The organism is Sediminibacterium salmoneum NBRC 103935 (assembly GCF_000511175.1).
GTDB lineage: Bacteria > Bacteroidota > Bacteroidia > Chitinophagales > Chitinophagaceae > Sediminibacterium > Sediminibacterium salmoneum.
Genome location: NZ_KI866530.1, coordinates 1,077,904 through 1,134,181, shown reverse-complemented (window position 1 = coordinate 1,134,181; position 56,278 = coordinate 1,077,904). Strand labels below are relative to the sequence as shown.

Annotated in this window: 49 protein-coding genes and 1 other RNA gene; 34 read left to right on the top strand and 16 right to left on the bottom strand. The window is 39.4% G+C overall.

The features are described 5' to 3' along the window. Positions 1-144: 144 nt before the first annotated feature. Positions 145-663: a 5-(carboxyamino)imidazole ribonucleotide mutase gene (gene purE, locus P767_RS0105420; RefSeq protein ID WP_026763713.1), complete on the bottom strand. Its 519-nt coding sequence runs from the start codon at positions 661-663 to the stop codon at positions 145-147. 10 nt (positions 664-673) lie between these two features. Next, positions 674-1,396: a pyridoxine 5'-phosphate synthase gene (locus P767_RS0105415; RefSeq protein ID WP_026763712.1), complete on the bottom strand. Its 723-nt coding sequence runs from the start codon at positions 1,394-1,396 to the stop codon at positions 674-676. 64 nt (positions 1,397-1,460) lie between these two features. On the opposite strand from P767_RS0105415, the gene P767_RS0105410 reads away from it, so the two are divergent. Both P767_RS0105410 and P767_RS0105405 read left to right on the top strand, forming a co-directional pair. Then, positions 1,461-3,299 carry a UbiD family decarboxylase gene (locus P767_RS0105410; RefSeq protein ID WP_026763711.1) on the top strand — a complete coding sequence of 613 codons (1,839 nt, stop codon included), beginning with the start codon at positions 1,461-1,463 and terminating at the stop codon, positions 3,297-3,299. A gap of 51 nt (positions 3,300-3,350) precedes the next feature. Then, a complete protein-coding gene (locus P767_RS0105405; RefSeq protein ID WP_026763710.1) occupies positions 3,351-4,556 on the top strand; it encodes an anhydro-N-acetylmuramic acid kinase in 1,206 nt (401 codons plus the stop codon). Positions 4,557-4,628: 72 nt separating this feature from the next. Here the strand turns inward: P767_RS0105405 and P767_RS0105400 are convergent, their stop codons facing one another. Then, positions 4,629-5,066 carry a hypothetical protein gene (locus tag P767_RS0105400; protein ID WP_026763709.1) on the bottom strand — a complete coding sequence of 146 codons (438 nt, stop codon included), beginning with the start codon at positions 5,064-5,066 and terminating at the stop codon, positions 4,629-4,631. A gap of 363 nt (positions 5,067-5,429) precedes the next feature. Here P767_RS0105400 and rpmB point away from each other — a divergent pair, with 363 nt between their 5' ends. The 5 genes from rpmB (at position 5,430) to P767_RS0105375 (ending at position 7,509) form a co-directional block, all read left to right on the top strand. Continuing rightward, positions 5,430-5,666, top strand: coding sequence for a 50S ribosomal protein L28 (gene rpmB, locus P767_RS0105395; protein ID WP_026751641.1), 237 nt, complete (start codon positions 5,430-5,432; stop codon positions 5,664-5,666). A 25-nt stretch (positions 5,667-5,691) separates the two neighbouring features. After that, complete coding sequence (gene rpmG / locus P767_RS0105390; RefSeq protein ID WP_026763708.1) at positions 5,692-5,874, top strand: 50S ribosomal protein L33; 183 nt, start codon at positions 5,692-5,694, stop codon at positions 5,872-5,874. Positions 5,875-5,876: 2 nt separating this feature from the next. Next, positions 5,877-6,050, top strand: coding sequence for a DUF4295 domain-containing protein (locus P767_RS17900; RefSeq protein ID WP_071790317.1), 174 nt, complete (start codon positions 5,877-5,879; stop codon positions 6,048-6,050). Positions 6,051-6,128: 78 nt separating this feature from the next. Continuing rightward, positions 6,129-7,091: a signal recognition particle-docking protein FtsY gene (gene ftsY, locus P767_RS0105380; RefSeq protein ID WP_026763707.1), complete on the top strand. Its 963-nt coding sequence runs from the start codon at positions 6,129-6,131 to the stop codon at positions 7,089-7,091. A gap of 7 nt (positions 7,092-7,098) precedes the next feature. Next, positions 7,099-7,509, top strand: a complete 411-nt coding sequence (locus tag P767_RS0105375; protein ID WP_026763706.1) for a hypothetical protein — start codon at positions 7,099-7,101, stop codon at positions 7,507-7,509. Between the two features lie 32 nt (positions 7,510-7,541). Here P767_RS0105375 and P767_RS0105370 read toward each other — a convergent pair whose 3' ends face one another. Next, on the bottom strand, positions 7,542-8,024 hold the full coding sequence (locus P767_RS0105370) for a hypothetical protein (protein ID WP_026763705.1): 483 nt from the start codon (positions 8,022-8,024) through the stop codon (positions 7,542-7,544). Positions 8,025-8,127: 103 nt separating this feature from the next. Here P767_RS0105370 and P767_RS0105365 point away from each other — a divergent pair, with 103 nt between their 5' ends. The 20 genes from P767_RS0105365 to P767_RS0105270 all read left to right on the top strand — a co-directional run bounded on the left by P767_RS0105365 (position 8,128) and on the right by P767_RS0105270 (position 36,054). Next, positions 8,128-9,093: a polyprenyl synthetase family protein gene (locus P767_RS0105365; protein WP_026763704.1), complete on the top strand. Its 966-nt coding sequence runs from the start codon at positions 8,128-8,130 to the stop codon at positions 9,091-9,093. Positions 9,094-9,124: 31 nt separating this feature from the next. Then, a complete protein-coding gene (locus P767_RS0105360) occupies positions 9,125-10,819 on the top strand; it encodes an amino acid permease (protein ID WP_026763703.1) in 1,695 nt (564 codons plus the stop codon). Then, on the top strand, positions 10,819-11,847 hold the full coding sequence (locus tag P767_RS0105355) for a Smr/MutS family protein (protein WP_026763702.1): 1,029 nt from the start codon (positions 10,819-10,821) through the stop codon (positions 11,845-11,847). Before P767_RS0105360 ends, P767_RS0105355 begins: the two co-directional genes overlap by 1 nt. 114 nt (positions 11,848-11,961) lie before the next feature. After that, an RNA gene (gene rnpB, locus P767_RS17825) (RNase P RNA component class A) lies at positions 11,962-12,326 on the top strand. Positions 12,327-12,399: 73 nt separating this feature from the next. Next, on the top strand, positions 12,400-17,154 hold the full coding sequence (locus P767_RS0105345) for a T9SS type A sorting domain-containing protein (protein ID WP_026763701.1): 4,755 nt from the start codon (positions 12,400-12,402) through the stop codon (positions 17,152-17,154). Positions 17,155-17,183: 29 nt separating this feature from the next. Continuing rightward, positions 17,184-18,273 (top strand): peptide chain release factor 2 gene (prfB, locus tag P767_RS0105340; protein WP_216593209.1). Its coding sequence is split into 2 segments (ribosomal slippage): positions 17,184-17,243 and positions 17,245-18,273, totalling 1,089 coding nucleotides; the frame shifts between segments, so codons are not numbered across the junction. Positions 18,274-18,281: 8 nt separating this feature from the next. Further along, positions 18,282-19,673 carry a magnesium transporter gene (mgtE, locus tag P767_RS0105335; protein ID WP_026763699.1) on the top strand — a complete coding sequence of 464 codons (1,392 nt, stop codon included), beginning with the start codon at positions 18,282-18,284 and terminating at the stop codon, positions 19,671-19,673. Positions 19,674-19,716: 43 nt separating this feature from the next. Next, positions 19,717-21,375: a DUF3472 domain-containing protein gene (locus P767_RS15985; protein WP_051417159.1), complete on the top strand. Its 1,659-nt coding sequence runs from the start codon at positions 19,717-19,719 to the stop codon at positions 21,373-21,375. A gap of 34 nt (positions 21,376-21,409) precedes the next feature. After that, positions 21,410-22,924, top strand: a complete 1,515-nt coding sequence (locus P767_RS15980) for a S10 family peptidase (protein ID WP_216593208.1) — start codon at positions 21,410-21,412, stop codon at positions 22,922-22,924. Beyond that, a complete protein-coding gene (locus P767_RS15975) occupies positions 22,893-23,504 on the top strand; it encodes an RNA polymerase sigma-70 factor (RefSeq protein WP_051417157.1) in 612 nt (203 codons plus the stop codon). Before P767_RS15980 ends, P767_RS15975 begins: the two co-directional genes overlap by 32 nt. Before the next feature lie 58 nt (positions 23,505-23,562). Next, positions 23,563-24,642 carry a FecR family protein gene (locus tag P767_RS0105315; RefSeq protein WP_026763698.1) on the top strand — a complete coding sequence of 360 codons (1,080 nt, stop codon included), beginning with the start codon at positions 23,563-23,565 and terminating at the stop codon, positions 24,640-24,642. A gap of 139 nt (positions 24,643-24,781) precedes the next feature. After that, the gene (locus tag P767_RS0105310; RefSeq protein ID WP_245586839.1) at positions 24,782-28,114 is read left to right on the top strand and encodes a TonB-dependent receptor; all 3,333 of its coding nucleotides are present in this window, start codon (positions 24,782-24,784) and stop codon (positions 28,112-28,114) included. A 24-nt stretch (positions 28,115-28,138) separates the two neighbouring features. Continuing rightward, positions 28,139-29,689, top strand: coding sequence for a RagB/SusD family nutrient uptake outer membrane protein (locus P767_RS0105305; protein WP_037351645.1), 1,551 nt, complete (start codon positions 28,139-28,141; stop codon positions 29,687-29,689). Positions 29,690-29,710: 21 nt separating this feature from the next. After that, positions 29,711-30,637: a LamG-like jellyroll fold domain-containing protein gene (locus tag P767_RS0105300; protein WP_037351644.1), complete on the top strand. Its 927-nt coding sequence runs from the start codon at positions 29,711-29,713 to the stop codon at positions 30,635-30,637. Between the two features lie 89 nt (positions 30,638-30,726). Next, complete coding sequence (locus P767_RS0105295) at positions 30,727-32,070, top strand: glucoamylase family protein (protein WP_084799827.1); 1,344 nt, start codon at positions 30,727-30,729, stop codon at positions 32,068-32,070. Positions 32,071-32,149: 79 nt separating this feature from the next. Further along, positions 32,150-32,917, top strand: coding sequence for an endonuclease/exonuclease/phosphatase family protein (locus P767_RS0105290; protein ID WP_051417155.1), 768 nt, complete (start codon positions 32,150-32,152; stop codon positions 32,915-32,917). Positions 32,918-32,921: 4 nt separating this feature from the next. Then, positions 32,922-33,584, top strand: coding sequence for a GDSL-type esterase/lipase family protein (locus P767_RS0105285; RefSeq protein WP_051417153.1), 663 nt, complete (start codon positions 32,922-32,924; stop codon positions 33,582-33,584). Between the two features lie 52 nt (positions 33,585-33,636). Then, positions 33,637-34,230, top strand: coding sequence for a Crp/Fnr family transcriptional regulator (locus tag P767_RS0105280; RefSeq protein WP_026763691.1), 594 nt, complete (start codon positions 33,637-33,639; stop codon positions 34,228-34,230). After that, on the top strand, positions 34,227-35,441 hold the full coding sequence (locus tag P767_RS0105275) for a hypothetical protein (protein ID WP_026763690.1): 1,215 nt from the start codon (positions 34,227-34,229) through the stop codon (positions 35,439-35,441). Before P767_RS0105280 ends, P767_RS0105275 begins: the two co-directional genes overlap by 4 nt. Before the next feature lie 61 nt (positions 35,442-35,502). Further along, positions 35,503-36,054, top strand: coding sequence for a fasciclin domain-containing protein (locus P767_RS0105270; protein ID WP_037351642.1), 552 nt, complete (start codon positions 35,503-35,505; stop codon positions 36,052-36,054). Here P767_RS0105270 and P767_RS0105265 read toward each other — a convergent pair whose 3' ends face one another. From P767_RS0105265 to P767_RS0105235, 8 genes are all read right to left on the bottom strand, one after another. After that, positions 36,055-36,426 (bottom strand): group III truncated hemoglobin, encoded by a 372-nt coding sequence (locus P767_RS0105265; RefSeq protein ID WP_026751661.1) that lies wholly within the window; start codon positions 36,424-36,426, stop codon positions 36,055-36,057. It abuts the gene before it with no gap. A gap of 11 nt (positions 36,427-36,437) precedes the next feature. Continuing rightward, on the bottom strand, positions 36,438-37,205 hold the full coding sequence (locus tag P767_RS0105260) for an ABC-2 transporter permease (RefSeq protein WP_026763688.1): 768 nt from the start codon (positions 37,203-37,205) through the stop codon (positions 36,438-36,440). Next, complete coding sequence (locus tag P767_RS0105255) at positions 37,198-37,911, bottom strand: ABC transporter ATP-binding protein (RefSeq protein ID WP_026763687.1); 714 nt, start codon at positions 37,909-37,911, stop codon at positions 37,198-37,200. The genes P767_RS0105260 and P767_RS0105255 overlap by 8 nt, the downstream gene beginning before the upstream one ends. Then, positions 37,908-39,143, bottom strand: a complete 1,236-nt coding sequence (locus P767_RS0105250) for a nitrous oxide reductase family maturation protein NosD (protein WP_026763686.1) — start codon at positions 39,141-39,143, stop codon at positions 37,908-37,910. The genes P767_RS0105255 and P767_RS0105250 overlap by 4 nt, the downstream gene beginning before the upstream one ends. 5 nt (positions 39,144-39,148) lie before the next feature. Beyond that, positions 39,149-40,150, bottom strand: a complete 1,002-nt coding sequence (locus tag P767_RS0105245) for a nitrous oxide reductase accessory protein NosL (RefSeq protein WP_026763685.1) — start codon at positions 40,148-40,150, stop codon at positions 39,149-39,151. A 67-nt stretch (positions 40,151-40,217) separates the two neighbouring features. After that, the gene (locus P767_RS18790; RefSeq protein WP_245586838.1) at positions 40,218-41,285 is read right to left on the bottom strand and encodes a hypothetical protein; all 1,068 of its coding nucleotides are present in this window, start codon (positions 41,283-41,285) and stop codon (positions 40,218-40,220) included. After that, complete coding sequence (locus tag P767_RS18785; RefSeq protein ID WP_245586837.1) at positions 41,255-42,193, bottom strand: hypothetical protein; 939 nt, start codon at positions 42,191-42,193, stop codon at positions 41,255-41,257. The genes P767_RS18790 and P767_RS18785 overlap by 31 nt, the downstream gene beginning before the upstream one ends. An 11-nt stretch (positions 42,194-42,204) precedes the next feature. Beyond that, positions 42,205-42,699 carry a c-type cytochrome gene (locus P767_RS0105235; protein ID WP_157611378.1) on the bottom strand — a complete coding sequence of 165 codons (495 nt, stop codon included), beginning with the start codon at positions 42,697-42,699 and terminating at the stop codon, positions 42,205-42,207. Positions 42,700-42,803: 104 nt separating this feature from the next. Between P767_RS0105235 and P767_RS15965 the strand changes: the two genes are divergently transcribed. Genes P767_RS15965 through P767_RS0105220 form a run of 3 tightly spaced genes read left to right on the top strand, consistent with a single transcriptional unit; the run spans position 42,804 to position 46,417 of the window. Beyond that, complete coding sequence (locus P767_RS15965) at positions 42,804-43,427, top strand: phosphatase PAP2 family protein (RefSeq protein ID WP_051417151.1); 624 nt, start codon at positions 42,804-42,806, stop codon at positions 43,425-43,427. Then, a complete protein-coding gene (locus P767_RS0105225; protein WP_084799826.1) occupies positions 43,428-45,098 on the top strand; it encodes an ArnT family glycosyltransferase in 1,671 nt (556 codons plus the stop codon). A 29-nt stretch (positions 45,099-45,127) separates the two neighbouring features. Further along, positions 45,128-46,417: a hemolysin family protein gene (locus P767_RS0105220; RefSeq protein ID WP_026763682.1), complete on the top strand. Its 1,290-nt coding sequence runs from the start codon at positions 45,128-45,130 to the stop codon at positions 46,415-46,417. Here the strand turns inward: P767_RS0105220 and P767_RS0105215 are convergent. Then, a complete protein-coding gene (locus P767_RS0105215) occupies positions 46,414-46,902 on the bottom strand; it encodes a DUF6702 family protein (protein ID WP_026763681.1) in 489 nt (162 codons plus the stop codon). The two genes, P767_RS0105220 and P767_RS0105215, sit on opposite strands and share 4 nt — an antisense overlap. Before the next feature lie 22 nt (positions 46,903-46,924). Here P767_RS0105215 and P767_RS0105210 point away from each other — a divergent pair, with 22 nt between their 5' ends. The 4 genes from P767_RS0105210 to P767_RS0105195 all read left to right on the top strand — a co-directional run bounded on the left by P767_RS0105210 (position 46,925) and on the right by P767_RS0105195 (position 53,263). Then, positions 46,925-47,533, top strand: a complete 609-nt coding sequence (locus P767_RS0105210; RefSeq protein WP_245586836.1) for a HupE/UreJ family protein — start codon at positions 46,925-46,927, stop codon at positions 47,531-47,533. A 15-nt stretch (positions 47,534-47,548) separates the two neighbouring features. After that, positions 47,549-49,939, top strand: a complete 2,391-nt coding sequence (locus tag P767_RS0105205; RefSeq protein ID WP_026763679.1) for a M1 family metallopeptidase — start codon at positions 47,549-47,551, stop codon at positions 49,937-49,939. Between the two features lie 94 nt (positions 49,940-50,033). Next, the gene (locus P767_RS0105200; RefSeq protein WP_026763678.1) at positions 50,034-52,421 is read left to right on the top strand and encodes a M1 family metallopeptidase; all 2,388 of its coding nucleotides are present in this window, start codon (positions 50,034-50,036) and stop codon (positions 52,419-52,421) included. Positions 52,422-52,435: 14 nt separating this feature from the next. Next, positions 52,436-53,263: an alpha/beta hydrolase gene (locus P767_RS0105195; protein ID WP_026763677.1), complete on the top strand. Its 828-nt coding sequence runs from the start codon at positions 52,436-52,438 to the stop codon at positions 53,261-53,263. 14 nt (positions 53,264-53,277) lie between these two features. Here P767_RS0105195 and P767_RS0105190 read toward each other — a convergent pair whose 3' ends face one another. The 3 genes from P767_RS0105190 to P767_RS15960 form a co-directional block, all read right to left on the bottom strand. Beyond that, entirely contained in the window at positions 53,278-54,198 is a 921-nt protein-coding gene (locus P767_RS0105190; RefSeq protein ID WP_037351641.1) for a glycosyltransferase, read from the bottom strand. Further along, on the bottom strand, positions 54,195-55,352 hold the full coding sequence (locus tag P767_RS0105185) for a glycosyltransferase (protein ID WP_026763675.1): 1,158 nt from the start codon (positions 55,350-55,352) through the stop codon (positions 54,195-54,197). Before P767_RS0105185 ends, P767_RS0105190 begins: the two co-directional genes overlap by 4 nt. Continuing rightward, positions 55,352-56,278: YfhO family protein (locus tag P767_RS15960; protein WP_172637514.1), on the bottom strand; the 927-nt coding region annotated here is incomplete at its 5' end. The genes P767_RS0105185 and P767_RS15960, both read right to left, overlap by 1 nt.

Sequence of the window (56,278 nt, the reverse complement as noted above, 5' to 3'; positions counted from 1 at the left end):
ACTTGTTTGCCTAAGGGAGAAAATAAAAAAGCCTTCAACGCCGAAGGCGGTGAAGAGGCTTTGGGTAAGACCCACTCTTCGGTAATCAGCGAGCGAAGCGAGCTAATCCGTTCCGGTAATTTTACAATAATTGATGGGCAAATTTTATAAATCAAACTGATTCGGCCATTTAGCTTTCAGACCTGCCGCTTTTTCTTCAACAGCATGTTTCATATCGTTTTTATACTGAGCCATTTTCTCCGCAACACCAGCATCAAAAGCACCGATAATTTGTGCTGCAAGTAATCCTGCATTTTTAGCAGCATTCAATGCAACGGTTGCAACAGGCACCCCATTGGGCATTTGTAAAATGGATAAAACTGAATCCCAACCATCAATGGAGTTGGAAGATTTAATGGGCACACCAATTACTGGTAAAGTAGTAACAGCCGCAACCATACCCGGCAAGTGTGCAGCACCACCGGCACCTGCAATAATTACTTTCAGTCCTCTTTTTGCAGCAGATGATGCATAGTTCATCATTCTTTGCGGGGTTCTGTGTGCAGACACTATGGTTAATTCATACGTAATTCCCATTTCCTGTAACACTTGTGCGGCAGCTTCCATTACGGATAAATCACTGTCGCTTCCCATTATAATTCCTACCTGAGGTTGATTGTTCATGTTATAGTAATTAATGCGTTAATTGTCTTTTATAAATCTGAACGGTATTCTCCAGTCCTAAATAAATAGCATCGCATATGAGTGCATGCCCAATACTCACTTCGTCTAACCAGGGAATTTCTTTACTAAAATACCCCAGGTTAAATCTGTCTAAGTCGTGTCCTGCATTCAATCCCAGGCCTAAACGTCTGGCGGTTTCTGCTGCTGCAACAAAAGGTGCAATGGCAGCTTCTTTATTTCCGGCAGCAAAACCCACTGCAAAAGATTCTGTGTACAATTCTATTCTATCTGTGCCAGTAGTTGCTGCTGCTTCCACCATTTCTACAACAGGATCCACAAAAATGGAAACCCGTATACCCGCTGATTTAAAAACCCCAATAATAGATTGTAAATAAGATTGGTGTTCAATGGTATTCCAACCGTGGTTACTTGTTAGCTGTCCCAGTGCATCGGGAACCAGGGTTACCTGAGCGGGCCTGGTGGCAAGCACCAGTTCTACAAACTTTTGTTCGGTTGGATTCCCCTCAATATTAAATTCGGTTTTCAATACTTTTTTTAAATCATACACATCTTCATAACGAATATGTCTTTCGTCTGGTCTTGGGTGAACCGTAATGCCATCCGCGCCAAACTGCTCTATATCCAATGCTGACTGAATCAGGTTAGGGTTATTGCCTCCTCTGCTGTTTCTTAGTGTTGCCAGCTTATTGATGTTTACACTCAGCTTAGTCATGAAGCAAAATTACTTTAAACTATTCGCATATCAACTTTTTAGGCTTTAGCTTTGTTGATAGCATATGAATTATTCATCTTTAGAAGCCTGTTTAATTGACCTGGAGAAAAATGGTCACCTGGTTCGCGTAAAGGAAGAAGTTGACCCTTATCTGGAAATGGCGGCCATACATCTTAGGGTGTACGAAGCAAAAGGCCCTGCTATATTATTTGAAAATGTAAAAGGCTCCCGCTTCAGGGCAGCATCCAATATTTTTGGAACACTTGATCGTTCCAAGTTTATTTTTCGGAACACGATAGAAAGTGTACAAAAATTAATAGAGTTAAAGAACGATCCAATCAAAGCACTCAAATCACCCCTTCAAAATGCATCGGCGGGTCTCGCGGCTCTCAAAGCATTGCCCTTAAAGAACCCCTGGACCAAACCCGTGATGTATGAAGAAATCAATATCAGTGATCTTCCACTCATTCATCACTGGCCCATGGATGGGGGGGCATTTGTTACCTTACCTCAGGTATATACAGAAGATATTGATCAGCCTGGAATCATGAAAGCCAATCTGGGTATGTATCGTATTCAATTGACAGGCAATAATTATGCAAAAGACAAGGAAATCGGGTTGCATTATCAGTTGCACAGAGGCATTGGTGTTCACCAAACCAAAGCCAATGCAAAAGGAGAGCCCCTGAAAGTAAGTTGTTTTGTAGGAGGTCCTCCTTCTCACACTTTATCTGCAGTGATGCCATTGCCGGAAGGAATCAGTGAAATGACTTTTGCCGGAGTACTCGGCGGCCGCAGGTTCCGATATACCTATGAAGATGGTTTCTGCATCAGTACCGATGCAGATTTTGTAATCACAGGGGAGGTATATCCCGGAGAAAATAAACCGGAAGGACCTTTTGGAGACCATTTAGGCTACTATAGTTTACAGCACGATTTTCCTTTGATGCGTGTTCATAAAGTATATGCTAGAAAAAATGCCATCTGGCCATTCACGGTGGTAGGTCGTCCTCCCCAGGAAGACACCAGCTTTGGCGAACTGATTCATGAAATAACAGGGGCTGCAATCCCGCAGGAAATACCTGGCCTGAAAGAAGTGCATGCGGTGGACGCTGCAGGTGTGCACCCGCTATTGTTGGCAGTAGGAAGTGAAAGATATACTCCTTATACACCTGCCAAACAACCAGCAGAGCTGCTTACCATTGCCAACCATGTGTTGGGTACTGGTCAGCTTAGTTTAGCCAAATTCTTATTTATTGCGGCAGATGATACCAATCAATTAAGTACACATCCTGTTCAGCCTTTCCTGCACTATGTTCTGGAAAGACTCAACCTGCAAAGAGATGTACATTTTTATACCAATACTACCATTGATACCCTGGATTATTCCGGTACGGGATTGAATTCAGGAAGTAAAGTAGTATTTGCAGCATATGGCGAGCCCATCAGGGAACTGGCCACCGTAGTTCCATCGGTGTTGAATGAATTAACACAGTTTGAAAATCCCAGGATCGTAATGCCAGGGGTAATAGCCATCAAAACCAAGCCTTTTACCAATTATCAAACGGTAAAAGAAGAAATAAAAATGCTGAACTATCAACTGCATGATTCTGTGGATCAGCTAAAGGGCATTGCAATGATAGTGGTTTGTGATGATGCTGATTTTGTAGCAGCCAATATGCGCAATTATCTGTGGGTTACTTATACCCGTTGCAATCCTTCACACGATATTCATGGTATTAAAGAAAGTGTCATCAACAAGCATTGGGGTTGTGAAGGACCATTGGTTATAGATGCCCGAATAAAACCTCATCATGCGCCCCCTGTGGAAAAAGACCCGGCAGTAGAAAAACGGGTAGATCGTTTATTCGCCAAAGGTGGAAGCTTGCAGAATATTGCGTAAAAAGCCATTTTTCCTGCGGTTATTTGCGTATTTTAGGTAAAATTTTCGACCATGAACCAGTATATTGCTCAGTTAGCTAAGATGGGTGCTGCCCCAAAAAGAACCATCATTGGTTTAATGAGTGGTACTTCTCTGGACGGATTGGATATTGCAGTTTGCGATATTACTGGCAGTGGCATGGAAACAGAAGTAGCTGTAAAGCATTTCACCACCATTCCTTTTGATGAAACATTCAAATCGGCTATCAGGGAAATTTTTTCTAAAAAGACAATTGATTTTGAATTGCTATGTCTGTTAAATCCCTGGGTGGGTGAGCAGCATGCAGCCATGATATTAAAGGCATTAAAGGGTTGGGGGATTCAACCCGCCGAAATAGACATGATTGCCAGCCATGGGCAAACGGTCTACCATGCTCCCAAGCTTTTGCACGGCAAACCTCAATACGGCAATGCAACCCTTCAGATTGGAGACGGGGACCAGATTGCTGTAAAAACCGGAATCATCACGATGAGCGATTTCAGGCAGAAACATATTGCGGCAGGAGGCGAAGGCGCTCCATTGGCGGTTTACGGTGATTATTTCATTTTCAGTAAAAAGGGAGAAGACCGGATTATGCTGAATATCGGGGGAATTGCCAATTATACTTTTTTACCCGGCAGCCTGGATGCAGCTAAAATATTCAGTACCGATACCGGTCCAGGGAATACATTGATGGACCAGTTTGTACAGAAGTATTTTAATTGTGCCTATGATAAGGATGCAGCAATAGCTTTACAGGGTAAAGTAAATGATGCTTTATTAAATATATTATTGTCCGATCCGTTCTTTGCAGAGTCCTTCCCCAAAACCACGGGTCCTGAATTGTTTAATCTGGCTTATCTGGAAAAAGCCATTCAACGATCTGGCCAAGAAGGAATCAGTCATTACGATATTATGGCCACCTTAAACCGTTTAACCGCTTCCACGATTGTTACGGCAATAGAACGCGGGCAGGACTTGATTGGTCATAAGAATCTTGTTGTATATAGCAGCGGGGGAGGAATGCATAATCCTATGATCATGGATTATATCAAAGCCTCTCTACCTGATGCAGTATTTTATACAACGGATGCTTTGCATATTCATCCGGATGCCAAGGAAGCCGTTCTTTTTGCTGTACTGGCCAATGAAAATGTAGCAGGTGGCTCCGTATCCATCGGAGGAGGAAATGCAGGCATTCCATCTGTAACCATGGGCAAAATAAGCTTCCCCAAATAAAAAAGCTGCCCCATATCAGGAGCAGCTTCCATCAACCATATAACTAATAGAGAGCCATGAAGTAAGCGGAAACTATTTTCTGATATTTGTTAATATGCTTACATCGCCATAATCAGAAATAGCCAGTACCAGGTATTCTTTATCGGTAGTCATAGACACATAATAACTGGTTTCATTGTATTCGTTGGTAAATGCAATACACTCCTGTAAAGCATATTCAGGGAATGTATACTTGCTGGTAATGGTTTTTAATGCATTTTTAGGCAGTTTGTCAAAATCCTGGTAGCGGGTGGTACCAATTAAGTCCCCGTCTGTATTATAAAATACTTCTACTTTTTGTTCTTCTACCTGAACACTTGCTTTTTCAAATTTGGCAGCAGATTTCCATTGTACATTACTTACTTTACCCAAAAGGCTTTTTAAGTTTCCCTTGTCTGATTCCGGGTTAATTGGGTTGGCAAAACTGCTGGTGCTTACTAAGATGGCGGCTGCAAAAAGAATCTTTTTCATGTTTTTATATTTTGTTTGTTTTTTATTATTTACAAGTCAAAACTACTGGCTTGCATATATCAGACGAAGGCAATTGTGATAGGTTACATGGCCATATAGCCCTAATAGATGAATGGTAGGAGCGGCGGTCAGCAGAAATAGGGTATATTTGCTCAAATTCAATTCAGATAAGGGATTGGCGCGGATTGTTTAGGAAAAGTTAAGGGCTGTTTTCCTGTGATGAAAATTGTTAAAGTGTTTTTCACACTTGATAAATGGAGGCTTTTTTTAAAAAAAATGGAAAAAATACTTTGTTAGGTTTGTTAATTTGGTGAATTTTCCTACCTTTGCCGTCCGAAAAAATCGGAAAAAAACATTAGAGTCATGGCAAGAGTATGTCAGATAACCGGTAAAAAGCCAATAGTTGGTAACAGTGTTTCTCACTCAAACATTAAAACCAAGCGTCGTTTCTTACCTAATTTGCAAAAGAAGCGCTTCTTCTTTGCTGAAGAAGATCGTTGGGTAACGTTAAAAGTGTCTACAGACGCTTTAAGAACCATCAATAAGAATGGTTTAAGTACAGTAATTAAAGAAATGAGAGCCAACGGCGCTAAAATCTAACTAAACACAGTAAACTACCTATAAAATGGCAAAGAAAGGTAACAGGGTTCAAGTAATACTAGAGTGTACCGAGCACAAGACCAGCGGTCAGCCGGGTACCAGTCGCTATATTACTACCAAGAACAAGAAGAATACGCCTGAGCGTATTGAATTGAAGAAATTCAACCCAATTTTGAAAAAAGTAACCGTTCATAAAGAAATCAAATAATCATGGCTAAAGTAGCTTCCAAAAACGCGAAAGTAAAAGACTTAAAAGCAGCAGCTGAAGCAAAGAACTGGACCAAAGTTATTAAGGCCGTTCGTAGCCCTAAGACTGGTGCTTATACTTTCAAAGAGCAAATTATACACAAAGACAAAGTGAACGATTTTATCGCTAACAAGTAGTCTTTCGTTGTCAATAATGTTAAAGCTTCCTTCTTCATCGTCGGAGGCTTTTTTGTATTAAACCAATAAATATCGACCATGGGCTTTTTTGATAAATTATTCGGGAAAAAGGAAAAAGAGAGTCTGGATCAGGGTTTGCAAAAAACCAAGGAAGGATTCCTGTCTAAAATTACCAAAGCCATTGCAGGTAAAACCACGATTGATGACGAAGTGCTGGATAATCTGGAAGAAGCTTTAATTGGCGCCGATGTTGGTGTAGATACCACATTGCAGATCATTCGCAAAATTGAACAGAGGGTAAAAAATGATAAATATCTCAATACCAGCGAATTAAATACAATACTTCAAAAAGAAATTGCATCGGTTTTAGTAGATGCACCTTTGGATTCCTTACAGGGTTTCCAAATCCCCGAAGGGAAAAAACCATATATCATTCTGGTGGTGGGCGTTAACGGTGTTGGTAAAACTACAACGATTGGCAAGCTGGCATCCCGTTTTAAGGCTGCCGGTAATTCCGTTGTATTAGGGGCAGCGGACACTTTCAGAGCAGCAGCTGTGGATCAGTTGACCATCTGGAGCGAAAGAGTGGGAGTACCCATTGTGAAACAGGCAATGGGCTCAGACCCGAGTGCGGTGGCTTATGATACGGTAGCCAGCGCCGTAGCCAAAAACGCAGATATCGTAATTATTGATACAGCAGGCCGATTGCACAACAAAGCCCATCTGATGGATGAGCTGAATAAAATTAAAAGAGTCATTCAGAAAATTGTACCGGAAGGCCCCCACGAAGTATTGTTGGTGCTGGATGGATCAACCGGGCAGAATGCGGTTGAGCAGGCAAGGCATTTTACGGCTACAACCAATGTAAGTGCTTTGGCCATTACCAAACTGGATGGTACAGCTAAAGGTGGGGTTGTATTGGCCATTGCCAATCAATTCAACATTCCTGTAAAATATATAGGGGTAGGTGAAAAAGTAGAAGACCTGCTCATTTTTAATAAAGAAGCATTTGTAGATACTTTATTTTCAATTCAAAAATAAATAAGCAATGAAAAAGTTAGTACTGTTTTCAGCCATTTTACTGGCTTCTGTTATTCAAACCCAAGCACAGTTGGGAAATGTTTTAGACAAGGCAAAAGCGGTAGGTGCAGTTGCCGGATTCGATGTAAATAGTCTTTCCGGAGGTATCATGGGTAAATTAGGCCCTGCATTGGCACTAACAGGCGCGCAAAAGCCAAAAGTAGCGGAAGCGGTTACTGAATATCTGAAACAAAAAGCACAATTTATTGATAAGCAAAAAACCAATCCTGCAGAATATACGCAGCGTCAGTCTGGTATTTTCCAAGGTTTGAAATCTAAGTTGGCCGGAATATTGTTAAAGAATCAAATGAATAAATTCTTAGGGCTAAAGCCGGCTACCAATGATCCGGCCAACGTATTATCTCAATTGTTTTTTTAGTTGGGATTCAAAAAAATACGGTGTAAAAGGGTTTAAAATGTATAGCGTATTGCTAATCCACCCCATCCACCTTCAAAATAATTATATCCGATAAAGTTAAAGGAGGGCTGCCAGTCGAAACTTAGATTGAGCGGAGCTCCTTTAATTTTATAATCCAATCCCAATACACCATCTACACCAATAGCAATACCGTCTGCTCTGTTGGGGTATCTCGATTTCCAGTTGTCGCTCCATACACCAATATGGCCACCACCACCCACATACCATTGAAGACCTTCTGCACCTGCAATAGGGAAATGCAGTTCGTATAATCCGGTTAGTCTGAATCCATCATTTGAAATATAACCCAATCCTTCCAGTGCTCTTCCTTTTTGTGTGAAGTGTTTTACCGAAATAGCGCCGGGATACATTTTAACACCCAGTGCAGTTTGATAAGTGCTACCATTGTTTTGTGCGTGTACTAAACTTACTGTAAAGGCAAGCGCCAATACCATCATCAATTTTCTCATGTTCATTGTTTAGGATTATCCTTACAAAATCGTGCCAATCTGCAACTGAATGCTAAAAAAATTGTTAAGCTGCTGAATAGTTCCATCATTTTATAATTAGGTTTGTAGCATGTTTTCATTCAAAGATTTATCAGCAGCATTCAGTCAGCGATTTAATCAATCGCCGTTTCCTTCAACTCCTGCAACTCTTTATGAGCCCTGTAATTATTTTTTAACTATTGGAGGCAAAAGAATCCGCCCAATCCTGTGTTTAATGGGGAATGAATTGTTCGATGATATACATGAAGATGCTTACCATCTTGCCGCAGCGGTGGAACTGTTTCATAATTTCACATTGATCCATGATGATATCATGGATGCAGCTGCCCTTAGAAGAGGAATGGAAACCATTCATACCAAATACAATCAAAGCACTGCCATATTATCCGGAGATGTCATGATGATTGAATCTTATGAAGAATTGAACAAAATTAATGGCAGCTATCTGCAAAAAATTTTAAGGCTTTTTAATAAGACAGCAAAGGAAGTTTGTGAAGGGCAGCAATACGATATGGATTTTGAAAATCAGAATCAGGTTACCCTGGAAGCTTACATTGAAATGATTACGCTGAAGACTTCTGTATTACTCGCTGCCAGTTTGGAAATGGGGGCCATTATTGGTGGTGCAAGCGAAGGCAATTGCAAACATCTGTATGAATTCGGCAAAAATCTGGGGATTGCTTTTCAAATTCAGGACGATTACCTGGACGCATTCGGGGACCCTCAAAAATTTGGAAAAGAAGTAGGAGGAGATATCCGTCAGAATAAAAAAACATTTTTATTGTTGCATACCCTGGATGTTGCGCCTGAAGATCAGAGAAGAGAATTGTACAGTTTAATGCAGGGGCAGTCTGCCGACAAGGTTCAGAAAGTGCTGGCTATTTATAAAGCCTGCGGGGTGGATGCATGGGCCAATACCCTGAAAGAACAATATTTACAAAAGGCAATGGAACACCTGGAAGCCATTGCAGTAGTCTCTGCCAGAAAGAAACCGCTCAAGGAATTGGCAGACTTCCTGATTCAGAGAGACGTTTAATTTACTTATCTTCCTACCAAATTCATGTAGCATGTCATCTTTGTTTAGAAAGAAATCAATTGATATAATTACTGCAGACGCAGCAGCGGGTAAAACCGACGGTCATGGAACTGGATTAAAAAAAGTACTGGGCGTAAAGGACCTGACTTTTATGGGGATTGCAGCTGTAATTGGTGCAGGCATTTTCTCTACCATCGGTTCTGCTGCCTATAATGGAGGACCCGGGATTGCTTTTCTTTTTGTAATTACGGCTATAACCTGTGGATTCAGTGCACTTTGTTATGCAGAATTTGCCAGTAGAATTCCTATTTCTGGTAGTGCATATACGTATGCTTATGTTTCTTTTGGCGAACTGGTGGCATGGATTATTGGATGGGCTTTGATTTTGGAGTATGCTATTGGAAATATAGTAGTGGCCATTAGCTGGAGTGGATATTTCAACAATCTGCTGGAGGGATTTAATATCAGTTTGCCCGGATGGCTGGCTACCAATGCCAGTAATGCGCAACTCGGCTATGAGGAAGCAGTAAAAGCACTTGCAGCCGGGGAAGCCCCTGAAACAATGACCAAACATGCCAGACTGGGCTATGATGCCATTATGAATGCGCCCATGATAGGATCCTGGAAAGTGATTCTGAATGTGCCTGCTTTTTTTATTGTGATGATTATTACCGGGCTGGCTTATATAGGGATTAAAGAAAGCAAGAAGAGCACGAACCTGATGGTAATATTTAAACTGGCAGTAATCATTGGTATTATTGTTTTGGGATTTTTTTATGTGGATACAGACAACTGGACTCCTTTTTTACCCAATGGTTTCGGAGGTGTACTGGCAGGGGTATCAGCGGTATTCTATGCCTATATAGGGTTTGATGCCATTTCAACCACTGCGGAAGAGTGTAAGGACCCGCAGCGAGATTTACCCAAGGGGATGATTTATTCTTTATTAATCTGCACTGTTTTATACATCTTGGTTGCATTGGTGTTAACAGGCATGGTTCATTACAGTGAATTGAAAGTAGATGATCCGCTGGCCTATGTTTTTGATAAGCTGAACATGAACAAAATCGGATACATTATTTCAATTAGTGCTGTGGTTGCTACTACCAGTGTATTGCTGGTGTTTCAGATGGGGCAGCCCAGAATCTGGATGAGCATGAGCAGGGATGGATTATTACCCAAAAAATTTGCAGAAGTACACCCGAAATACCAGACTCCTGGATTCTCTACAATTCTTACTGGTTTAATTGTAGCTGTACCATCTTTGTTTATCAGCAGTGGTTTCATGACAGACTTAACCAGCATCGGTACCTTGTTTGCCTTTGTATTGGTATGTTTTGGTGTTTTGTTATTGCCCAAAATGAATGAAAATGTGGCCAGAAAAGGATTCAAATTGCCATATATTAATGGGAAGTTCATTATACCGGCACTGGTTCTTATTATGACCTGGTTTTCCAGAACCAGAATTAATGATGCTTTTGCCAATCTGGGTCACGAGGGTTTTCAGGAAGTGTTGTTTCTGGTTTTCATGCTGATTGCATTGGTAACTGCTTTTTTTAGTTTTAAACATGCTTTTTCTTTTATCCCTGTTGCAGGTGCATTGTGTTGTTTGTATCTGATGATTGAGATTCCCGCCATTAGCTGGTTATGGTTTTTTGGATGGATGTCTCTGGGATTGATTATTTATTTTTTATACGGTAAAAACAAGAGTAAACTGGCGAGCTGATGAAATACCAAGTTGGGGATGATATTTTAGTGTTGCATAGCAATGAAGAAGGTAAGGTAATTGAAATCATCAACGATAAAATGGTGATGATTGAAGTAAGGGGAGTGAAGTTTCCTGCCTATATGGACCAGATTGATTTTCCCTATTTTAAAAGATTTATGGAGAAGAAACTGATACCACAGAAGAAACTGGAACCTAAGGTATATGTAGATCAGATAGCAAAGGAAGCACCAAAGCCTAATCAGATAAAAGTATCTGAAGGTGTCTGGCTTTCTTTCATCCCAAAATTTGCCCTCGACGATTTTAATGATGAAGTTGTAGAATTATTGAAAATTCATCTGGTAAATAAAACCAATGATGGATTCAGATTTACTTATCAGCAATATTTTAATGGGGAGGAATATTTCAGTCTGGTAAATGAAATTCAGCCTTTTCATGACTTTTATCTGCACGATATTAAATTTGAGCAGGTAAATGATACCCCATCTTTCACCATCGATTTCAGTTTATTACCAGAGCAAAAAGGGAAGGCTGATCATTATGAAGTGCAATTGAAATTGAAACCCAAACAGGTTTTTCAAAAAATTGAGCAGCTGAAGGAAAACAATGAGCCCACTTTTTCCTATACTTTATTTACCCAATATCCCGATAAACAAGCAGAGTCCCTGCCACTTGACAGCCTTAAGGCAAAGGGATATAAAGTATATGATGCCGGAAAAATAAAGGAATACCTGCCTCCGGCAAGATCTGTTATTGATTTACATATTGAAAAACTAACTGACGAATACAGGCATCTGAGCAATTTTGAAATACTGTCCATACAGCTGGCTGAACTGGAAAAATGGGTGGATATTTCCATCAGTCACCGACAGCAGGAGTTGATTGTTATTCACGGTGTTGGTGTTGGCAAACTGAGGGAAGAGGTACACGATTACCTGAAAACCAAAAGAGAAGTCAAACATTTTGTAAACCAGTACGACCCCCGTTTTGGGTTTGGAGCTACCCAGGTTTTCTTTCATTATAAATAATCCGCGGGTATTGCGGTTAAATTTATACCAACCATTGGGTATTTTTTCAATGGAGCCCCCCTTAAAATGACCACTAAGACCACATTGGGATAGCATTACGTATCTTCGTAAGTACTATAAACCCGAGCCATCGCCCCGACTTGTCGGGGAGGAAAGTCCGGACAGTATAGAGCAACCCACCGGTTAAGCGCCGGCTTTCCGAGCAATTGGAAAAGAGAAAGTGCCACAGAAAATAACTACCGTTTTAAACGGAAAAGGTGAAAATGTGAGGTAAGAGCTCACGATAGCAGATGGTAACATAAGCTATGGGTAAACCTTGGGTACTGTAATGCCATGTATAGGATTGTTTGAGAGCTGCTCGTTCTCGATTTCTTAATTGAAACGCAATCCAGGGTAGGCAGCAAGATCGTAACAGCAATGTTGCGGCCAGATAAATGATGGAGTTGAAACAGAATCCGGCTTATGAGGTTTATAGTGTTTTTTATCCGCACCCTGTCATTGCTTTAAAAAGTGGTGAAACAATTTTTCTGTCCATAACCAGATATGAAGTTGATGAGTAAGACATGTAACTATTGTGTAAAAGGGTTTTTCAGTTTGTTGCTGCTATTGGTAACAAACTGGTTGGCTGCACAATGTGTATTTGTAAGCATCAGCGGACCTAAGTGTGCCGGTGAAGGAACCATCCTGGGTAATTTTAGCAGGAGTCCTTATCAGATAGAATGGATACTGAACGATTCTGTTATTCAAAAAACAAAAGCTACACTAAGTACCGTTTCAACAACGGTTGTTTCCGGTTCGGTCGGTAACAGAGCAAGGGTTTCCGGTACCCATGGAATTGCATTAGATAATAACGGTAATATTTATATATCCGACACCATCAATAACCGGATAGTTGCCTATAGTAGAAATACACCTGACGGGGTAACCATTGCAGGAGGTAACGGGGGAGGCAATATGCCCAATCAATTGAATAAGCCCGCAGGATTATTCATTGATGGATTTGGAAATTTATTTGTTACCGATCAGTACAACAACCGGGTTTTGCGTTTTGCTCCGGGATCGAGTAATGGATTTCTGGTTGCAGGAGGAAATGGAAAAGGTTCAGGACAGAATCAGTTGAGTGACCCACGTGATGTTTTCGTAGATGCGTTAGGATTTGTGTATATAGCAGATGCGGGCAACCACAGAATTCAGCGATGGGCACAGGGTGGGGCAACGGGACTTACCGTAGCGGGCGGATTGGGACCTGGTTCCGATTCCATGAGACTAAACAGTCCGCAGGGTGTTGCTGTAGATAAGGATTTCAATATTTATGTGGCTGATTCTGCCAATCATCGGGTACAAAAATTCAAATTGGGGAATTATGCGGGCAAAACAATAATGGGTCAATTAGGCAAGGGAACGGGTTATGGGTATTTGTTTCAGCCTGTTGATATTCTGGTAGATGCCTTTGAAGAAGTATATGTGCTGGAAGCTGGAAACAATCGTGTACATAAATTATACAATAACGGAATAGGAATGATTACCATTGCAGGAAGCGACAATGGTATTTCGGGTTCGGGAGACAATCAATTCAATTATCCAACCGGTATGGCATTTGACGCCTCGGGAAATTTATTTGTTTTAGATCAGCAAAATGGCAGGGTACAACAATACAGCGCCATTCCTATGAGCCCTGAATTCAGGCCCTATGAAGGTGGATTGTATTCTGCCAGGGTAACTTCTTTTAATGGCTGTGTGCAACAGTCTAATCTGATAAATGTGAATGCCCGACCTGCCATTAATGTAATAGGCAGAACGGCTATATGCGCAGGTGATGTTACTGAGATAAAATTAACAGGCAATACCAATTATACCTGGTTCCCTGCTACGGGTGTGAACAAAATTACAGATAGCACTTTTTTAATTAAGCCTGATTCAACTATGTTTTATGGAATCAATTCCGTATCGGACAGTGGTTGCGTTTCATACAGAGCACTTACGATCAATGTAGGAATCAGGTCTGTACCAGTAGTAACACCAACTCTTTGTTTATCACCGGATGCAACTAAAGTAACTACTACTATTTTAGGGGAAAGACCAGCGAGTCTTAATTATTTCAGAGGCAATGGAATAAAAGCGGGCAGCTTTTTCCCGGAATGGAGTAAGGCAGGAACGGTGTTTGCAGGTGGAAATGGAATTGGCAATGCCCCGGGACAATTGGGCTTGCCATTAGGTGCATTTGTAGATCAGAAAGGAAATGTGTATGTGGCTGATGCTGTAAACCATCGCATTCAGTTATGGAAGCCCGGTGAACTGGTTGGTACAACCATTGTTGGCGGAAATGGGGAAGGAAACGCGAATGATCAGTTGAATTATCCAACCGGCGTTTATGTGGATGCTGCAGGAAATATTTATGTAGCCGACCAGAACAATCACCGGATTCAATATTTCCCCAAAGGTTCAAAAACAGCAACAACAGTTGCCGGCGGATTAGGATTGGGTAACAGTACGTATCAGCTGAATTTTCCTGCCAGTGTTTTTGTAGATAACTATGGCAATTTATACATAGCTGACGCAGGGAATCACCGGGTACAAAAATGGTCGAACGGAGGTTCTATTGTAAAAACCGTTGCAGGTAACGGAACCCCCGGAAATGACAGCATCCGTTTAAATAATCCCCAGGCAGTCTTTGTAGATCAACGGAATAATTTATTCGTGGCCGATGCCGAGAATCATCGGATAATGTTTTATGATCAGACCAAACTTGCAGGAGCTGTTGCTGCGGGAAACAGGGGTGCAGGTACATTGCCTTTTCAGCTGAATTTCCCTTCGGGAATATTTGTGGATGGAAACAGCAATATGTTTATTGCAGATCGGGGAAATAACAGAATTCATCGTTGGGCATTGTATGATACTATTGGAACCACTGTTGCAGGTTTGGCAAACGGAAGTTCGGGGTCTGCTTTAGATCAGTTGCAATTACCTAATGCGGTTGGGTTTGATTTAAGCGGAAATATGTATGTGGCGGATAGCAGAAATTACCGTATTCAGAAATATGGAATTACAGCACAGGCTGATACAGTTCTGCAAACAAGACTCTCTGGTGCATACACAGTTTTATCGGCTTCTTTTTCAGGTTGTGTTACAGGTTCTGGAATAGCTAATGTGGTAGTAGCGCCTGATTTAGTAATTAAAAACGATACTACAACCATCTGTGAAACCGGTCAGGCTAATTTAATAGTTTCAGGAGGTAATAATTATCGCTGGTCACCTGCCGCAGGATTAAGCACTACTACAAGAGACACGGTTATTGCCAGGCCATCTGTAACAACCAAATATACAGTGGTGTCTTCCATTGGTAATGGTTGTAATTCAACAGCAGAAGTTGTTGTTACAGTCCGGAAAAAACCTGAAATCAGTATCATCAGTCCAACCTGTTTAAACAATGAACCCATGCGGATTCAGGCAAGCCCTTTTGCCAGAACTGTGTTATGGACTTTAAATAGCGATAGCTTAGCCAGAATTACTACTACTTATGCCAAAACTGCTGAGACAGTTGCCGGTAAACTTACCGGCGGAACTGATTCCACTCAGTTAGGCAGACCCAGTTTTGTATTTGTGGATGAGCAGAAAAATATTTTTGTATGTGATCAGTGGAATCATCGGATTCAAAAATGGGCGCCTGGAGCCAAAGCGGCTGTTACAGTTGCGGGTGGCAGAGGAGCAGGGAATCGCTTGAGTCAATTGAATAATCCTGCTGGTATTTTTGTTAGCGCTGATGGTCTCATTTATGTTGCAGACACCGATAATGATCGTGTGGTAGTTTGGAAAGAAGGAGATACTACCGGAAGAGTAGTTGCAGGTGGAAATGGAAGAGGCCTGAAAGCCAATCAGCTTTCTTATCCTACCAGTGTGTTTGTTGATGCCTATGGTGCAGTGTATGTAGCTGATGCCTTAAATGCCAGGGTGCAGTTATGGGTAAGGGGAAGTATTGCAGGTAAAACAGTTGCAGGAGGTAATTTCGCTGGTTCAGCAACCAATCAACTAAGTGTTCCTCTTGGCGTTTTTGTAGACCAACGTCAAAATATTTATATAGCCGATTCTCAAAATGACCGGATTGTTCGATGGAGAGCCGGTGAAGTTAGGGGAACAGTTGTTGCAGGTGGAAGAGGAAAGGGGAATGGGGCCAATCAGCTGGTAACTCCGCTTAATGTTTTTGTAGATGCCAATAACAGAATGATTATTGCAGAGGGAGGCACAGCTAACAGAATCAGAGGATGGCAATTGGGTATTGATACAGGAATTGTTATAGCTGGAGGCATCAATAATAAAGGCAATAGCCCCGAACAACTGGATGCGCCAGGCAATGCTTTTATAGATGTGGATGGTAATTTCTACATCTCAGATATGAATAATTTCCGAGTTCAGAAATATGCATCATTAGATACAAGTTTTGCCATCACTCCCAAAATCAAAGGTCAGTACAGAGCAGTAGTAACCAGTTATTTCGGCTGTACTACACAATCTAATGTATTTGCATTAGACAGCGGTTATGTTCCCCTTAAACCAACTGTTTTTGATATCCAGTATTGTTTAAATGAAACGCCAAGACCACTGGGGGCATTAGGAGACAGCTTGCTTTGGTACACAAGTGCAAATGGAGGTGTGGGATCGGCCACTGCTCCTGTACCTGTTACCAATGCCATCAGAACAACCAATTACTGGGTTTCCAGAGCCAATACGGCAACGGGTTGTCAGAGTGTCCGTCAGAAAGTGACAGTTTCAATCAAACCCTTGCCCGGGGCCTTAATAACCATTCAGGGCAAACAAAATATTCTTCCGGGAGATACCACCCGCTTAATAGCAACGGCTGATTCGGGAAAGGTAGTCAGTAAGATACTCTGGTACAGAAACGGCAATTTGTTGAATGCCATTCCGGATACAACCGATAAGCTATTTGTATTTTATTCTACCATTGGCAGGTACAATGTAGCTATAACAGATACAAATTTATGTACTTCTGTTTCTGATTCAGTTGATATCAGGGCCGATTTAACCACTGAACAAGAACTCTATTTTTTCCCGAATCCTGTTCAGAACAATGCTAAAATTATATTTACACCCTTACCCAATAACAGTACTTTTCTGAAAGTCATTTCCAATGCTGGTATAGTCATGATTAACAGGCGAATTATTACTGGCGGCTCAACAGGCAATTTTGTATATGATCTTGAACTGGCTCAGCTGCCAAAAGGCATCTACAATTTAGAACTGGTAACCGGTGCCGGAAGAATCATTGCAAGAAAACGATTTGTAAAACTCTAGTCCTCCCTGTTCTTTTGTATTTTTGAAGTATGACACAGGAGCAAGTTAAATTTATGAGGGACCGCGTTCAGGTTCTGAGGAGGTTTCTTTGACGTCGATAACCGACTATATAAGGTAGAAACAGACCGACAGCTTTCTTTATCACTTGGCTTCTGGGACGATAACGCCCGGGCAACTTCGGTGATGAAGGAAATTAAAGTGAATGAATATTGGCTGAAATTATTCAAACAGCTGGATAATGCTGTGGAAGATTTTGCCCTTTTATTCGATTTCTGGAAATCGGGGGATGCTTCCGAAGATGAAACCAAAATCGCTTACCAGGAAGCACTCACTAAAATAGAAGAAGCCGAATTTAAAAGCACATTGAATAAGCCCGAAGATGAATTGCCGGCGGTATTACAGATTAATCCGGGTGCGGGTGGTACAGAAAGCCAGGATTGGGCCGAAATGTTGCTGAGAATGTATAGAATGTATGGCGAAAAGCAAGGCTGGAAAGTAACCGAACTGGATTTTCAGGAAGGAGATGGGGCTGGAATAAAAAGTGCCACATTGCAATTTGATGGAGACTTTGCTTATGGTTTTTTAAAAGCGGAAAGTGGGGTACACAGACTGGTGAGAATTTCACCGTTTGACAGCAATGCCAGAAGGCATACTTCTTTTGCGTCGGTCTTTGTATATCCTTTAATTGATGATAGCATTGAAATTAATGTGAATGCAGGAGACCTGGAATGGGCTTTTTACCGAAGTGGTGGGAGTGGAGGTCAGAATGTAAACAAAGTAGAAACAGCAGTCAGGTTAAAGCATATTCCGAGTGGAATTATTGTAGAATGCCAGCAGGCGAGAACACAGGGAGAGAACCGTGAGCTGGCAATGAAAATGCTGAAGAGCCGCCTGTACGAAGAAGAGCTGAGGAAAAGACAGGAAGCAATTGACGCAACCAATGCGGGAAAGAAAAAAATTGAATGGGGCAGTCAGATACGTTCCTATATTTTTCATCCTTATAAAATGATCAAGGATCATCGTACAGATTATGAAGTAGGAAATATCGGGCCTGTAATGGATGGAGAAATTGATGGGTTTATTAAAGCCTACTTAATGATGCAACAAGAAAACAGTTAATATTTACAATGGCACTTGAACTGGAACATCCTGATTTGTTTGAACAATTTGAGCGACTTATTCAAGTGGATGATCCACTTGAAATCAGGGAGTTTTTGAATGATCAGAACATCAGTGATGTAGCCGATTTAATTAATGAGTATCCGCAATACGAAGCAAGAATCATTGCGAATATGGCGGTTCACAGGGCTGCAAGTGTTTTTAAAATTCTGGATATAGCACAGCAGAAGGACATTGTTAAGGAACTGCCTTCTGCAAAAACAGCTGAATTGCTGAATGAATTACCTGCCGATGACCGTACCGACTTTCTGGAAGAGCTGCCGAAAGCGGCCATCAGAGACCTCATAAAATTATTAGATCCCGAAGAGCGAAAAGTAACCTTGTCTCTTTTAGGTTATCCGGAAGATAGTGTAGGCAGATTAATGACGCCGGATTACGTATACGTGTATCAGCACAATACAATGGATGAGGTATTTGCTACTATTCGCAAATATGCACGAAACAGTGAAACCATTGATGTTATCTATGTTATCAACGAACTTGGGCAGTTGGTAGATGACGTAAGAATCAGAGATATCATTCTTGCTTCACCAGATAAAATAATTGAAGACGTAATTGATGGTAGGGTTGTTTCCTTACAGGTAAATGACGACCAGGAAAATGCGAGTCAGGTTTTTAAAATGAATAACCGGGTGGCTTTGCCCGTTGTAGACGAAAATAATATTCTACTGGGTATCGTAACCATTGATGATATGCTTTGGGTAGCTAATGAGGAATTTAGTGAAGACATGCAGAAGATGGGGGGTACAGAGGCTTTGAATGAACCTTACCTGGATATTCCACTTTTAAAATTATTCCGGAAACGAGTAGGCTGGTTAATTGTTTTATTTATTGGTGAATTATTAACTGCCACAGCAATGGGGCATTTTGAAGATGAAATTGCGAAAGCACTGGTGCTGGCCCTATTTGTTCCATTGATTATTTCCAGTGGCGGAAATAGCGGATCTCAGGCATCCACGCTGATTATACAGGCAATGGCCGTTGGAGAAATCCATTTGTCAGACTGGTGGAGAGTGCTGAAAAGAGAAATTATTAGTGGGATACTGTTAGGAACGGTATTGGGCATATTGGGTTTTTTAAGAGTGGGTATCTGGCATTCCATAATGCCGGAAATTTACGGTCCCCACTGGGCAATGATTGGCGCAACCGTTGGCTTTTCATTAATTGGTGTGGTGCTCTGGGGAACACTAACCGGTTCAATGCTGCCGATTCTGTTAAAGAAACTGGGGGCTGATCCGGCAGTTTCATCCGCTCCGTTTGTAGCTACTTTGGTAGACGTAACCGGGCTGATAATCTATTTTAGTTTCGCTTATTTATTTTTACAAGGACTACTATTATAATTTCTCCTTTGTTTTTGTTAAGTTGAGGAATCATTCAATCAATATGAAGAAGATTCCTTTTTATCTGTTACTATTATTTTTCTCTGAGTTATTATCTGCACAGTCCGTTATAATACCTGCATTTACTGGCTATGCAGTACCTGCAGAAGCCAATGAACAGTCTTTATTTTCAGAGAAATATGGTCTTAGGGGTTGGACGGATACCAAACAAAGCTTTCACTGGTTTTTTAAAGTTCAGCAAACCGGTGAACTCGAGTTGAGTTTTCAAACTAAGGCAATAAATGCTGGTTCAGATTTAATAGTTTCCATAGCAGGTAAGAAGTTTCCGGTAAAATTAATCAGCGGGAATGCTCCTAAAAAAAGCCGAATCGGGAAAGTACTCATTACCGATACCGGATTTTATCAGATTACAATTACCTGCGTAAAAAAAGCAGGAAAGCAAATTGCCAATATTCAGTCACTTGAACTTTCGGGGAGACCTACTGAAGGTATTCACTTTAATCCTGTTGCCAGAAGAAATGCGGCATCCGTACATTTAAAGTATCCCACTGAAGATTCTGCCAAAGTAATTGGGTTTTATAACGAGTTAACAGTTCCTGAAGGATATGATCCCCTGTATAGTTACTATATGGCTTGCGGTTTTAAAAGAGGGTACTTTGGCATGCAGGTAAACAGCCCGACAGAAAGAAGAATTATTTTTTCTGTTTGGGATGCGGGTAACGAAGCCATTGATCCCAAAAAAGTTCCTGATTCCAATAAAGTAAAATTATTGGGGAAAGGAGTTGGAGTTGTGGCAAATGAATTTGGTAATGAAGGAACTGGGGGGCATAGCCATTTTGTGTATCCCTGGAAAGCAGGAGAGAAGTATCAGTTTCTGGTTACTGCTTTAACCGACTCTGCTAAAGCCAATACCATTTACAGTGGTTACTTTTTTATGCCGGAAACCGGACGATGGAAATTAATAGCCAGCTTCAGTGCTCCAAAGGATGGAAATTATCTAAGCAACTTATACTCCTTCAGTGAAAATTTCTGGGGAGTGAATGGCCAGCTCGAAAGAAAAGTATACATGGGTAATCAATGGATACAAAAAGCAAATGGAAGATGGGAAGAAATACTGACCAGTAAATTTTCCTACGATGCAACAGGCAGGGCAGGACATCGGATAGATTATAGTGCAGGAACGGAAGGAAAACAGTTTTATTTATCTCATGGGGGATTTAAACCGTCGAATATTTCATACGGCAATACCCTATTCAGGCAGGCTTCAGCAGCAAGGCCTCAGGTAGATTTAAACAAGAACCATGATTCTGCGGCCCAGGCTTTACTGGATGATGCCACTATAAAACTGGCGGTTAAAAATAAGCAGATTGATACTACTGGAAGTATTTCAGATATCTATTATCATATTGTACGCCAGGGCACAGGTAAAAATATCAAAGTCACAGACACAGTAACAGTTCATTATAAAGGCAGTTTACTAAGTAACGGGGCTATTTTTGATCAAACCAAAGAAAAACCCGCCAGTTTCCCTTTGAATCGATTAATTAAAGGCTGGCAATTGGCTGTTCCAAAAATTAATGCAGGTGGAAAGATTACCATTTATATTCCATCAGGACAGGCCTACGGAATAAGATCAAGAAGCAAGGATATTCCGGTAAATAGTGTACTTGTTTTTGATATTGAAGTGCTGGAAGCACGATAATTTCTTTAACTTAACGATTCAATCTTCAATATTTATGATAAAACTAATTGTAGGATTTTGTATGCTGGCTCAGTTCAATGTATTGGACGCTCAACGCTCCAATATACCAACAGAAACGGTTGCTGCCAATGTACAGGCTGTTCCTGCGGGTGTTACGGTAGTTACCACCCGTCATTCCATGATGATAGCCGGTAAGAAACTTGATTATACTGCGCATACCGGATACCTGCATTTGAAAAACGATACGGGCAAATTAATTGCGAAAGTATTCTTTACTTATTATCAGAAACAGGGCGATGACCTTGCAAAGCGACCCGTTACTTTTGCTTTTAATGGTGGTCCCGGATCGTCTTCTGTTTGGTTGCATATGGGGGGCTTAGGTCCCAAAAGAGTTCAGTTTAATGAAGAAGGCTTTTCACAGGGCCCTCCTTATACTTTTGTAAATAATGAATATTGCTGGCTCGATAAAACGGATCTTGTATTTATTGATCCCGTTTCAACAGGATACAGCAGGCCGGCACCCGGGGAGAATCCCAAACAATTTCATGGATACAATGAAGATGTCAGTGCCATGGGTTCTTTTATCAGGCATTTCTTATCCAGGTATGAAAGATGGGGATCCCCCAAATACCTGGCAGGTGAAAGTTATGGCACAACCCGTGCAGCAGGTCTTTCCAAGTTTTTGCAAGACAGACATAGAATTTATCTGAATGGTATTTTTATGATTTCCGCTGTATTGAATTTTGGAACCAATGATTATTATGTAGGGAATGATTTACCAAGAGCATTGTACATTCCCTCTTATACAGCCGCTGCATGGTATCATAAAAAACTGGCACCTGCATTACAGGCCAATTTGCAGAATGCGTTAAAAGAGGCCGAAGCTTTTGCCATTGGGCCCTATGCTTCTGCTTTAATAAAAGGAGGATGGCTGAGCGAATCAGAAAAGGAATCCATTGCAGAGAAAATGAGTTATTACACTGGTTTGTCAAAAGAATATTGTTTGCGTTCTAATTTGCGTGTAGAAGAAAGCAGATTCTATAAAGAACTCAGAAGAAAAGACGGATTAACCATCGGCAGACTGGATGCAAGGTTCACTGGCCGGGATTTGGATGATGCTGGTGAAGTAAACAGCTTTGATCCCTCCTTTGCCAATATTGATGGTCCATTTACCGCAACCATGAATGACTATTTTCAAAAGGAGCTGAATTTTAAAGAAGAAAATGGGTATAATATTTTTGGAGAAGTTTATCCCTGGAATTACAGTAATGTGCAGAATCAGTTTTTAAATGTGGCAGAGAGCCTGCGGGATGCAATGAGTAAAAACCCCGATTTAAAAGTTTATATGGGAGCAGGATATTACGATTTTGCCACTCCTTATTTTACTGCCCAATACGATATAGAACATATGTTTTTAAGACCGGAGCAAAGAAAAAATGTTCAGTTTTATTTTTATGAATCTGGGCATATGTATTATATCCATAAACCCTCGTTGGTACAATTTAAAAAAGATGTAGATGCATTCTTCGAATTTAGTAGAGGGAAATGAGGCCATTCGTAACTGTTTAATTGCCATTGCTTACAACAATGATCAGTCAGCATATCGAACGCTTTTTATTGCATTGCACTCAAAACTAAAGCAGTTTGCCTATTCAATAGTAAGATCCGAAGAAGAAGCAGAAGATATCGTGTCGGATTTATTTATGATCATCTTACAGCGAAAAGAACAATTGTGTCAACTGGAGTCGCCATTGTTTTACTTTTATGCAACGGTCAGGAATATGTCTTTGAATTTACTTAAAAAACAAAAACGCAGAGCTGGTTTATCTATGGATGAGTGGCAAGTTCAATTAAACAGTATTTATTTCAGGCCAGATTTATTAATGATAACCGAGGATATGGTTCTGAAAATTAAAATGGCCATCAATACGCTTCCTAATCGTTGCCGGTTGATTTTTAAATTAATTAAAGAAGACGGGTTGAAATATAAAGAAGTAGCTGAATTGTTGAATATTTCTGTTAAAACAGTGGAAGCGCAAATGGCTATAGCCATGCGAAGAATGGCTCAATGTATGCCTTTAGAATTGCAGTCTCATCCTGTTTTGGAAAAAAAATTAAAAAATAAATAAAATCATTTAGGGGTAAATAGTCCACTCAGTTGTTATAGTTTTTGAACTAACGATAACAATGATCCAAGAAAGATTTTGGGTATTAGTGGCCAAAAAGATGGCTAATGAGGCAAATGAGCAGGAGCTTGTTGAGCTCAACAGGCATTTGCAAGATCACCCAGAATGGCAGTTTGCTATTCAAAATCTTGAAAATATTTGGCAAATTCCAGCCCCTCACAAATCCAATGAAGCGGAAGATGCTTTCATGTTGCATCTAAATAGATGTGCAGATTACCAATCTTTTGATTTAACAGAAGCGGATGCCATGGTCAGTGGTACTAAACCATTCATCCCTAAATGGGTTTTTTATGCAGCTGCATCTTTCATTTTTTTAATTGGGTTAACGTACTTTATTACACAAAAGACGGTATCCAAAACCCTAGTTAAAGTACAACCTGAATCAAACGAAATTTCAACACGGTTAGGATCTAAATCTCAGGTAAAATTACCTGACGGTTCTATTGTATGGTTAAATAGCGGGAGCAAATTAATTTATCCCAAGGAGTTTGGTAAATCTGTGCGCGAAGTAACATTAACCGGAGAAGGTTATTTTGATGTTGTTAAAAATAAAGACGTTCCCTTTATTATTAATACCAATAGCATTCGTATTAAAGTGCTGGGTACTGTTTTCAATGTAAAGGCTTATCCTGAAGATAAACAAACTGAAACAAGCCTGATTCAAGGGAGAATTGAAGTTACCATAAAAAACAGACCTGAAGATAAGATCATCTTATCTCCAAATGAAAAATTGATTGTAGAGAATGCATTAGTTGAAAGCAGTAAAAAGCAAAAAATGATTGATTTGCTTCCTGCAATCTCTATTAACAAATTAAAATTTATTACTCCGGATAGTACTGTTGCTGAAAACCAATGGGTTGAAAATAAATTGGTTTTTAGAGATGAAACATTTGAAGAGATAGCATTAATGATGGAAAGATGGTACAATGTAAAATTAGACATTCAAACTGAAAAGCTAAAATCAACCCGAATGAATGGGAATTTTGAAAAAGAAACTGTTGATCAGGCGATTGAAGCTTTGAAGCTCATTATACCTTTTAAAACGATTCAAAAAGGGAATACGATTATTATTTACCAATAAAACCCGGCTGCCATATGATATTCAAGACAAATTCATCTTAAAAAAGGACGAGGTTCCGTTGGCGCGGAACCCCACCAGGATTAGAAATCAACAAATTGTGCTATCTGAATGACATTCATAACCCTTTCAATTTGAAAATATGAAAAATTATGAAACACCCGTTGTTTCAAACAAAGATCTTTTGATAAAAAAGCTTGCCCGCATTATGAAAATTACCACTGCTTTAATGCTGCTTGTATGTATTCAAGTTTCAGCAATCGGCTTTTCTCAAAGCCGAATTACAATAAAGATGGCGTCGCTTGAACTAAAAAAAGCCTTGTTTGAAGTGGAGAAAAAAACTGAGTATCGGTTTTTGTTTGCAGAAGAAGTAGTAAAAGGGAAGCCTAAAGTAACCATCAATTTGGTGGACGCAACCCTGGATGAAGCGCTAAGTAAAATTTTGTTAAATACAGGGATTAATTATAAAGTTCTAGGCACAAACTTGGTTGTGCTAAAAGAAGCTAGTGTGGACAATAAGGAATTGGCCGAAATTGTGGTAAAAGGAAAGGTTACTTCAACAAACGGAGAACCATTGGCTGGGGCTTCAGTTCAAGTGAAAGGTACCAAAGTGGGAACAACTACCGATAATACCGGTGCATTTAGTATTACGTTAGCTGATGATAATGCCAAGTTAATTATTTCTTCGGTTGGGTATGATCAACTGGAGTTTTCAGTTGCAGGTAAAAGAGATATCAGTATTCAATTAACTGCCGCCGTAAATAATTTAGAGCAAGTGGTGGTTACCGGATATGGCACACAAAAGAAAAGAGATTTAACTGGTTCTGTTACAACCATTAAAGGAGAGGAATTGGCTAAAATGCCGAATACCAATCCAATTAGTTCTTTACAGGGAAGAGTTGCAGGTTTAACAGTTGCCAATTCAGGTGTTGCTGGTGCTAGTCCTGTAGTAAGAATTAGAGGGATAAACAGTACCAATAGTGCTAGCCCGGTGTATGTGGTTGATGGTATATTACAAGATAATATTGACTTCTTGAATCCTGCAGATATTGAAACGATAGACATCTTAAGAGATCCTTCATCAATTGCAATTTATGGATTAAGAGGCGCCAATGGCGTTATAGCAATTACATCTAAAAAAGCAGCCCGAGGCCAAACAAGAATTAATTTTCAAAGTACTGTTGGTTTCCAAAAAGTGACAGATAAAATTAAAGTAACAGATGCTGATGGTTTTAAAAAGTTGTATGACGCACAATTGGCTAATATTAATGCAGCTCCATTCGATTACAGCAATTATACAGCAAATACGAACTGGCAAAATGAGATTTTACAAAATGCTTTATTGACCACTAACAATCTAAGTGTGTCTAATAATTCTGAAAAGAGCAGTACTTATCTGAACATCGGGTATAACAAACAAGATGGAGTTGTTAAATTCAATAGCTACGAAAAGTTCATGATTCGCTTGAATCAGGAAATTAGATTCAATAGTAATATTAAAGTTGGTGGTGAAGTCAATGCATTTCATTGGATTCAAAACCCAGCTGGAGTTAGTTTAACGAATGCACTGTGGGCAGCCCCCATTGTACCAATACAACAAGATGCAAGTACTTATTATAGCATGCCTTCTTTTCAAAGAGCGCAGGTTGGAAATCCTATTGCAGCATTAAACCGTAATAATGGAACAGATATCAATAAAGGATTCAGGTTTATAGGATCATTGTTTGCTGAAATTAAGTTTTTGAAAGACTTTACTTTCAGGTCCTCTGTTTTTGCTGACCTTGGGTTTAACAACTCCAGATCTTATACACCGTTGCCATTCACATTTATCAACTTAGGTGAAGGCACAGCACCAACAACTACTTTTTTTGATAATACGGTTAGAACAGGTGTAAGCCAAGAGATGGCTGAGTTTAAACGTTACCAGCAAGACCATACATTAACTTATGATAAACGCATTGGTGATGGACACAAATTAACTGCTCTTGTAGGATTTACTTCTATTTATAGTAAGAGTACAAATATCAATGGTAACAGAAGAGACACAACAGTGAATGTGCCTAATAATCCAGACTTCTGGTATCTAAGTGCCATCAATGCTAATAATCCAGGTCTCTTTGGTGGCGGTGGCGGTGAAAGCGCAATTATGGGTTTGTTTGGCAGATTAAGTTATGCCTACCAAAATAAGTACTTAGTTAATGCCACTTTAAGAAGAGATGGTAGTTCTAAATTTGCTCCACAAAACAGATGGGGTACTTTTGGATCAGTGGGCTTGGGATGGATTGCTTCTGAAGAATCTTTCATTAGAAAGTTCAATTTTATTAATTTCTTAAAATTAAGAGCTGCTTGGGGTGAAACAGGAAATGCAAACGGTTTTGCTGATAATTTATATAGACCTGGTATTTCAAATGCTTCTACTGCAATTTTTGGCAATAATGTATATACAGCAATACAAGCAGCGTATATTCCTGACCCTAATTTGCGTTGGGAAGTAGTTCGAGGCCTAGATATTGGATTTGATTTGAAAACATTGCGCAATAGGTTAAATGTAGAATTTACATTTTACAACAGAACAACTTCTGACATCTTAACTGCTGTAACATTACCAAATGAAACAAGAAGTTATTTTACCAACTTAGGTAAAATAACCAATCAAGGGATAGAATTGAGTTTAAACTGGACTGATAAAATTGGAAAAGATCTTACTTATTCAATTGCCCCTAATTTTAGTTACAACCGGAACACAGTAAATTCTATTGGCGATAAAATTAATTTCCAGTTATTCGGTAATGGTGGAGCCAACTTAACTGAAACTGGAAAATCAATTGGCTACTTCTTTGGCTACAGGCAAATTGGAATATACCAATCAACGGCAGAGTTGGGTAGAATGGCTCGTTTTAATAATTCTTTACCTGGTGATATTGCATATGCAGATATTAATGGAGATGGTGTACTAACGCCCGCTGACCGTACTTACTTAGGAACTCCATTTCCGCCTTATAGCTATGGATTAAATATCAACTTGGCTTATAAAGGGTTTGATTTTACCATTGAGGGGCAAGGTGTAGCTGGTAACAAAATTTATACTCAACGTAGAATTGCCAACTTCGCAACATTAAACTTTGAGGCAAATCGATTAAATGCGTGGACAGGAGGTGGAACTACCAATGTTGAACCCATCCTGGACAATACCAGAGGTAATAACTTCTTATTTAGTAGTTATTTCTTAGAGCCAGGTGATTATTTTAGATTAAGAACTTTACAAGTAGGCTATACTTTCTCTGATGGAACACTTAGAAGACTCGGCATATCTAAAGCCCGTGTATTTGTGAACGGACAAAATATTAAGAGTTGGAGTCAAGTGACTGGTTATTCGCCAGAAGCTCAAATTGGTAGCATTCTTGGTGGTGGCGCAGACAACGGTGTTTTCCCTGTTCCAGCAGTGTATTCAGTTGGAATTAACGTGACATTTTAATTGAACTAATAAAACGATTCAACAATGAATAATCATATTATTAAAACAAGCATCTCAAACTGGATGCTACTGCTTTTAATTGTTTCGGTTTTTACAGCATGTAAAAAGGATTTTTTGAATACTGCCAGACAGGGAGAGTATGATGAAGAGAATTACCCATATCCTGGCGGATCTGGCCCATACGATCAATATATTTTTGGTGCCTACAATAGTTTACGTGATTACAATGTGCACGTTGATGGTTTTATTAATGCAACCAGTATCAGAAGCGATGATGCGGATAAAGGGAGTACCCCTTCTGATGGTGGGGCTGATGTAATAAGCATGGATAATTTCCCGGTTTTGCCCAATAGTGGAAGAGCCAATGCATTATGGGTTGGGTATTATGGATTAATCAACAGATGTAATAATACACTTTTTCAAATTGGTACCAATAAACAAATTGTTGCAAGTGATGCCATTAAATTACAATCGCAAGCTGAAGTAAGGTTTATTCGTGGTTATTCTTATTTCATGCTCACCAGATTATTTGGTAGAGTGCCCATTATTGATACCTTGTTTGCGGATCCGGCTGCACAAAACAATGTGCCACAAAGTTCTGTAGATCAGGTTTATTCATTTATTGAAAGAGACCTTAGTTTTGCAGCTGCTTATTTACCAGCATTTTGGGATGCAGTTAAATTTCCTGGTAGAATTACAAGTGGAGCAGCAAATGGATTATTAGCAAAAGTTTATTTAACCCAGCAAAAATGGGCACAGGCAATGACCGCTGCAAGTTTGGTTATGAACTCAGGTCAATATAATTTAAGTACCCCATATAACACCATTTTCTCTGAGGAAGGAGAGAATAGTAAGGAATCTGTATTTGAGGTACAAGCGAGGGCAGATGCCGTTAATCCAACTGCACAAGGAATTCAGTATACCAGTTTGCAGGGGGTGAGAGGATCAGGCCCCTGGGATTTAGGTTGGGGATGGAATTCACCAAGTGCTATTCTTGCAAATGCTTACGAGCCAAATGACCCTAGAAAAGCCAGAACCATATTATTTACCAGTACGCCCACTACACCTGGTGTGACCATTTTTGGTGAAGTAACACCTGTAGGTTTGCCTAATCCACGATACAACCATAAAGTGCATACCAATCCTGCAACCAGAGCAGCAGTTGGTAATCGCTTTGGTTGGTGGAACAATGTGCGTATTTTAAGATATGCAGATGTTGTATTAATGTATGCTGAAGCAGCCAATGAAGTGGGTGGTACCAATAATATTACTGCTGCCAGAGATGCTTTGAACAGTGTGCGTTTTAGAGCAAGAGCAGGTAATAATTCCATATTGCCAGATGTAACAACTACTGATCAGGCATTATTAAGAGAAGCCATCAGAAGAGAACGAAGAGTTGAATTGGCTATGGAGCATGATAGATTTTTTGATATTGTAAGATGGGGTATTTCACAGTCAGTAATGAATGCTGCAGGGAAGACTAATTTCAATGCGGCAAGAGATATATTGTTACCCATACCACAAACACAAATTGACTTAACTGCCGGAGTGTTAAAGCAAAATCCGGGTTATTAATTGACTTTTTAATTATTTAATATGCAATTCAAGAATAATAAATTGAACTTATCGCTGTACAGTTTCCTGGCGCTTGGTTTCTGGATGGTTTCTTGTAAAAAAGATGGTAATCCCAATAATTTGCCGGCCGTTTCAACTGCGGATTATGTTGGCAAAATTGATGGGTTTACCTCATCGGACGAAGTCTTTCCCGAAAGCTTAGTGGCTTATTGGCCATTTGACAATACCAAAAACGAAGTAAAATCAAATACAGCTCCAGGCACTTCAGTGAACGACAGTTATGTAACAAATGGTATTAAAGGACAGGCATTAAGATTGAATGCCGGGTTTCTTTATTATCCAACTCAGTTCAATGCATTTAAAACAGATGTATTTAAAAGTTTTGCAATCAGTACCTGGATTCAAATTTCAAATAATGGGTCAAAGAGAACTATGTTGTTTCAATTAACCAGACCCGGTGTATTCAATGGAAGTTTAAATTTTTCTTTGAATACCAATTCATTTCCAGCTAGTAATGTAACTGATTTGAAAGTACAGCCAACATTTGTAACCATTGGAGGAGGTACGCAGGACAATATAAATACATTGAGAGATGCACCAGGGTCTCCCAATTATATGCCTTATATCACTCCACCAATCGGTCCGGATAAATGGGTGCATTTGGCATTGAATTACAATGCAAGCAATGGTTTCTTTGATATTTGGATTAATGGAAGAAAAGCCGGTGCATTCCCAAGCAGAGGCACTGGAAATAACAACTTTAGATCAGCTGAGCCAAGTGAAGTTATCATTGGCGGTAACTATAATGTAATTCCTGGCAAAACAGTTAGTACCGATGTTAGCTTTGGAACCATGACAGGGGTGATGGACGAATTGAGGATTTATAATATTGCATTACCAGACGCGCATATAAGAGCCTTGTATAATTTAGGGTTAGCTGGTAAATGATTGATTTAGTTCATTTTTTTGGTTGAATACTGGGTTTATTGACAAAAGCCCGCCTTCGGGCGGGTATTTTTAATGCTTTAATAACAATCATGAAATTCTTTATTTCAATTTTAAGTTGTTTGTTGATTTTGGGCGCAAATGCTCAAAAGACTTTAATAAAGCTTGAACCTATACCAACAGCTGATACAGCACTTTTTCGAAAGGTTCAGGAAGCTAGTTTTCAATATTTTTGGTCCGGAGCAGAGCCCAATAGTGGTTTAGCAAGAGAGCGAATTCACCTAGATAATATCTATCCACAAAACGACCAAAACGTTGTAACGAGTGGAGGAGGTGGCTTTGGCGTGATGGCCATTTTGGTTGGAATTGAAAGAGGCTTTATTACCAGAGCAGAAGGCGTTAAGCGACTAGAAACTATCTTGCACTTTTTGGAAACAGCAGACCGATTTCATGGAGTATGGCCACATTGGTGGGATGGCACAACCGGAAAAGTAAAACCATTCAGCAGATATGATGATGGAGGAGATTTGGTTGAGACCTCATTTATGTTGCAAGGCTTGTTATGCGTAAGACAATATTTTAAAAATGGTAACAAACAAGAAAAAGCAATTGCAGTCAGAGCTGATAAGCTCTGGAGAGAAGTTGATTTTAATTTTTACCGAAATAAACAAAATGTTTTGTACTGGCACTGGAGTCCTAATCATGCATGGAAAATGAATTTCCCGGTAAAAGGCTACAACGAGTGTTTGATTATGTATATTTTAGCTGCTTCCTCACCAACCAATGCTGTACCTGCAGAAGTATATCATGAAGGATGGGCTATAAGCGGCAAAATCAGAGACCCAAAAGTTTCCTATTCATTGCCTTTAGAGTTAAATCATCAGGGAAATCCACCGAATGGGGGACCACTCTTCTGGGCGCATTATTCTTATCTAGGGCTTGATCCCAGGGGATTAAGAGATCAATATGCAAATTATTGGAATGAGACTGTAAATCAGGCAAAAATCAATTATAATTGGTGTGTAGAAAACAGTGGAGGATTTAAAGGATATGGCCCCAATAATTGGGGATTAACCTCAAGTTACTCAGTAAAAGGTTATGCAGGACATGCCCCAAGTAAAGAACGTGATCTTGGTGTTATATCCCCAACAGCAGCTTTATCTTCGTTTCCTTATACACCAAATGAATCAATGAAAGCAATGAAATACTGGTATAATGATTTAGGTAGCCAGGTTTGGGGCAAGTATGGTTTTTATGATGCTTTTAGTTTACACCATAATTGGTTTCAACCTCGTTATCTTGCCATTGATCAAGGCCCCATTGTGGTTATGATGGAAAATTATCGTTCAGGTTTTATCTGGAAATTATTTATGAGTAGTCCCGATGTACAAGAAGGATTAAAAAAATTAGGTTTTACGAGTCCCTATTTAAAGTAATTACATGAAATATTTTTGCTTCGCTGTTTTGACTTGTTGTTTTTTATTTAAAATACAAGCGCAAACAACAATAAAAGCCATGTCTTTCAATATTCGGTTAGATGCGGCTTCTGATGGAGAAAACAGGTGGGATCTTAGAAAAGACAGGGTGTCGGGGTTAATGCAATACTATGAGCCTGATTTTATTGGAGCTCAGGAAGTATTGCACCATCAACTCATGTATTTAGACAGCAGTTTGTCTAATTATAGTTATATCGGGGTAGGAAGAGATGATGGAAAGACACAAGGAGAGTATTCTTGCATCTTTTATAATACGGATAAATACATACCGATTAAACAGTCAACCTTTTGGTTAGCCCCAAAGTCTGATTCAGTTTGTATGGGGTGGGATGCTGTTTGCAATCGTGTGTGCACTTATGGGCTGTTTAAAAACATTAAGACCAAACAATTGGTATGGGTTTTTAATACACATTTTGATCATGTAGGTAAAACAGCCAGAATAGAATCGGCGAAACTGATCTTACAAAAAATTAAAAGTTTAAATACTAAAAACGAACCAGTAATTCTATTAGGGGATTTCAACTTAAGGTCAACCGAAGAACCTATCCAAAGAATTGTAAGTGAAATGCACAATGCAAGAGACATCAGTCAACAGGTTTACGGCAATATTGATACTTGGAATGCATTTAAGTTTTTATCAAAACCCAATGGAGGAATTGATTATGTGTTTGTAAATAAGCATCCTAAAATTAAAGTGGATAAATTTGCAACCATTACAGACTCATATGATATGAAATATCCTTCCGATCATTTTCCTGTAATGGCAACTTTAACCATTTTAAAATAGAATAATGAATTCTTGCTATCGGATACTCATCTTTACCGCTTGTTTATTTTGTTGCTTTTGTAAAAGTCAGGCACAGCCATTTATCAAGGAAATTAATGCTTTTAAGCAACAAGATAGCCTTTCAGTACCACCTAAAAATGCCATTCTTTTTGCGGGTAGTTCCAGTTTCAGGCTCTGGCATAGTATAAAAGATGATTTTAAGGGTTTTTCTATTATTAACAGGGGATTCGGCGGATCATCTTTACCAGATGTTATTCGATATACAGAAGAGATTTTATTTCCCTACCAACCAAAACAAGTGGTTATATATTGCGGAGAGAATGACTTTACAGTTGATAAAAATCTGCCGGTTGATTCTGTTGTTAACCGGTTTGCAAATTTGTTTGGAATGATCCGGAAACGGTTGCCATCCACACATATTAGTTTTGTAAGTATGAAGCCAAGTCCTTCCAGGTGGCATTTAAGGGAGAAAATGCAGCAGGCCAATCAATCTATTAATGAATTCTTGGGGAAGCAGGACAATGCCTCTTATATTGATGTCTGGGAAGCCATGTTAAATGAATCGGGTTTGCCCAGACCTGAAATATTTCTAAAAGACAGTTTGCATATGAATGGGTTGGGATATATTATTTGGAAACATAAAATATTGCCGAAATTGTTAAATTAATACATAAAATAAATTGTAATTTTAATGTAATCCTAATCAAGAACCATTCAACATGCTAATTGATACAGATACATTACTTGCCTATGGAGCTACTCCAAAAAAATGGCATAAAGGAGAACTGATTTTTGCTCAGGAAAACGAAGCAAGGTACTTTCATCAGATTGATGAAGGGGCTGTTAAAATGACCAGTATGACAAATGATGGTAAAGAGTTTATACAGGGCGTTTTTCATGAAGGACATAGCTTTGGAGAACCTGCTTTATGGTTGCAGAAACCCTATCCTGCCAGTGCCTATGCCATTACGGATTCTCTGATTTACAGATTGTCAAGAGATAAATTTTTACATTTATTAGACGATCATCCTCTGTTGTTTAGGCGATTGTTTGAGATATTTGCAGATAGATTATACTGTAAAACCTTAACAGCAAATATTCTCGTGAATAATTCACCCGAAGAAAAATTAATTGCTTTTTTACTTAAAATTAAAAACGAGGAAAAATTAAACGAACAGGGCCTTGTGCCTTTTACCAGACAACAGCTGGCAGACTTTACAGGTCTAAGGGTGGAAACAGTAATCCGAACCTTATCAAAGTTGTGTGAGAGTAAAAAGGTAAAAATTATCGACCATAAATTGTATTACAAATGAATCCAAAACGCTTATTATCACTAGGATTGCTCAGTTTGATTATCGTAGCATTACTTGGTGTTATTATGCGGTATAAGATAGGATTTTCATTCCCCATTGTTAATCAGAAACATTTGCAGCTTGCTCATTCTGGTTTTGCTTTTTCGGGTTTAATTACCCATTTTCTGTTAACATTTATTTTGATTGTTATTCATGATTCACTAAGGGCTGGTCAATTGAAATTGCTGACGCATTCTATTCATGCCAATTTATTTTTCTCTTATGTAGCCTGTATGGCATTTATCTGGCAAGGGTTTGGAATGATTGCCGTAACAGCTCAGTTAATGAGTTTTATTGCCGTATTACTTTTTGTTGTTTTAGGGCTGTTTAAGTGGGCAGCACTTAAAAGTTCTGCCATGCGCTGGTTTAAAATGGGTGGGGTTTTATTTTTGTTTTCTTTGATTGCCCAGTTCTGGTTAATTGAAATGTGGTTAACCGGTAATATGACCCAATACAATTATCTGGCAGCCACTTACTGGTTTTTACATTTCCAGTATAATGGGTGGTTTTTCTTTGGATGTATGGGATTATTAGTGAACTGGATGAATCAGCACCAATTGAATTTTGCTCATCAGGATACTTTTTTCAAAGCTTTTGCTATTAGTGTGATTCCGGCTTATGGGTTATCAGTATTATGGCTGAAACTTCCGGTCTGGATTTATGTATTGGTGGTTTTGTCTGCGCTTGTACAATGTGTTGGGCTATTTTATTTAATCAGACAATTTTTAACTGCCGGCTTTAAAAAAATAGCAGATCAGAAACCCGTTTTATTTTTTGTGGGATTATTATCCATGTTAGCCCTAATGGTTAAAATAGCTTTACAGGCGGGATCTACCATACCCAGTATTAGTAAACTGGCTTTTGGATTTAGACCTATTGTGATTGCTTATTTACACCTTGTGCTCCTGGCATTTACCTTGTTATTCTTACTGGCATATTTAATTGATCAGCCCTATTTTACATTGAACAGGAAGTCGGCTCAGGCAATTAAATTCTTTGCTGTTATGGTGTTTTTAAATGAATTTTTTCTTGGTATTCAGGGCATAGCCTCTTTGAGTTATACAGTGGTTCCTTTTATCAATGAAATTTTGTTAGGCGTTGCATTACTGCTGCTGCTTTCCGCAATTGGGTTTATGCGATATTTAGCGCCCCAAAAAAATGGCGTGTTGTGATTGTAATCATAAAAAAATTATATATCAATGCTGACCTTTAGGCAAATAAATCTTAAAGGTCATGAAAACAAAACCGATTCTCTATTCTTGCTTATTTATTTTATTGGGTGCAAGTTGCGCTAGCGAAAACGCTGAAGCTCCTGCTGATGCTGCCAGTACTGAACAAACTTCTGTAGGACAATCTGCTGTTAAGGATGAAACTTCCAGCCCTAATATTGTTCAGGTAGCTATAGGAAGTAAGGATCACAGTACGCTCGTAGCTGCTGTTAAAGCCGCCAGTCTGGTGGATGCCCTTAGTAATGCAGGACCATTTACTGTATTTGCACCTACAAATGCTGCATTTGAAAAATTACCTGCCGGAACAGTTGAAGGGCTTTTAAAGCCAGAAAAGAAGGCTGATTTAAAGAATATCCTGGAGTACCACACTTATGTTGGCGTTTTGAAATCCGAATATATGCAGGATGGGCAGGAATTTGAGCAAGTGAATGGTGGAAAAGTAAAAATTACCAAAAATGGGGATAAGACTTTAGTGAATGGCTCTGAAATTGTAGCCTCAATTGTTACTTCCAATGGAATTATCCATGTAATTAACGATGTTTTATTGCCTAAATAATTAACTGAACATCTTTATTTGCATTACAGTGGCAATACTGGTTGCACGTTGTTTAGCCAGTTCGGCTTTTTCTCCTTCAAATAATTGATCTACCGTTTCAGTAAATAACATTAACCATTTTTGAAAATGCTCCATCTTCATGGGGCATTTTTTATGAATATCCTTGTGTTTGGCCATAGGGTTTCCGTCGTAACCACCCGTAAAGAACAGAATATTTTCCCAGAAATCGTACATGACTGGTAAGTGCTTTTCCCAGTTTACGGGAACAATTTCCGTAAAGAAAAACGAGATAGAAGGTTCTTTCAGAACCTTTTCGTAAAAACTGTTAACTAGTTTTTCAATATCCCCTCTATTGGTAATATCTGTTTTCATGTTGAATGATTTTAGAGGTCTTTTCGATTAAATTTTTTCAATGAAATAATCAATGGTAAAACAATCCATCCCAGCAAGAGCATAAATGAAATTATCATGCCTTTGGTGTTACCAAAGAATTCATTGAATATGGCACCCGTATATCCCAGTAATGCGGCAGAATCCAGTTGCAGCAGCATTAAAATTCTGGATAGATCTATTGGGCTTAAAGCTGTTAAGGCAACCATTGGTTTTTCAATAGGGTAGTCTGAGAATTGAAACATCAAAAACAACAGAATGCCATCAAAAAGTAAGGCAAAGTAAATCCAGAGAATAATGGTAAGGCCTATGCCTTTTGCTTTGTCTTTGTAAATGATGGTGCATAGCATTGCCAATGCTACGAAAATGACAGTAATGATTATGCCGATGGCTAACATAAGAACGGACTGGCTAAAATCACTGTAAATTAACAGGGGAATACCTGCGCCTAAAATGAATGCCAATACCATACTTCCTGCCAAACCTCCAAACAAGCTCAGCCAGATGTCTTTTCTTTTAATGGGATGGCTTATGAGCAGCTCAATGAATTCCGCACTATTATAAATGTATATGGCAGCAAAAAGAATAGAAACCAATGGTACAGTAAGTAAAATAAGATTCAGTAAAGTCAATATACCCTTAGCGCTATTGTCCTCCAGTGTAAAAGATGACCAGCCAATTACTGCCAACATGATTGTATAGGCAATAACGAATTTGTTTTTGAGAATATCCAGTAAGATATATTTCAGAATTCTATTCATTTACTTTGCTTTTTAAAATGCTGAGAATGGCTTCGGATATATTCATGCTTCCGGTAGACGACTTCAATTTATCTACAGACTGATGAAAAGCAACTTTGCCTTCCTGCATGAAAATGATTTCTGAAACCATATTGTCTAATTCACTCAGTAGGTGAGAAGTGATGATTATCAATTTCCCATTGTTTCTTTCTGCAATAATTTTTTCTTTCAGTATTTCAGCTGATATCGGATCCAGGCCTGCAGTGGGTTCATCCAAGATTAGTATAGGAGGATTGAACATGAAAGCCAGTACCGCACTTACTTTTTGCATAGTACCACCGCTAAGCGTTCCCATTTTTTTATCGAGGAGACCATCCATTCCAAATGAATGAAATAAGGACAAGTCCAGGTTTTCACTGGTATTTCTGATAGATTGAACCATTTCAATAATCTGGCCAATCGTCATGTTTTGTGGATAGCGGCCAATTTGTGGCATATATCCAATCATCTTTTTGTAAGCAATACCCTTGGTGATTAATTGACCATTAATAATTACTTCACCTTTGTCGGCCATCACCATACTAAGGATAATTTTAATCAATGTGGTTTTTCCACAACCATTGGGTCCAATCAGTGCAACACACTGGCCTCTGTTTAAATTAAGATCAATTCCTCTTAAGACCGACAGTTTGCCAAATGATTTTGATATGTCTTTTATGTCTATCATAATTTCAACGCCTTCATCAAAGGACTTTCATCTATAAAATTTTCAGGTGTTAAGCTGGGTATTTTCTTTTCTGATTGATCAAGAAGAGAAACAATAAAACTCCGGTAAAGCAGCATGCTGGTTGGGTTAGATTCAACAATAACAGCATATAGGCTGAGTGGCCTGTAGGGTACATCTCCAATTTTGTCTTTGTTTAAATCGTAACCAGTGTACTTGTCCCAGTAATTGTTTTTGAATTGGTTTAAAAGCAAGGTTCCATTGGTACTCACATCAAATGTGTTTTTGATGAAGTTGTTTTTTTGAATGATATTATCCATGCAGTTAGCCTGTATTTTAAGCCCCCAGCCGTTGTTGGTGAACTGATTGTTTTCAACCAGCGTTCTGTTACTTCCATCCATAAAAACAGCAGCTGTGTTTTTATCAAAAGTATTACCTGTTAAAATGCAATCTGAAATTTCTTTAAATAATATGCCATAAGCTGCATCGCCCCAGTTGTCAGCGAAATGATTGTTGCGCATGGTTATTTTCTTTGAGAACATAACAGCAACACCTGCACCGTTTTTGCTGAAATTATTTGCGTAGTAGGCGTCATTGTTAGAATTCATAAAGTGTAAGCCATAGCGAATATTGTTGAAGGCTTTATTATTCCAGACAGTTGAATTGTTTACAAATTCAAAGTAAATACCATCTCTGCATCCACTTATACTATTTCCGATTATTTGCAGACTATCACTTTTCCAGCAGTGTATTCCATTCCCGATTGTTTGTTCTTCTTTTCCAAACGAAATAATCCGATTGTTCTTAATTACACACTTTTTACTGAATTGAATATAAATGCCGAAAAAATTATCATATACATCGTTGTTGATAATCTTGACATTCATAGATTCATACACTTTTATGCCTCCTGGGTCATCCAAAGTTGCATATCCGGAATGTTGAATTCTGAATCCACTGATCGTAACATTGTTAGCCTTAACAGATAAAACTTCAAATCTCTTGTCACCATCAATTACAGGGAGGTTGATTCCGATTAATGTAACAGATTTGTTAATAAGAATATTTCCTTCCTTATACAAACCTTTAAATACAATAATTGAGTCCCCGTTTTTAGCAACAGCGATTGCTTGCTTAATCTGTTTGTATTTTTTATCGGAGCCTACATGTAGTTTAGTAGTATGCCCCGTAATTCCCGACAGCAAGAATAACAGTAAAATAAAAACATACTTCATGCTTATTAGTTAATTTCTTCCCAGGTTGAAATTTTTCCTGCAAAACTAGCCGCAAATTTTTCAGCTTCGTGTTGCTGTGCAAAAGCAGCAGTGTTGCCATTCATTGGACTTTTGATGGTTTCATGCAAAACATACCATGCTTTGGTAGCATCAATCAGAACATTATTTCCATTATAATCATTAATGTACCAGCGGTCAATTACCATTGTATTGTTACTGCTACTGAATGCTTTCATGCAACTCAAATCATCAAACTTGTATACTTTACCTTTAGTTGTAATACACTCAGCCCCAAAGCGGATATCTGCATAAGTCATTTTACAAGATTCGCATTGATCTTTATTTAAAGCCAGCGGCTCAGGATTTTTTGAACTACAGGAACTAAGAGCTAAAAGGGTAAAAAGCAGCATGGCGGTATTGGGTTTAATCCATTTCTTAAGCCAGCCAAATTCTATGGCAACTGCTATTAATGTTAATAGACCAGCCCCAATGAACAGCCATCCGCCTATATCAGGGATAGAATATGCTCCAAAGTTCAACAATTGTTTAAAGCCAATCAACGGAGGTTGATAAGCCATGCCAGGAACAATTATTGCCGCATTAGGATCCAGGTTGTGTCCATAGTTATATTCCCATCTCCAGAAATCTACCATGGCAATTATCCCGAACACCACAAATGCAATAAATGTGGTAATCAGCATTTTCTTTCCGCCCTTTATGCCGGATATCAGCATTAATAAAGCATAAAAAGAAATGATATAAGGCAGGAGGGTAAATTCAATAAAATTTTCTGCGTGCAAGGTTTGCATACCAATATAATGATTCAAACCATTAATAATGTCAACGTCGCCTCCCAGTTTGTAAGAGAAAATCTGAAGTCCTAAACCTTCCGGATATTGCGGTGCATCCAGTTCAATTCTCCAGATAGGAACAAAGACGGATATACCTAAACAAATGGCACTTACAATCAATAGTATTTTTGATTGTTTACTTATTTCTTGCTTCATCTTCAAAAATTTTAAATGAAAAAGGAGCAGTAGGTTTTCACTTCCTGCTCCTTTTAAAGAATCCAGCTTATTTAGATTCTGGAACTGGTTTGCCTAAACTAAAGCTAAGCGGAACATTGCTTCCTGCAGGGGAAACCCTTACATAACCCTGCATTTCCTGGTGCAATGCACTACAGAAGTCGGTACAATACATAGGATACATACCTGCTTTTTTAGGAATCCACTTTAGAGTGGTGGTTTCGCCAGGCATAATTAATAATTCAGCATTATCTGCACCTTTTATTGCAAAGCCATGCGGCACATCCCAGTCTTGTTCTAAATTGGTTACATGGAAATACACTTCATCACCTACTCTTACACCTTCAATATTATCCGGAGCAAAGTGAGAACGGATTGAACTCATATAAACATGCACTTTATTACCTTCTCTTACCACTTTTGCGTTGGCTTCACCTGCGGTTACATAAGGATGTTTGTTTTCTCCGATTTTGTAAATTTTCAACTGTCCGTTGTTTCTGATTACATCAGCAGGGGCAGATTGAGCATAGTGTGGTTCTCCAATGGTTGGAAAGTCCAGAATCAATTGCATTTTGTCTCCGCTGATATCATAAATCTGAGCACTTTGGGCCAGTTCAGGACCAGTTGGTAAATATCTGTCTTTGGTTATTTTGTTATAAGCAACTAAGTATTTAGGCGATGGTTTTTTGGTATTTCCACCAGGGATACTTAAGTGACCAACAGAATAATAGGTTGGAACACGATCTACTACAGTTAAGTCTTTGATATTCCATTTAACAACTTCTGAAGAAACAAAGAATGAAGTATAGGCATTACCCTTACCATCAAACTCTGTATGCAAAGGTCCAAGACCTGGTTTTTTTACTTCGCCGTACAATGCTGCATCATACTTAATTACAGGGATGCCTTCGTAATCACCATCATATGATTTATCAGCAATTGCCTTTTGAATTTTATCAAAGCTGAATACAGGAATCAAAGCGGCTAATTTTCCAGAACCAACAATGTATTCTCCGGTAGGATCTACATCACAGCCATGAGGAGATTTAGGACAAGGAATAAAGTATACAATGTCTTTTAGCTCTTTTACATCCAACACCAATACTTCTTCTTCCATTTTAGAAGTAGCAGAATGGGTTGATTCATTCCATTTATTGTGTGCGTATTTTGCTTTAACTTTTTACCTTTTCCGGCTTTAATGTATTCTTCTGCTTTTTTCCAGTTTACAGCCATAATAAAGTCTTTATCTTTCTGAGAAGCATTAACTTCCAATAAAGTACTTGCCTGTTCTGTATTATAGCAGCTGAAGAAAAACCATCCATGAGATTTGCCCTTGCCAGCTCTGGCCAGGTCAAAGTTTACCCCAGGAGTTTTTAATTGGAAAGCAAGCTTCATTTCGCCTGTTTCCTTTGCCACACTCACAAAGGATATATGACCTTTGAAATTCTTTTTATAAGAATTGATAGGAACATCTCCATTTTCATCATCGGAGGGTACACTAAAACGGGTACCTGCCACAATGTATTCAGAGTTTTCTGTTCCGAATGGGGAGCTGTGGTTACCTGCAGAATTGGGTAATTCAATAATTTCTGCAGTTTTAAATGTTTTTAAATCAATTCTTGCCAAACGAGGTGTGTTATTGCCATTGGCAAACACCCATTTACCATCAATTTCGCCATTGGTCTGGCTCATTTCAGTATGGTGTAAATCGTCCCAGGGAACAAAACCGTTGGAAGTGTTAAGCATGGGTTTGGTTTCTTCGCTGTATCCCCATCCTTTCTCAGGATCAACAGAGAATACCGGGATTACTCTTAGTAGTCTGCCACTGGGCAAACCGTAAACGCTCATCTGGCCACTGAAACCACCTGATACAAAATTGTAGTACTCATCGTATTTACCAGGTGCTACATAAGCTTTGGCAGCAGCGTCTCCGCTAACAGCGCTTCCTGAGTTTTTTGGCTTGCAGGAAAATAACGCTGTAGCTGCAAGAACAGCGGCAATTGTGGTTGATTGAATTAGTTTCATAGTTGTTTATTTTATTTAGCGCCATCGTTTTTGCGCATGAATTCCAATATTTCTCTGGCGTCGGTATCAGTTAAGCTTTGATTAGGCATTCTAACCAGGCAAAGTTCTAATTGAGCCTGTACTTTAGGGTCTTTCTCAATCATCGGATCCGGATTGGTAATAAAGTTCATAATCCAATGAGGGGCGTTTCGGGTTGTTACGCCTTTCCAGCCTGGACCAACCAGTCTTTCTTCAGTCAATTTATGACATGAATTACATTTGGTTGCTGAAATTGATTCACCTTTTGCAGCCATGGCCTGATCCAGAGGACCAACCGTAACATTGGAAGCGTCAAATTTACCTTCACCTCTTTTTGGGTCATAATCGGAAGGAGAAGATGCAGTGGCTGCCGGGGCTTCCTGAGATGAGCTGGCTGATGAGTCAACTTTCTGGCCTCCGCCTCCACAGGCAATAACCGCTAATGTACTAGCAGCTATCAGTAGAAAAGCAATTGGTTTGATATTCATAATGCTAAATTTTATGTAAAACTATTTATCGTAAATCCGAACTTTTATGACTGTGGTCATATCGGCAAAAAAAATAAAACTGCATATTCTTCTTATTTTGCGGTATGATGGCATCAATAACCATAACTGCAGACTGGGTACAGAAAGTCATAAAAGCCGATCAGGAACTGTTTCTACTTTTGAACAAAGGGTACACGAATTCCTTTTTAGATTCCCTTTATCCCTGGTATAGGGAAGGGAATACCTGGGTTCCCTTTTATCTTTTTTTAGTGGTATTTGCCATTTTGAACTTCGGGAAAAAAGCTTTCCCTTTCATACTTTTCGCTGTTGTTACTATTGTTTTAACAGATCAGATAAGTAGTAGTATGGTTAAACCTTTTTTTGAAAGACCCAGACCTTGCCGGGATCCTTTGCTGATGAATCAGATTAGAATGCTGTTAAACAGGTGTTCCGGGGGATACAGTTTTACCTCTTCTCACGCAACGAATCACTTTGGATTTGCAGTATATTTATTTGTAACTATCGGAAGTTTAATTGGTAAATGGAAGTATTTCTTGTTGTTCTGGGCAGCAACAATTGCTTATGGTCAGGTATATGTTGGCGTACATTATCCATTAGACATTTTCTTTGGCGCATTACTGGGAGCATTCATTGGATGGGGTACTGGATACTGGCACAACAGGATTTCTGGAACTATCCATCCAGGAGAAATGTATAAATCAATCTAAATGATCAGTAATCGATTTTATTATTTGGTGATAGCTGCCTGTCTGGTGGTTTATTGTCTTGGGGCGGTTATGATTCCTCTGATGGATATTGATGCTTCTCAGTATGCATCCATCAGCCGGGAGATGCTTGAACGGAATAGTTTTCTGCAAATATTCGATCAGGGACAGGATTATTTGGATAAGCCACCTTTGTTATTCTGGCTATCTGCTTTGTCAATGAAAATATTTGGAATTTTTGACTGGGCTTACAGAATACCTTCCATTTTGGTTTTATTGGCAGGGTTGTATGCAACAGGTAAATTGGCAAGAATCTTTTATAATGAAGATATAGCCCGCATTAGTGTGATGGTGCTTGCTAGTTCACAGGCTGTTTTCTTAATCAGCCATGATATCAGAACCGACACGATGCTGATGGGCTGGGTAATTTTATCTATCTGGCAGCTGGCAGAGTGGTTTCGTTCTCAGCAATGGAAAAATTTCATAGGCGCTTTTGTTTTTATAGCCTGTGGAATGATGACCAAAGGCCCGGTTGCATTAATGGTTCCTGGGTTGGCCTTTTCGGCGCATTTTTTTGCACAGCGGAACTGGAAGCAATTTTATCGCTGGGAGTATTTATTGGGTATTGTAATTATTGCAGTTTTATTATTGCCCATGTGTTGGGGGCTATATCAGCAATACGATTTACAACCTGGTAAATTAATTAATGGAAGTCCCATAGATTCAGGTTTGAAATTTTATTTCTGGACACAAAGCTTTGGGCGTTATACGGGAGAGAATTTTTATAAAGAAATGGGGCATTTTACCTTTCTTCTCGAAAACATGTTCTGGAGCTTTCTTCCCTGGATATTTATTTTCTTGCTGGCTTTGTTAACAGCTTGCTGGAAAATAATTATTCAGCGGTTTAAAATTGGTCATCAGGAGGAGCTGATTACACTTGCAGGTTTTGTTTTGACTTATTTTGTGTTAGCCAGAAGTCAGGCACAGCTACCGCATTATATTTTTGTAGTTTATCCACTGGCTGCCATACTTACTGCCAGATTCATCTATGATTTTTTAATATTGAACCAATATCCCAAATGGATTAAACCCATGTTGGTTTGGCATGGATTTATATTTTCTGTTTTATGGATCGCTGCCGGGATTATTGTTACTTATGTTTTCCCGGGACAGTCTTTTGTATATATTCTTCTATTGCTTATTGGCGCTGTTTTGTTTGTATTGTCCATAAAAAAAATTAAGTTACCTGGCTTTGATTTTCTAATGCCTTTTTTTATTACAGGTATCGGGGTTAATCTATTGTTGTCTTCTGCATTCTATCCAAATTTGCTGAAATTCCAAATGGGAAATGATGCAGCTGCATTTATAAAGCAGAAACCCTTTGAAAAATCTGAATTGAAGTTATACGGCATTCACAACAGCAACGCGCTTCATTTTTATGCTGGTTATATTTTCCCTTTTAAAGCATCAAAGAACGAATTTCTGCCTGCAGAAAAAGTATTGACAAGTAAGGATAGTCTTTCTCGGTTTACTCATCTTTTTCCAGAGGCCAAAGTAATACATGAAGGGGATCAGTTTGCTGTATCCTTATTAACCTTGCCTTTCCTAAATCCTGCTACAAGAGAGAGGGAAACACCCAGATACATTATCATCGATTTAGACGGGAAACCTTAGACTTGTGAATTTTGCTTAATTTTACCAAAATGACAGAGTTTTTTATAATTCTTTTTTTAATTATTCTGAATGGATTGTTCTCCATGGCCGAAATAGCCCTGGTGTCTGCCCGGAAAGCCAGATTGGAAGCCCAGGCATCCAAGGGCGATGAAGACGCGGCAAAAGCCCTTAAACTGGCCAATCATCCGGATGCATTTCTATCTACTGTTCAAATAGGGATTACTTTAATTGGGGTTCTGACTGGTATTTTTTCCGGCGATAAATTCAAAGAACCTTTGGCAAACTGGCTCGAAGGCTTTCCTGCCTTGACCACTTACAGCAGTACTATTGCCACCACCATCATTGTGATAATTGTAACCTATTTATCCCTGGTGCTGGGAGAGCTGGTTCCCAAAAGAATTGGTTTGAGCAATCCGGAAGGGATTGCCAAATCGGTTGCAGGGCCTATGCGATTTGCCGGTTGGGTCACTTTCCCTTTTATCTGGTTATTGTCAAAGTCTTCTAATATTATTGTTAAGCTGATGAGAATTAAAGCCAATGAGAATCAGGTAACGGAAGAAGAAATCAAGGCAATTATCAGTGAGGGTACCGAGCAGGGGACAATTGAAGAGGCGGAACAGGAAATTATTGAAAGGGTATTTCATTTAAGTGACCGGAATATTACTTCTCTGATGACGCACAGAAGCGATATCGAATGGATAGAGGGAGACAAAAAAGTAGGAGAGGTAAGAAGGCTGCTGCAGGATATGATCCATTCTGTGTATCCGGTTTGCGAAGATGATATTGACCATATTAAGGGAGTTGTATCTATTAAGGATTTATTTGCTGCAGATGCAGAAGCCACTATTTTTTCCATTATGAAACCAGCTATGTATGTGCCTGAAAATAATTCGGCGTATCAGGTATTGGAAAAATTCAAGCAAACAAAAATTCATCAGTGTTTTATTGTTGACGAATATGGCAGTGTGCAGGGGCTGATGACTTTGAACGATATTCTGGAAGCCATTGTTGGTGATATTCCGCAGGAAGAAGATGAAGCGTATGAAATTATTGAGAGAGCAGATGGCTCTTACCTGATTGATGCCCAGATTCCTTTCTATGACTTCCTGAGTAAGTTTGATAAAACGGAGTGGATGGAGAAATGGGAACAGGATTTCAATACCCTGGCCGGTTTTATCATTCATCATTTGGAGCGCATTCCTAAGACGGGTGAAACACTGGAATGGGAATCCTTTACCTTCGAAATTGTAGATATGGACAATCACCGGATTGACAAAGTCCTTGTTACGTCAAGCGAGCCACTGATTCCCAATGATTAAAAGCTGAACTGGGTGTTTTTTTGCGGGTAATCTAGTTTATAGCTTTTCTGAGTCCCCTTACTTTTTACATGAAAAAGATTAATCTGGCTGGTTTCGTAGTCATGAAGGATTGAACAATTGATATCTACGGTGTTCATTTCTTTTACTTGCTCCACTTCAAAGTAAGACCATACGCTTTCCCTTATAATTTCGTAACCAACATAGTTGAATTTTACCGGCTTCCCATTGATTTTGAGTTGTAAGGTTTTTCCAATATACTGACTGATTTGCTGATCTATAAAGGCTTTGTTGGTGGGTTTAATGATATCAATGGTAGCCGTTGATTGTTTTTGGAGCGTTTTTTCCAGATCGTCGGTAAAAATGCGAATGCTTATTTCAGCGGTAGCTTCTTTTTCGTTATGGTTGATTTCAATCACCGATACATAGAAAGGGTGTATAAATGCAAGGCTAGCCGTTAGTAGCCATTGAACAAAAATTGTAGCCATTGAACCAGTTTATTTATGGCAAATGTCGGTTTTAATTTATATTGCTGCTATGATTGATTTTGGACTTTTTTTCCAGATGGGGTATGAGCATATTGCTGATTTAAATGGAATTGACCATATCCTTTTTGTTGCTGCACTCTGTATCCGCTATCAGTTTGCCGATTGGAAAAAGCTACTTTGGCTGGTTACCGCATTTACCCTGGGGCATTCCATTACGCTTGCCTTGAGTGTGTTCAATATTGTTAATTATTCTGTTAACTGGATTGAATTTCTGATTCCGGTTACTATTGTAATTACCGCCTTCAGCAATGTTTTCGTTAAGAAATTTGTGTACAAGGCCAAATTCCCGCTGATTTATTTTTTTGCTGCTTTTTTCGGATTAATTCACGGTTTGGGCTTTAGTAATTACCTGAAAAGCCTGCTAAGTAAAGAGGGGAATATCGTTCCGGAATTATTGGCCTTTAATCTGGGTCTGGAGGCAGGGCAGCTGGTAATCGTACTCGCTATTCTTTTTATTTCACTTATATTCGTTCAGCTTTTTAAAATAAACCGAAGGGAATATTTATTATATATTTCCGGAGGAATATTTGCCATCGCCTTGCAAATGGCATTAGAAAGATTACCCTTTTAATAAACCAACTCAATTATGAAAAAAGTTGCGCTGTTCATGGTAGTTGCCCTGTTTGCTTCCCGCACACAGGCTCAAAACATCATGAACAATCCCACGTCTAATCATGGGAACAAATTTGAACAGTTAGGAACAATCTTGCCAACCCCTAATGAATACCGGACTGCAAGTGGTGCGCCCGGTCCAAAGTATTGGCAACAAAGAGCAGACTATGTTATTAAGGCAGAATTGGATGAAGCCAATCTGAAATTAAAGGGCACGGAAACCATTACCTATTTTAATAATTCTCCGGATGTATTAACTTATTTATGGTTACAACTAGACGAAAACGAGCATAGTTCCAAAAACAACGCTAATTACCAGGATGCATCCACCATGCCCCGTCAGCTTACGACCAGTCAGCTCGACAATATGGCTAATGCAAAGAAAGACAATGGGAACGGTCATATTATTTCATCTCTAACCGATATTACCGGAAAGGCATTGAAATACACCATCAACAGAACCATGATGCGTGTTGACTTACCGACACCACTAAAGCCAGGTCAAAAATTTGTTTTCAATGTTGCCTGGAGTTATAAAATAACCAATAGAATGGTGGAAGGCGGAAGAGGTGGATATGAAACCCTGGAAGATGGTAATAATTTATTTACCATGGCACAGTGGTTCCCACGTTTGTGCGTTTATAGCGACTATCAGGGTTGGCAGAACCAACAGTTTACCGGAAGAGGGGAGTTTGCTTTGGCTTTTGGTAATTATGATGTAACCATTACTTTACCTGCAGACCATATAGTATTGAGTACCGGTGTTTGTCAGAACTATGCACAGGTTTTAACACCAGCGCAGATGGCCAGATGGAATCAGGCTCAAACTGCTAAAGAGCCGGTTGAAATTGCCACTTTAGAGGAAGCAAAAGCCAAAGAAGGTTCAAAAAGCACGCAGAAGAAAACATGGATATATAAAGCAGAAAATGTAAGAGATTTTGCCTGGACTTCCAGCCGCAGATATATCTGGGATGCAATGCCTGTGTACGTAGAGGGTAAAAAAATCATGTGCATGAGCGGATACCCTAAAGAAGCTTATGGTTTGTATAGAAAGTTTTCAACCAAAGTGGTAGCACATACTATCAAATCTTATTCTAAATTCTCTATTCCTTATCCATATCCTGTTGCGCAAAGCATTGAGGCTTCCAACGGAATGGAATATCCAATGATTTGCTTTAATAATGGAAGAACCAATAAGGACGGTTCTTACAGCGAGCAAACTAAAATTGGTATGATTGGAGTAATTGTTCATGAAGTGGGTCATAATTTCTTCCCAATGATTGTTAACAGTGACGAGCGTCAGTGGAGCTGGATGGATGAAGGTATCAACAGTTTTGTTCAGTACCTGACAGAGGAATTGTTCGATAACAAATATCCTTCAAGAGGTGGCCCGGCCTGGGGTATTGCCGGATATATGCGTTTGCCTAAAGAGCAATTGGAACCTATTATGACGAATAGTGAAAATATTATTCTGTTTGGCCCCAATGCTTATACAAAGCCTGCAACCGGTTTAAATATTCTTCGTGAAACCATTATGGGCAGAGAATTATTTGATTATGCATTCAAAGAATATTCTCGCAGATGGGCATTCAAACATCCAACTCCGGCAGACTTATTCCGTACCATGGAAGATGCCAGTGCAGAAGACCTGGATTGGTTCTGGAGAGGTTGGTTCTATGGTATTGATCCGGTGGATATAGCCATTGATACTGTAAAGCACGCGGTAATGAACCCTGATGCAAAGCCGAACGTTCCTCAGGCATCCACACAAACAATGCCTTTGGCCAAGCCATTATTCAGTGGTGCTGCTGCTTTTGATGATATTTCAAAACAGCGAAACAGAAATGATAAAAGCATCATATTCCTTACAGATGCAGATACCAGCTTAAGAGATTTCTACTGGAGATACACCCGTGGATTGGAACCATACGATTCCGTAACCCGAGTACCAGTGCCTAGTTTCACAGCTCCAGCAGAATTAACCGCAGAAGAGAAAGCCAAATACCAGAATGTAAATCTGTATGAAGTTACTTTCTCTAATAAGGGGGGATTGGTTATGCCGATTATTGTAGAGTTTACTTTTGAAGACGGAACCACTGAAATGGAAAAAATTCCTGCTCAGATCTGGAGAAAGAATGAACAGAAAGTAACCAAGCTCTTCATGACTACTAAAAAAGCCAAGCATATCAAGCTTGATCCAATGAGAGAAACTGCGGACATTAATGAAGGAAATAATGTTTGGCCTAAAAATGGCGTAGCTCCTGAACCGAGCAAGTTTAGCTTATTCAAGGGTGCTGCCGGAAGAAGCCGTGGTCAATCCAGCGGTGCGAATCCAATGCAAAACGCTATGCAGAAATCCAACTAATACATAGCTTAAAACAATATACAATGCCACCTGCTTAAATTCGGGTGGCATTTTGTATTTTAGCCCTGCTATAGCTATGCATAAAAACAATTGTATGAAGAAATTTTTGACGCTTGCTTTTGCTATTTTATCTGTGTATTTAACACAGGCGCAAAACATCATGAACAATCCCACATCTAATCATGGGAATAAGTTTGAGCAGTTGGGTACCATTTTACCAACCCCCAATGAATACAGAACAGCCAGCGGAGCACCAGGCCCCAAGTATTGGCAACAACGTGCTGATTACGTAATTAAAGCCACACTGGATGAGTCAAAACTTAGTTTAACCGGAACAGAAACCATCACCTATTATAACAATTCTCCTGATGTATTAACGTATTTATGGCTGCAGCTAGATGAAAATCAGCATAGCACCGTAAACAATGCCAATTACCAGGATGCATCCTATCTGGAAAATGCCATTAATACCAATCAACTGGATAAGCTGGCTGCGGCAAAAACCGACAATGGGTATGGCCATAAAATTTCCAGGCTAACCGATGCAATGGGTAAACCATTGAAATACTTTATCAACAAAACGATGATGCGGGTTGAATTGCCAGCCCCATTGAAACCCGGTCAGAAATTTGCATTCAATGTAGATTGGAGCTATAAGATTTCCGACAGAATGACTTTTGCCGGAAGAGGTGGATATGAAATGCTGGAAGATGGAAATCATTTGTTTACCATGGCACAGTGGTTTCCCCGTTTATGTGTGTACAGCGATTTTCAGGGTTGGCAGAATCAGCAGTTTTCCGGAAGAGGAGAATTTGCATTGACATTCGGCAACTATGATGTTACCTTAACCGTACCTTCAGATCATATCGTGCTTAGTACCGGCGTTTGTCAGAACTATGCACAGGTTTTAACTCCCGCACAGTTAAGTCGCTGGAATCAGGCACAAACAAGCAAGGAGCCAGTAGAAGTGGCAACACTGGAAGAAGCCAATCAAAGATCAACCGGCAAATCTTCCAAAACCAAAACATGGATCTACAAGGCAGAGAATGTAAGAGATTTTGCCTGGACATCTAGCCGCAGATATATCTGGGATGCCATGCCAGTATATATAGAAGGAAAGAAAGTTATGTGCATGAGCGGATATCCAAAAGAAGCCTACGGATTGTATCGTAAATACTCTACCAAAGCCGTAGCCCATACTATTAAAACCTATTCTAAATTTTCCATCCCTTATCCTTATCCCGTAGCACAGAGTATTGAAGCATCTAATGGAATGGAGTATCCAATGATTTGTTTCAACAACGGAAGAACCAATAAAGACGGATCTTATGCGGAAGCTACCAAGTATGGAATGATTGGCGTGATTATTCACGAAGTGGGACATAATTTCTTCCCAATGATTGTGAACAGCGATGAGCGTCAGTGGAGCTGGATGGATGAAGGCTTGAACACATTCGTTCAGTTTTTAACGGAAGAAGAATGGGATAACAAATACCCCAGTCGTCGTGGTCCTGCACGTCTGATTACCGACTATATGCGCTTGCCCAAAGATCAGCTGGAACCTATCATGACCAACAGCGACAATATTATTCAATTTGGTCCCAATGCCTATGCTAAGCCTGCTACTGGTCTGAATATTTTAAGAGAGACCATCATGGGCAGGGAATTATTTGATTATGCATTTAAGGAATATGCCAGAAGATGGGCATTTAAGCATCCAACCCCTGCAGACTTATTCCGAACCATGGAAGATGCCAGTGCAGAAGACCTGGACTGGTTCTGGAGAGGCTGGTTCTATAGCATTGAACCCTGTGATATTGCCATAGAAGGAGTAAAGCATGCGGTGGTAAACAAACAGCCTGCAGCAGTTGCGCCAAGAACCGGAGCGCCTGCAATGCGCAGTCTTGACAAGCCATTATTCAGCGGCGCTGCAGCTTTTGATGATATCTCCAAGCAGCGGAACAGAAATGATAAGAGCATTATTTTCTACACCGATGCAGATACCAGTTTAAGAGATTTCTACTGGAGATATACCCGAGGACTAGAGCCTTATGATTCCAGTTTTAAATATCCCGCACCGGTAATGAATACGCCGGAACCTTTATCAGGGGATGCATTGTCTGCTTATGAAAATGTTCATCTGTATGAAATCAGTTTTGCAAATAAGGGAGGTCTTGTAATGCCAATCATCGTAGAATTCACCTTTGAAGATGGAACCAAGGAAACCGAAAAAATCCCAGCACAGATATGGAGAAAGAATGAACAGAAAGTAACCAAACTGTTTATGACACAAAAGAAAGCTGTATCTATTCAGTTGGATCCATTAAAAGAAACAGCTGATATTGATGAGTCTAATAACAGATGGCCGAATGGCGTGGTAGAAGAACCTTCCAAGTTCAGTTTATTTAAAGGGGGAGCAGGCAGAGGAAGAGGACAGTCTTCCGGTATGAATCCGATGCAGCATGCACAACAGAAGAATTAAATAAAACATACACAATGAAAAAGCTTGTTATAATCCTCTCTTTTCTTTTAATGGGACTCAATGGGTTTTCGGCAGATGTGGATACGTTGATGGTACCCAGTAAATCCATGAAAAAGAATATTCCTGCTGTTATTATTCTGCCTTCGGGTTATCAGACTGCAAAGCAAAATTTTCCGGTTGTTTATTTATTACATGGAGCAGGAGGGAGCTATAGAAACTGGATTACCCGTGTGCCTCATATAAAAGCTTTGGCAGATCAATACCAGATGGTGATTGTTTGTCCTGACGGAGCGGTTACCAGCTGGTATTTTGATAGTCCTGTTGATAGTAATTTCAGGTATGAAAGCTTTGTGGCCAAAGAGCTTCCGGCCTATATTGATCAGCATTACAAAACCATACCCAATAGAAAGGGAAGGGTATTAGCCGGACTCAGCATGGGTGGGCATGGTTCTTTGTTTCTAGGATTCAGACATGCAGACAATTTCAGTGGCGCAGGCAGTATGAGCGGAGCTTTGCACGTAACGGTTATTCGTCAGGGGTATGGGGTTGAGAAAATATTGGGTGATACACTCATCAATAAAAAATACTGGAACGACTGGAGTGTGTTGAATGCAATTGAACAAAAACCCGCTGATTCACTGGCCATATTAATTGACTGCGGTATAGAAGACAGGGTGTTGCCTATGAACAGAGCCGTTCATGAAAAAATGCAGAAGCTTAAAATTGCACATGAGTATACAGAAAGACCCGGTAATCACGATTGGAAATATTGGGAAAATGCCATTGACTACCAAATCTTGTTTTTTAGCAAGCATTTCAGAAGAATGCTTGCTAAAAATTAAGTTATTGGATATTTTTAGTAACCCAGTAAGCCCTTCAGTGCATCAATTCTGAATTGAATAACCGGCTTCATTTTGGCAGGATGTCCTTGTAGTAAATAAGTGAAAGCCAAAACAAAAGAGGCACCTAATTTAAAAAGGTATTCGGCTACTTTTAACCAATAGCTAGATTGGCTGATTTCAAGGGTCCTTACTCTTTCTCCTCTGCCAATGCCACTGGCAACCCTGTACATGTATTCAGGCGTAAGCTTTTGGGTTTCTACAACATGTTCTACCACTACATCAGGATGGTAATAAATGGTTCTGCCAATGGCTTTTAACTTGAGAAAAAATTCCTTTCCCTCCCCGCCAATTCTAAGGGTGCCTTTTACTCCAGGTAGTGCTGTATTAAATCCCTTTACCTGATCAAAATCCGATTTCTTAATAATCATATTCGATTCCAGGGGGTATTTATTCGGACTGAATACACAAACTTCTTTGCTGTAGTCAAAATTGCCCACTAGCGAGGAAACAAAATGACTCATCCATTTGGGCTCTTCGGGAATATAGCGTGGGATAATTCTGCCACCTAGTCCACCAGCATCCGGATGTTCTGAAAAAAACGCAAGAATCATGGCAAGGTAATCTGGTTTTGCAATGGCATCATCGTCCATAAAACACAGTAATTCTCCTTTGGCCATCACAGCCCCTGTGTTTCGGGCGAAAGAAGCTCCCTGTTGCGGTTCATTGGTATAATAAAACCGACCATCGGAATATGTTTCAATAAATGCCTTGCAGACTTTCTCCGTATCATCCGTTGAATTATTGTTTACCACAATAACTTCAAATTGATTCTTGCCGATTGTCTGATTGTATAAACTGCCCAATGCTTCCGGAAGATAAACGGCCCGGTTGTATGTACAGATGACAATGGATATTTCAGGCTGCTGGTGATTCATTTTGGTAAAGATAAAATGGATTCCTGAACTATATGGTCCCAATGGTATTCTTTATAGAATTCAGCTGAAACCGTTTCTTGCTCTCTTTTTAATTCAGAAAACCTGATCATGGATTCGGAAAATAAATTCCAGTTGAAATTACTGATACGGGTCAATTGTTTATTCAGCGGTAAGCTGGAAATGCCTTCAGCGCTTTTCTCAAAAGCAATTACCGGCAGACCTGATGCCAATGCATCAATGAGTTTGGTTTTTACTCCTGCGCCCAAACTAACCGGACAAATAAAACAATCCGTTGCAGCGTAATAAGCCTGAATATCCTGAACAAATCCTTCATAAATAATCTCGGGGCACTTGGAAATATGGGATAATAAATCCCTCTCAATCTGAACGCCACTGATAATGATTTTATAGGTAAGTGACGATTTGTTCAATGTTGGAATCAGCTCTTGTATAATATCGTAAATGGCTTTCTTATTAGGGATATAATCCAATGTGCCATTAAAGAAAAATAAAATCGTGTTATCTGCTAACTGGTGTTTATTCAATAAAGACCTTTTTAATTCGTCTCTTTGTTCGGGGGTAACAGGTTTTTTGCGAAAAGTTCCAAAAGGAATTACCCCTGTTTTATGTAGCGGCAGACCCCAATGCTGTATTGCAAATGCTCTGTCTGTTTCAGATATGAAAAAACTGAAATTAGCCAGCTGATGTACTTTCTTTTCATACCATTGATAGAGTCTCCAGCCTTTTCTCCCCATCTCCTTAAATCGGTTGGCTTCAATATTAGCAGATTTGATGAGAAACTTTTTACCAGTAAATACACGTAATAAGAATCCCAGCCATCCAAAATAACTATGGTCAATCACAGTCCATTCTATTTCTTCTTTACGGATCAGCTGAATCAGGTCTTTTAATCGAAGTAGATTCTTCCAGCCCTGCCAGTGATTAAATAAAATAGGATAGACAGACATGGCATTCGTAGCATCATCCTTATCAGATTTATCCGCCGCTAATACCTGATTATCGCTGGAAACAGCCAAAATTACTTTGCCGTATTGAGCAAGCGATTGGTAATAATGAACAATGTATTGCTGTCCACCCATATGGGCAGGAAATACTTTAAAAGAAACAATGCCCAAAACCTTGGGTACTCTCATCAGGCTTTCTTAGGTTTTCTAATAGCGCCTACTGTTGCTCCCAAAAGCAATAACCAGATAATTGCCGAAGATCCCATGGCTGCCTTTAATCCAATCGAATAGGAAGCTGGTTCAAAACGGAACTGAATAGTATGTTTGCCGGCAGGAACCTGAATACCTCTTAAAACATAATTGGTTTGAAAGATGGGGGTTTCCTTGTCGTCAACATAAGCTTTCCATCCTGCATCATAGAAAACTTCACTGAAAACAGCAAACTGATTCGTTGAAGCATTGGAAGCATAACTCATCTGATCGTTTTCTGCTTTTACCAGTTGAATGCTGGCAGTGCTATCGTATTGAATTGCACCGATTGCGCTTTTGTCTTTTTGATAAAGTACTGCTGTTTCTGAGGGATTAAAACTGCTTAGTTCATCCATAATAGCGGCAGGTGTTTCTTTAAATTGCAAAGACTTTACCAGCCAGGCAGCCCCCAGTGCTTCCGGATTCTGCTGTACCATTGGCTGTCCGCTTTGTTGATCGGGGACAATTATATATTTCGTATTCAACATGTTTAATACGGGCAGACAATTGGGGAATTTATACAATTGGCGCTCTATTAAATCCTGATAAATACTTAGTTTGGCAGGATGGTATCCCCCAATGGATTTGTGGAAATAAGAACTAAGTGCACCTCCGTTAAATGCAGCCGAAATGCCTTGCGAAACATTCAATACCCTGTAATAGCTGGTATCTTTTAATATCTGCAGGTCTGCAGGGGAAGGCGTAAAATTATTTTCGTATTCAGCAGCGTCCTGGTAATTGTTTTCGTTCAGGTATTTCGTGTTAATGCCAAATACATCTATCAAGGCAAAAACTCCTATGGCAATAATAGCATACAGGGGTTTAATCTTCTGTTTAATAACGGCAAATACGGCTAATGCTGCAAC

Coding starts and splice junctions, on each gene's coding strand:
- P767_RS0105300 (WP_037351644.1), top strand. CDS start 29,711: ATGCAATTCAAGAATAATAAATTGAACTTATCGCTGTACAGTTTCCTG.
- P767_RS0105355 (WP_026763702.1), top strand. CDS start 10,819: ATGAAATACCAAGTTGGGGATGATATTTTAGTGTTGCATAGCAATGAA.
- P767_RS0105185 (WP_026763675.1), bottom strand. CDS start 55,352: ATGAGAGTACCCAAGGTTTTGGGCATTGTTTCTTTTAAAGTATTTCCT.
- mgtE (WP_026763699.1), top strand. CDS start 18,282: ATGGCACTTGAACTGGAACATCCTGATTTGTTTGAACAATTTGAGCGA.
- P767_RS0105415 (WP_026763712.1), bottom strand. CDS start 1,396: ATGACTAAGCTGAGTGTAAACATCAATAAGCTGGCAACACTAAGAAAC.
- P767_RS0105295 (WP_084799827.1), top strand. CDS start 30,727: ATGAAATTCTTTATTTCAATTTTAAGTTGTTTGTTGATTTTGGGCGCA.
- P767_RS0105235 (WP_157611378.1), bottom strand. CDS start 42,699: ATGAATATCAAACCAATTGCTTTTCTACTGATAGCTGCTAGTACATTA.
- P767_RS0105360 (WP_026763703.1), top strand. CDS start 9,125: ATGTCATCTTTGTTTAGAAAGAAATCAATTGATATAATTACTGCAGAC.
- P767_RS17900 (WP_071790317.1), top strand. CDS start 5,877: ATGGCTAAAGTAGCTTCCAAAAACGCGAAAGTAAAAGACTTAAAAGCA.
- P767_RS0105210 (WP_245586836.1), top strand. CDS start 46,925: ATGTCGGTTTTAATTTATATTGCTGCTATGATTGATTTTGGACTTTTT.
- purE (WP_026763713.1), bottom strand. CDS start 663: ATGAACAATCAACCTCAGGTAGGAATTATAATGGGAAGCGACAGTGAT.
- P767_RS0105265 (WP_026751661.1), bottom strand. CDS start 36,426: ATGAAAACAGATATTACCAATAGAGGGGATATTGAAAAACTAGTTAAC.
- P767_RS0105410 (WP_026763711.1), top strand. CDS start 1,461: ATGAATTATTCATCTTTAGAAGCCTGTTTAATTGACCTGGAGAAAAAT.
- P767_RS0105195 (WP_026763677.1), top strand. CDS start 52,436: ATGAAAAAGCTTGTTATAATCCTCTCTTTTCTTTTAATGGGACTCAAT.
- P767_RS15975 (WP_051417157.1), top strand. CDS start 22,893: ATGCATTCTTCGAATTTAGTAGAGGGAAATGAGGCCATTCGTAACTGT.
- P767_RS0105370 (WP_026763705.1), bottom strand. CDS start 8,024: ATGAACATGAGAAAATTGATGATGGTATTGGCGCTTGCCTTTACAGTA.
- P767_RS0105315 (WP_026763698.1), top strand. CDS start 23,563: ATGATCCAAGAAAGATTTTGGGTATTAGTGGCCAAAAAGATGGCTAAT.
- P767_RS0105365 (WP_026763704.1), top strand. CDS start 8,128: ATGTTTTCATTCAAAGATTTATCAGCAGCATTCAGTCAGCGATTTAAT.
- P767_RS0105305 (WP_037351645.1), top strand. CDS start 28,139: ATGAATAATCATATTATTAAAACAAGCATCTCAAACTGGATGCTACTG.
- P767_RS15985 (WP_051417159.1), top strand. CDS start 19,717: ATGAAGAAGATTCCTTTTTATCTGTTACTATTATTTTTCTCTGAGTTA.
- P767_RS0105270 (WP_037351642.1), top strand. CDS start 35,503: ATGAAAACAAAACCGATTCTCTATTCTTGCTTATTTATTTTATTGGGT.
- P767_RS18790 (WP_245586838.1), bottom strand. CDS start 41,285: ATGGAAGAAGAAGTATTGGTGTTGGATGTAAAAGAGCTAAAAGACATT.
- P767_RS15980 (WP_216593208.1), top strand. CDS start 21,410: ATGATAAAACTAATTGTAGGATTTTGTATGCTGGCTCAGTTCAATGTA.
- rpmG (WP_026763708.1), top strand. CDS start 5,692: ATGGCAAAGAAAGGTAACAGGGTTCAAGTAATACTAGAGTGTACCGAG.
- P767_RS0105205 (WP_026763679.1), top strand. CDS start 47,549: ATGAAAAAAGTTGCGCTGTTCATGGTAGTTGCCCTGTTTGCTTCCCGC.
- P767_RS18785 (WP_245586837.1), bottom strand. CDS start 42,193: ATGAAACTAATTCAATCAACCACAATTGCCGCTGTTCTTGCAGCTACA.
- P767_RS0105285 (WP_051417153.1), top strand. CDS start 32,922: ATGAATTCTTGCTATCGGATACTCATCTTTACCGCTTGTTTATTTTGT.
- P767_RS0105345 (WP_026763701.1), top strand. CDS start 12,400: ATGAGTAAGACATGTAACTATTGTGTAAAAGGGTTTTTCAGTTTGTTG.
- P767_RS0105245 (WP_026763685.1), bottom strand. CDS start 40,150: ATGAAGCAAGAAATAAGTAAACAATCAAAAATACTATTGATTGTAAGT.
- P767_RS0105405 (WP_026763710.1), top strand. CDS start 3,351: ATGAACCAGTATATTGCTCAGTTAGCTAAGATGGGTGCTGCCCCAAAA.
- P767_RS0105280 (WP_026763691.1), top strand. CDS start 33,637: ATGCTAATTGATACAGATACATTACTTGCCTATGGAGCTACTCCAAAA.
- P767_RS0105400 (WP_026763709.1), bottom strand. CDS start 5,066: ATGAAAAAGATTCTTTTTGCAGCCGCCATCTTAGTAAGCACCAGCAGT.
- P767_RS0105375 (WP_026763706.1), top strand. CDS start 7,099: ATGAAAAAGTTAGTACTGTTTTCAGCCATTTTACTGGCTTCTGTTATT.
- P767_RS0105310 (WP_245586839.1), top strand. CDS start 24,782: ATGAAAAATTATGAAACACCCGTTGTTTCAAACAAAGATCTTTTGATA.
- P767_RS0105250 (WP_026763686.1), bottom strand. CDS start 39,143: ATGAAGTATGTTTTTATTTTACTGTTATTCTTGCTGTCGGGAATTACG.
- P767_RS0105190 (WP_037351641.1), bottom strand. CDS start 54,198: ATGAATCACCAGCAGCCTGAAATATCCATTGTCATCTGTACATACAAC.
- P767_RS0105260 (WP_026763688.1), bottom strand. CDS start 37,205: ATGAATAGAATTCTGAAATATATCTTACTGGATATTCTCAAAAACAAA.
- P767_RS15965 (WP_051417151.1), top strand. CDS start 42,804: ATGATGGCATCAATAACCATAACTGCAGACTGGGTACAGAAAGTCATA.
- ftsY (WP_026763707.1), top strand. CDS start 6,129: ATGGGCTTTTTTGATAAATTATTCGGGAAAAAGGAAAAAGAGAGTCTG.
- rpmB (WP_026751641.1), top strand. CDS start 5,430: ATGGCAAGAGTATGTCAGATAACCGGTAAAAAGCCAATAGTTGGTAAC.
- P767_RS0105215 (WP_026763681.1), bottom strand. CDS start 46,902: ATGGCTACAATTTTTGTTCAATGGCTACTAACGGCTAGCCTTGCATTT.
- P767_RS0105225 (WP_084799826.1), top strand. CDS start 43,428: ATGATCAGTAATCGATTTTATTATTTGGTGATAGCTGCCTGTCTGGTG.
- P767_RS0105290 (WP_051417155.1), top strand. CDS start 32,150: ATGTCTTTCAATATTCGGTTAGATGCGGCTTCTGATGGAGAAAACAGG.
- P767_RS0105255 (WP_026763687.1), bottom strand. CDS start 37,911: ATGATAGACATAAAAGACATATCAAAATCATTTGGCAAACTGTCGGTC.
- P767_RS0105275 (WP_026763690.1), top strand. CDS start 34,227: ATGAATCCAAAACGCTTATTATCACTAGGATTGCTCAGTTTGATTATC.
- P767_RS0105200 (WP_026763678.1), top strand. CDS start 50,034: ATGAAGAAATTTTTGACGCTTGCTTTTGCTATTTTATCTGTGTATTTA.
- P767_RS0105220 (WP_026763682.1), top strand. CDS start 45,128: ATGACAGAGTTTTTTATAATTCTTTTTTTAATTATTCTGAATGGATTG.